This window comes from Pedobacter sp. SYP-B3415 (assembly GCF_004138205.1).
Classification (GTDB): Bacteria; Bacteroidota; Bacteroidia; order Sphingobacteriales; family Sphingobacteriaceae; genus Pedobacter.
Genome location: NZ_RXNQ01000014.1, coordinates 1 through 41,701, shown reverse-complemented (window position 1 = coordinate 41,701; position 41,701 = coordinate 1). Strand labels below are relative to the sequence as shown.

32 protein-coding genes are annotated in these 41,701 nt (G+C 47.0%); 22 read left to right on the top strand and 10 right to left on the bottom strand.

The genetic code is table 11. The annotated features are described in order from the left end of the window. Positions 1–320 precede the first annotated feature (320 nt). Positions 321–1,466, bottom strand: coding sequence for a TlpA disulfide reductase family protein (locus EJV45_RS08210; protein ID WP_129715195.1), 1,146 nt, complete (start codon positions 1,464–1,466; stop codon positions 321–323). A 290-nt stretch (positions 1,467–1,756) separates the two neighbouring features. Between EJV45_RS08210 and EJV45_RS08205 the strand changes: the two genes are divergently transcribed. Beyond that, the gene (locus EJV45_RS08205; protein WP_129715194.1) at positions 1,757–3,205 is read left to right on the top strand and encodes an ATP-binding protein; all 1,449 of its coding nucleotides are present in this window, start codon (positions 1,757–1,759) and stop codon (positions 3,203–3,205) included. Between the two features lie 58 nt (positions 3,206–3,263). On the opposite strand, the gene EJV45_RS08200 is transcribed toward EJV45_RS08205, so the two are convergent. Both EJV45_RS08200 and EJV45_RS08195 read right to left on the bottom strand, forming a co-directional pair. Beyond that, positions 3,264–4,403 (bottom strand): TlpA disulfide reductase family protein, encoded by a 1,140-nt coding sequence (locus EJV45_RS08200; protein WP_129715193.1) that lies wholly within the window; start codon positions 4,401–4,403, stop codon positions 3,264–3,266. A gap of 466 nt (positions 4,404–4,869) precedes the next feature. Next, the gene (locus EJV45_RS08195) at positions 4,870–6,051 is read right to left on the bottom strand and encodes a formimidoylglutamase (protein ID WP_129715192.1); all 1,182 of its coding nucleotides are present in this window, start codon (positions 6,049–6,051) and stop codon (positions 4,870–4,872) included. Positions 6,052–6,126: 75 nt separating this feature from the next. Here EJV45_RS08195 and EJV45_RS08190 point away from each other — a divergent pair, with 75 nt between their 5' ends. Both EJV45_RS08190 and EJV45_RS08185 read left to right on the top strand, forming a co-directional pair. Continuing rightward, complete coding sequence (locus tag EJV45_RS08190; protein ID WP_129715191.1) at positions 6,127–7,092, top strand: NAD-dependent epimerase/dehydratase family protein; 966 nt, start codon at positions 6,127–6,129, stop codon at positions 7,090–7,092. Between the two features lie 2 nt (positions 7,093–7,094). Further along, positions 7,095–8,393, top strand: a complete 1,299-nt coding sequence (locus tag EJV45_RS08185) for an HAD-IB family phosphatase (RefSeq protein ID WP_129715190.1) — start codon at positions 7,095–7,097, stop codon at positions 8,391–8,393. Between the two features lie 957 nt (positions 8,394–9,350). On the opposite strand, the gene EJV45_RS08180 is transcribed toward EJV45_RS08185, so the two are convergent. Beyond that, positions 9,351–10,592: a voltage-gated chloride channel family protein gene (locus EJV45_RS08180; RefSeq protein ID WP_129715189.1), complete on the bottom strand. Its 1,242-nt coding sequence runs from the start codon at positions 10,590–10,592 to the stop codon at positions 9,351–9,353. Positions 10,593–10,794: 202 nt separating this feature from the next. Here EJV45_RS08180 and EJV45_RS08175 point away from each other — a divergent pair, with 202 nt between their 5' ends. Then, positions 10,795–11,016 (top strand): hypothetical protein, encoded by a 222-nt coding sequence (locus EJV45_RS08175; RefSeq protein ID WP_129715188.1) that lies wholly within the window; start codon positions 10,795–10,797, stop codon positions 11,014–11,016. Positions 11,017–11,344: 328 nt separating this feature from the next. Here the strand turns inward: EJV45_RS08175 and EJV45_RS08170 are convergent, their stop codons facing one another. Then, positions 11,345–13,477: a DPP IV N-terminal domain-containing protein gene (locus tag EJV45_RS08170; protein WP_129715187.1), complete on the bottom strand. Its 2,133-nt coding sequence runs from the start codon at positions 13,475–13,477 to the stop codon at positions 11,345–11,347. A 2,097-nt stretch (positions 13,478–15,574) separates the two neighbouring features. Between EJV45_RS08170 and EJV45_RS08165 the strand changes: the two genes are divergently transcribed. The 16 genes from EJV45_RS08165 (at position 15,575) to EJV45_RS08090 (ending at position 31,741) form a co-directional block, all read left to right on the top strand. Beyond that, entirely contained in the window at positions 15,575–16,303 is a 729-nt protein-coding gene (locus tag EJV45_RS08165; protein WP_129715186.1) for a tyrosine-protein phosphatase, read from the top strand. 248 nt (positions 16,304–16,551) lie between these two features. After that, on the top strand, positions 16,552–17,322 hold the full coding sequence (locus tag EJV45_RS08160) for a polysaccharide biosynthesis/export family protein (protein ID WP_240755229.1): 771 nt from the start codon (positions 16,552–16,554) through the stop codon (positions 17,320–17,322). 16 nt (positions 17,323–17,338) lie between these two features. Next, the gene (locus EJV45_RS08155) at positions 17,339–19,702 is read left to right on the top strand and encodes a polysaccharide biosynthesis tyrosine autokinase (RefSeq protein WP_240755228.1); all 2,364 of its coding nucleotides are present in this window, start codon (positions 17,339–17,341) and stop codon (positions 19,700–19,702) included. A gap of 23 nt (positions 19,703–19,725) precedes the next feature. Then, positions 19,726–21,078, top strand: a complete 1,353-nt coding sequence (locus EJV45_RS08150) for an oligosaccharide flippase family protein (RefSeq protein ID WP_129715183.1) — start codon at positions 19,726–19,728, stop codon at positions 21,076–21,078. Positions 21,079–21,081: 3 nt separating this feature from the next. After that, positions 21,082–21,699, top strand: coding sequence for a DapH/DapD/GlmU-related protein (locus EJV45_RS08145; RefSeq protein WP_129715182.1), 618 nt, complete (start codon positions 21,082–21,084; stop codon positions 21,697–21,699). Between the two features lie 32 nt (positions 21,700–21,731). Then, complete coding sequence (locus EJV45_RS19685; RefSeq protein WP_305037027.1) at positions 21,732–22,325, top strand: acyltransferase; 594 nt, start codon at positions 21,732–21,734, stop codon at positions 22,323–22,325. Next, positions 22,322–23,212, top strand: coding sequence for an NAD(P)-dependent oxidoreductase (locus EJV45_RS08135; protein WP_129715180.1), 891 nt, complete (start codon positions 22,322–22,324; stop codon positions 23,210–23,212). Before EJV45_RS19685 ends, EJV45_RS08135 begins: the two co-directional genes overlap by 4 nt. Continuing rightward, on the top strand, positions 23,191–24,330 hold the full coding sequence (locus EJV45_RS08130) for a glycosyltransferase family 1 protein (protein WP_129715179.1): 1,140 nt from the start codon (positions 23,191–23,193) through the stop codon (positions 24,328–24,330). Before EJV45_RS08135 ends, EJV45_RS08130 begins: the two co-directional genes overlap by 22 nt. A gap of 33 nt (positions 24,331–24,363) precedes the next feature. Next, positions 24,364–25,338: a glycosyltransferase family 2 protein gene (locus EJV45_RS08125; protein WP_129715178.1), complete on the top strand. Its 975-nt coding sequence runs from the start codon at positions 24,364–24,366 to the stop codon at positions 25,336–25,338. A gap of 11 nt (positions 25,339–25,349) precedes the next feature. Beyond that, positions 25,350–26,024 carry a cytidylyltransferase domain-containing protein gene (locus EJV45_RS08120; protein WP_205942348.1) on the top strand — a complete coding sequence of 225 codons (675 nt, stop codon included), beginning with the start codon at positions 25,350–25,352 and terminating at the stop codon, positions 26,022–26,024. Beyond that, on the top strand, positions 26,021–26,956 hold the full coding sequence (locus EJV45_RS08115; RefSeq protein WP_129715176.1) for a phosphoglycerate dehydrogenase: 936 nt from the start codon (positions 26,021–26,023) through the stop codon (positions 26,954–26,956). The genes EJV45_RS08120 and EJV45_RS08115 overlap by 4 nt, the downstream gene beginning before the upstream one ends. After that, positions 26,956–27,696 (top strand): SDR family NAD(P)-dependent oxidoreductase, encoded by a 741-nt coding sequence (locus tag EJV45_RS08110; protein WP_129715175.1) that lies wholly within the window; start codon positions 26,956–26,958, stop codon positions 27,694–27,696. Before EJV45_RS08115 ends, EJV45_RS08110 begins: the two co-directional genes overlap by 1 nt. A gap of 46 nt (positions 27,697–27,742) precedes the next feature. Further along, positions 27,743–29,017: a hypothetical protein gene (locus EJV45_RS08105; protein WP_129715174.1), complete on the top strand. Its 1,275-nt coding sequence runs from the start codon at positions 27,743–27,745 to the stop codon at positions 29,015–29,017. After that, the gene (locus EJV45_RS08100; protein WP_129715173.1) at positions 29,014–29,901 is read left to right on the top strand and encodes a glycosyltransferase family 2 protein; all 888 of its coding nucleotides are present in this window, start codon (positions 29,014–29,016) and stop codon (positions 29,899–29,901) included. Before EJV45_RS08105 ends, EJV45_RS08100 begins: the two co-directional genes overlap by 4 nt. Before the next feature lie 23 nt (positions 29,902–29,924). Next, positions 29,925–30,713: a 6-hydroxymethylpterin diphosphokinase MptE-like protein gene (locus EJV45_RS08095; RefSeq protein ID WP_129715172.1), complete on the top strand. Its 789-nt coding sequence runs from the start codon at positions 29,925–29,927 to the stop codon at positions 30,711–30,713. Between the two features lie 5 nt (positions 30,714–30,718). After that, positions 30,719–31,741, top strand: coding sequence for a lactonase family protein (locus EJV45_RS08090; protein ID WP_129715171.1), 1,023 nt, complete (start codon positions 30,719–30,721; stop codon positions 31,739–31,741). A 14-nt stretch (positions 31,742–31,755) separates the two neighbouring features. On the opposite strand, the gene EJV45_RS08085 is transcribed toward EJV45_RS08090, so the two are convergent. From EJV45_RS08085 to gmd, 3 genes are all read right to left on the bottom strand, one after another. After that, complete coding sequence (locus EJV45_RS08085) at positions 31,756–32,832, bottom strand: mannose-1-phosphate guanylyltransferase (protein ID WP_129715170.1); 1,077 nt, start codon at positions 32,830–32,832, stop codon at positions 31,756–31,758. Between the two features lie 64 nt (positions 32,833–32,896). Beyond that, positions 32,897–33,646 (bottom strand): WecB/TagA/CpsF family glycosyltransferase, encoded by a 750-nt coding sequence (locus tag EJV45_RS08080; protein ID WP_129715169.1) that lies wholly within the window; start codon positions 33,644–33,646, stop codon positions 32,897–32,899. Between the two features lie 7 nt (positions 33,647–33,653). Beyond that, positions 33,654–34,766, bottom strand: coding sequence for a GDP-mannose 4,6-dehydratase (gene gmd / locus EJV45_RS08075; RefSeq protein WP_129715168.1), 1,113 nt, complete (start codon positions 34,764–34,766; stop codon positions 33,654–33,656). A gap of 349 nt (positions 34,767–35,115) precedes the next feature. On the opposite strand from gmd, the gene EJV45_RS08070 reads away from it, so the two are divergent. Together EJV45_RS08070 and EJV45_RS08065 are read left to right on the top strand one after the other, a co-directional pair. Next, complete coding sequence (locus EJV45_RS08070) at positions 35,116–36,642, top strand: capsule assembly Wzi family protein (protein ID WP_129715167.1); 1,527 nt, start codon at positions 35,116–35,118, stop codon at positions 36,640–36,642. A 38-nt stretch (positions 36,643–36,680) separates the two neighbouring features. Then, positions 36,681–38,156 (top strand): hypothetical protein, encoded by a 1,476-nt coding sequence (locus tag EJV45_RS08065; protein ID WP_129715166.1) that lies wholly within the window; start codon positions 36,681–36,683, stop codon positions 38,154–38,156. Between the two features lie 279 nt (positions 38,157–38,435). On the opposite strand, the gene EJV45_RS08060 is transcribed toward EJV45_RS08065, so the two are convergent. Together EJV45_RS08060 and EJV45_RS08055 are read right to left on the bottom strand one after the other, a co-directional pair. Then, the gene (locus tag EJV45_RS08060; protein ID WP_129715165.1) at positions 38,436–39,503 is read right to left on the bottom strand and encodes a branched-chain amino acid aminotransferase; all 1,068 of its coding nucleotides are present in this window, start codon (positions 39,501–39,503) and stop codon (positions 38,436–38,438) included. 114 nt (positions 39,504–39,617) lie between these two features. After that, positions 39,618–40,583 carry a tryptophan 2,3-dioxygenase family protein gene (locus EJV45_RS08055; RefSeq protein WP_129715164.1) on the bottom strand — a complete coding sequence of 322 codons (966 nt, stop codon included), beginning with the start codon at positions 40,581–40,583 and terminating at the stop codon, positions 39,618–39,620. Positions 40,584–41,701: the final 1,118 nt, after the last annotated feature.

Below are 41,701 nucleotides of genomic sequence, written 5' to 3'. Positions count from 1 at the left end.
TGCTCGATCTCTTTTACTACTTTCTGCTTGAAGCTAATACTGTACCGAATCACTTTACGATTACTTTTTGTCATGATAATCCTTGTTTTAAGTTGATTAATGTGTCAACCTATATCAGGACAAGACAGCCCTGTCTCAAGACTCATATCTCATATCTCAAATCTCGAGCAATTGCGCCACGTCTAACTACTAAGTACGAACATCTATATACTAGACAGCCTGTCTCAAGACTCATATCTCACATCTCACATCTAGAGCAATTGCAGCCCTTTCTAAATACGAACTACGAATACCTAAATACTACCCTATCTCAGCAATCTCTATTTGCTCTTCTTATCAAGCAATTCGGCCAGCTTGCTGTGAAGGGCTTCTTCGCGGAGTCCTTTGGCAACAATGCGGCCCTGCGGGTCGATCAGGAAGTTTGCAGGGATGGAACGTATGCCATACTGTTTAGCAACCGCATTGTCCCAGAAATTCAGGTCTGATACCTGTGTCCAGGCAAGTTTATCATCGGCTATTGCCTTTACCCAGGCTTCTTTCTGCCCCGGACGGTCTAGCGATACGCCAAGTACGGTAAAGCCCTTGTCTTTAAATTTATTATAGGCCGCTACCACATTCGGGTTTTCCTGCCGGCATGGACCACACCAGGAAGCCCAGAAATCGACCAGCACATATTTTCCCCTGAAATCAGAAAGTTTTACCGGTTTTCCGTTCTGATCATTCTGCGTAAAGTCCATAGCCATGCTGCCTACTGCAGTCTTTTTTGCAGCTGCAAAGGTAGTGCTCAGTTCTTTTCCTGTTTCGGTAGCTTTCAGATCGGCAGAGAGTGAGTTGAATGCCTGTTCTGCAGCCGCAGCCTGATCCGGATCTGAAGATAACTGGGCAAGGGCAGTGAGACTGAGGTAAGATTTAGGATGTGCTTTTATAAAGGTGTAGTAAATGCCCGGAATGTCTTTTGTAATGGCCTCGGCCCGGGTCTGGAAACCCTGCAGGGTCTCGCGGTCTTTCTTTTTGTCATCAGCCAGCGCCATATACTCCTTATTCAGCGCCTCCATTTTTGCCGACACAGGTTTCATCGCAGTTTGAAGCTGCACGTTCTCATCATTGATCAGCGATCCGGCGATTTTTGCGTTCTTTAAAGAATCCGCAGACTGAAGCTGTATTTTTCCGGGCTCGACAAAAAATGATAACATATCAACCTTTTCACCCGCAGCCGGTCTTTCGCTCATCGGATTCCTGTTCAGTACCAGTGTAGCCCGCGAGGGGTTCGTAACCTTGCCGCCAAAACTGAACGCCCCGTTCTGCACGGTTACAGAATCGAGTTTGTTCCCTTCGTTATTCTGGTAAACCAGAAATACCTTGTCGCCCGCTTTCAGGGCCTTCACATTTCCTGTTATGGTAAAATTGTTTTGCGCCAGTAAGGCAAAAGGAGCCATGCAGGCAACAAACAATACTGTTTTTTTCATATGTATTTTATTTAACTGCTTATCTTCAAATTTAAGTATTGATGGTTAGAAATAACCTATGCAACGTGTCTTTTCTTTGTTATACAACGCTTTTCGCGTGTCTTAAGTATACCCGGATGGTGGCAGACAGCTCATTATATTCAGCCACAACTCTATAATTTAGCCTGGTTATGGCTGTGTATATTTAATTATATTTAGCCACAAGTGTGGTTTTACATATAGTTGTGGCTGCATATAATTTGTAATCGTAAATCGGGTTTTTTACATTTGTATACCTTTCAGGCTCATAAATGAAAACAAATAATCCGGAAATCATCGGCCGCGTGGCAGAACAGCAGCTTTTGGGCCAGGCACTTCATCAGCCGGAGGCGCAACTGATCGCAGTATATGGCCGGCGCCGGGTTGGTAAAACATACCTGATCAGGAAGTTTTACAGCAAGCAGCTGGTATTTGAATTTTCAGGGGTACACCATGCAGCTATGAAAGTGCAGCTTGAAAATTTCGCTTATGCGCTAAAAAATGCATTCAGCATGCCTGTGCTTCCGGCGGGTTTGGCAACATGGGGACAAGCCTTTCAACTCCTGCAGGATAGTCTGGCACCACAGCTGAAACGGAAAAAAGGGGTGGTGTTCCTTGATGAGTTTCCATGGCTCAATGCCCGTAAATCAGGTTTTCTGAGTGCCTTTGAATTTTTCTGGAACAACTGGGCCTCACAGCAGCCGAACCTGATCATTGTTATCTGTGGTTCTGCAGCTTCCTGGATGATTCAGAAAATAGTAAACAATAAGGGCGGCCTGCACAACCGGATCACCAGGAAAATCAGGCTCCTGCCTTTTACCCTGGCAGAGACAGGAAGTTTCCTGCATGCGCGGAAGGTGCGCCTCGACCATTTCCAGATTACCCAGCTGTACATGGTCATGGGCGGGATCCCGCATTACCTGAAAGAAGCGGAACCCGGGGAGAGCGCCGCACAGGTCATAGACCGGACGTGTTTCAGTAAAGACGGACTTTTGCGGCATGAGTTTCAGAACCTCTACCACTCGCTGTTTAGCAATGCGCAATCACATATTGATATTGTGCGCGCGCTGGCTAACAAACCTTCGGGTATGACCAGGAATGAAATTATCGATGCATGTGACTTAAAGAGCGGCGGCACCACGAGCCTGTTGCTTGATGAGCTTGCTGAATCGGGTTTTATTGCCGCTTACCTGCCTTATAATAAAAGCCTGCGCGACCGCATTTATAAGCTCTCTGATGAATATTCTGCTTTCTACTTCAAATTTCTGGAAAGAGGCAGGTCGATGGGTTCGGGTACCTGGTTTAAAATGATGAAAAATCAGGCATGGAAAAGCTGGAGCGGCCTGGCCTTTGAAAGCCTTTGCCTGAAGCATGTTTCCGATCTGAAAGCCGCCCTTGGTATATCGGGGGTGTACACCGAAGAATCTGCATGGCGCTTTGCAGGGAGGGCCGACCGGCCGGGTTGCCAGGTCGATCTGCTGATTGACCGCAGCGATGCCTGTATCAGCCTCTGTGAAATTAAGTTTTCAGAAGGCCCCTTTACAATTACGAAAGAATATGCAGGCGCGCTGACAAACAAAAAACAGGTATTCCTGGAACAAAGCAAGACACGGAAAACGGTCTTTATCGTAATGGTAACGACTTTCGGCGTAAGCAGCAATGTCTACAAGGCAAGCCTGGTACAAAATGAGATCACATTAAACGATCTTTTCGGGGCCTGACGGGCTGCAAAAAAAAAGGGTGCCATGTAACACATGACACCCCCTTATAAAAACAGGGTTACTTACTGGTATTTCCCAGCAAGGCCGCAAGTTTTGTCTGCAGCTCTTCGCCGCGGATATTTTTTGCAACGATTTTACCTGAAGGATCTACGAGCAGATTCTGCGGAATAGCCTGGATGCCATACATTTTTGACACCTCGTTCTGCCAGCCTTTCAGATCGGAAACCTGGGTCCAGGTCAGGCCGTCTTTTTCAACCGCAGCTAACCAGGCGTCTTTCTGACCCGGGTAATCGAGCGATACGCCAAGCACGGTAAAATTTTTGTCTTTGTACTTGTTGAAAGCTGTAACAACGTTCGGGTTCTCTGCCCGGCACGGACCGCACCATGATGCCCAGAAATCAACCAGCACATATTTGCCTTTGAAATCAGAAAGTTTTACCGGTTTACCGTTCTGGTCGTTCTGTGTAAAATCTGTTGCCATAGCGCCAACCATGCGCTTACGTGCACCTTCAATCATCACGCCGATATCTTTGCCAAGGGTGGTTGAACGTACAGCCTGGCTAAATTTAAGGTACTCAGGCTCGACCACAGCAGGGTCAATGTCGTAACCCATTACGCTGCGGTAAGCGGTAAGTCCGATGAGGGAATTACGGTTTTCTTCTGCAAATTTTTTATTCAGGGGTTCGAAAGCCTTGTTTGCTGTATTGTAGCGCTCGCCGAAGCTTTTCTGGAACTCGGCATCTTTTCTTTCCTCGGGGGTTTTGGCGGTATATTCTGCCATCAGGCGGTTCATCTGCTCGGTTGCCGGTTTCAGCATGGCCTGCAGCCGTGCGTTATCATCGTTCAGCTGAGAGCCGGTTATTTTGGCCTTCTTTACCGAATCTGCGGCTTCAACTTTAATGCTTTTGTTTTCAACATAAATAGGCAGAACATCTGCAGGACGTTTTTTATCCGCCGGCGCATCATCATGTTTCAGACGGATGTTTCCCAATACGGGCGATTCAACATTCCCCTTAAATGTAAAGGAACCGCCTTTAACGGTTACAGAGTCGATGATCTGGTTGCTGCCAACGCGGTAAGCCAGGTAGGCTTTTGCAGGGGCATTCAGTTTGCCAACCTTTCCGGTAATGGTAAAACCTGATTGTGCGAGCGCTGCCACCGGAAGCAGGCAGGCGGCGATGAGAACTATTTTTTTCATAATATTAGAATAAGCGGTTTAGTTTTCTCAAATATAGTTAAAGTTGAAAGTAAAAAGTTCAACCGGAGTTAAAAGTGGAAAGTCCGGGCGCTGAGCGCGTCAATAGTCGAACCACGAGCCATGAATCATGAGTCAGGACCTGGGCGCCGAACCCCTCCATGGGATTAAAGAAGAAGGATCAAGGACGAAAGACCACGGCGCTGAACGGGTTATGCGCTATGCAGGGTATGCGCCACGTCTAAATACGAACTACGAATACCTATATACTATTGCAGCCCTGTCTCAGGACTCACCTCTCATATCTCAAATCTCTACCAACTGCGCCACGTCTAAATACGAACTACGAATACCTATATACTATTGCAGCCCTGTCTCAGGACTCAAATCTCACGTCTCACATCTTGAGCAGCTGCACCCTGTCTAAATACGAACTACTAAATACGAACTACTAAATACGAACTACTAATCAAGACAACTTCTGATACGTTCGCCACCATAAATCGGGCATTTCGCCGTTTACAGCGGTTTGGTAATCGTCATACCTGCAGGGAACAAGGTGATAACGCTCGTTTTTCGTCGGGCCTGAAGGATAGGGCACCTGCATCCACCAGCGGTCTGATTTTTTGCTTTTCACAAACACCATCTCACCGGTGCCTTCCTTCAGGCTTGCCCGGTAAATAATAAACTGCGACTTCGGCGTAAGCGGGAAATCCTTTTTGCGGTTATAGTAACCGTCTACAAAATACCAGACCATCTGCGCAAGCAGTAAAGCCGTCTGTCCGTTCTGGTCGTACGCCGGATTAAATTCATAAAAACCGATCGAGGTCAGCTTGTCGTTCATACCCGCATACCGCGTAATGCGGCAGGCATCTTCGCCATAAAAACCGTTGGGTGTGGCATTGGCATTTGCACCTGCATCTGAAGAACGGATTGCGCCCATATCAAAACTGATCATGCTCGCATTCCGGATCACGGGTTCGGTGAGCGAAATGTCGGCGGTAAACTCGCCAAGGCGGTGTGCATCAAAATAAAGCTTGTCCATCACCTTAATGCTGTCCTGGTTTACAAAATACGTCTGGTAACCCAGGTTGCTGAAGTTGAACAGGTAGTTAGGCTGATGCAGGAAAATCTTATTCAAATAACTGTCAGAGCGCGTGGTAATGCCTTCCTCGCCATCGTCGCTGATGTCGAAGGCATTGTCTACCACCACAAGATCTACCTTCTGTTCCAGCTGTTCATAGGCCATGTACTGGGCATAGGTAAGGTCCTGGCCGCCGCCGATGATGACCGGCAGAATGCCCATTTTGACAAGCTCCGTTACCACAGTCTTCAGCGCGATGTAAGTATCAGATACTTCTGCGCCGGCGCGGATGTTGCCCAGGTCGACGATTCTGCTGTTAAACGCGCCTTCGTGCAGGCGGTAGAATTTCTCACGGAAATAGTCGGGTGCAAGGGCACAGCCCTCGTTGCCCACAGCCCGGCGGTCGTCTGAAACGCCGATAATGGCCAGGTCAAACTGTCCTTCTTCCAGATCCGGGAACTCGGCTTCGTGCAGGGTCGCCTTAAAGCCCAAATGGCTGGTAAAGAAACCCTCCGCAGGCCTGAGTGAGGCCATGTTCAAAGGCGAAAAAAAATCGGATAAAGACATATTTGCTATACAGTATTGGCTCCAAATATCTATTTTTGGGAGCGCAATTTACTCATCTGTTCTAAAAAAAGTGAAATGATACTGGTAACCGGCGCCACGGGTTTTCTTGGAGCAGAAGTGGTTCATCAACTAACGAAACAAGGCCTATCCGTTCGCGCAACCAGGCGGGAATCATCTCAAATCCCCGCCCTGCTTCAGCACAACAGCCTGATCGACTGGCAACTGGCCGACCTTAATGATGTGGCCGACCTTGAAGATATCTTTGCCGGTGTTACCCGGGTGTATCATTGCGCAGCGCTGGTATCTTTCCGTCCGGCGGATAAAGACAAACTTTACAGAACCAATATCGAAGGAACGGCCAATATCGTTAACCAATGCCTTTTATCCGGCGCACGGCTCGTTCACGTCAGTTCGGTTGCCGCCCTTGGCGATGCACGGCGCGGCGAAGAGCTGATCACAGAAAACGACCACCGCGAATATGACCCCAAGGCGCATGCTTATGGCGTATCAAAATATGAGGGCGAAATGGAGGTCTGGCGCGGAATCAACGAAGGCCTTGACGCCGTGATCGTGAATCCTTCGGTTATTATCGGCGCCAATGCCGGTGCAGGCGGCAGCGGAGCGATCTTTAAAATGGTAAAAGACGGTTTTCCTTATTTCACGCGCGGTGTAAGCGGTTTTGTCGACGTCGGCGATGTTGCCGATGTGATGATCAGGCTGATGAACAGCCAGATCAGCGCCGAGCGTTTTATTGTTTCATCAGAAAACTATAGTTATGAAACCCTGCTCTCGCTGGCGGCAGAAGGTCTCGGGGTAAAGGCGCCGTCGCGCGAAGCGAAACCCTGGATGCTTGGGCTGGCCTGGCGTTTCGCCGGCATCTTCAGCCTGTTTAGCGGCAAACCCGCCGGACTAACAAAAGACACCGCAAAAAGCAGCCTCCAGGTAAGCAGATACAACAACGAAAAAGTTATACAGGCAACGCACATAAAATTTAAACCCGTGGCAGAAAGCATAGCGCAGATCTGCCGGATACTCAGATAAACATGCAGGAAAAAGCGTATTATATCATCGATTTTGACAGTACTTTCACCCAGGTGGAAGCACTCGACGAGCTAGCCAGGATCTCGCTGGCCAATCATCCCGACCGGGAAGCCATCTATAAAAAAATCGAGGACTATACAAACCTGGCTATGGAAGGGAAACTTTCCTTTTCTGAAAGCCTGGCCCAGCGTGTCAAACTGCTCGAGGCGGATGAAGATCACCTGAAAAAGCTCATTAAACACCTGAAAAAGAAAGTATCGAAGTCGTTCTCGCGGAATGCGGAGTTTTTTAAAAAACACGCAGATGATGTGCTGATCGTATCGGGCGGTTTCAAGGAGTTTATTACCCCGGTTGTAAGCCAGTATCATATTAAAAAGGAAAATATCTACGCCAATACATTCGTCACGACCGGCGATGGAAAAATCATCGATTATGACCACGCCAATCCGCTGAGTGAAGAAGGCGGAAAGGTAAAGCTGCTGCAGCACCTGCAGTTAAAAGGGAACCTGTATGGTATTGGCGACGGATATTCTGACTTCCAGTTGCGCGAAAGCGGACTGATCGGTAAATTTTTTGCCTTTACAGAAAACATTGCCCGGCAGACGATCCTCGAGCGGGCCGATCACATTACACCCAGCTTTGATGAGTTTTTATATGTAAACAACCTGCCGCGTGCCATCTCGTATCCGAAAAACCGCATCCTCTGCCTGGTGGTGGGAAAAGCCGACGAACATGCCATCACGGTGCTGAAGAAAGACGGCTTCTCGATCCGCCACAAGGCTACATTTGAAGAAAAGTATGTAAAAGACGTGGGCATGCTCCTGCTAGCCGGCGGCGAAAAGATAGACAAAAACGTACTGAAAAGGGCCGAAAAGCTGAAAACGATCGGGTACCTGGGCAATGCCAAGGGACAGATAGACCTGGCGCTTTGCACAGAGATGGGTATTGTGGTGTTCGACGATCCGAAGGGCAATCCGCGTAATATAGATTTCATTCCGAAGCGCATGGCCGATTTCATGAACAGCGGCACCACGTACCTGAGCGTCAATTTTCCGAACCTGCAGCTGCCGAAGATCGAGCGCTCGCACCGGCTTATTCACATTCACCGCAACGTTCCGGGAATTATGGCCCGCATCAACACGATCTTTGCCAAACACGACATCAACATCGTCGGACAGTTCCTCATGACCAACCCGACGATCGGTTACGCCATCACCGACATCAATACCGAATACGACAAACAGCTGTTTAAGTCGCTCAAAAAAATCGAGCATACGATTAAGTTTAGGGTGCTTTATTAGGGGAGCCATGAATCATGAGTCATGAGTCAGGACCCGGGCGGAGAACCCCTCACGGAGACCAAAGAAAAAAGAAAAAGGATGAAAGACCGCTAGCCGAACCAGGAGCCATGAATCATGAGTCAGTGTTGTCCGGGGAAAGTTTTGGGAAAGCCTATAGTTCTTTGGTTTCCAATAGATGTGAGGCTATGGTATCGGACCGCTCACCGCCGCGGGGCTCCTTCTTTTTGGCGAAAAAGAAGCAAAACGCTCCGGCTGTGTATCTCTTCTTGCATAAAAGCATCAAAAGTCCCACGGCGGCGGGAAAAGGCCCGGATTATTCCTGCGCCATTCCGTTCCGGGCTGGTTCCCCTCCTTGGTTCCTCCCGACCTCTTTAAAACAGTGCAAGACTTTTAATACTTTTCTGCGGCGAGAAGATACAAGGCCGGTTCGCAACTATCACCGGCAGTAATCAGGCAAAACCCTCATACAAACCACCGCCTGTACGTAAAACCCATAAACATAGAATATAGGGGGGCTTGATTTAGAAAACTCAGGCAAATACTGCTTTGAGACTATTCAGAAGGATCTTATTTTGTTCTGTAAATTTTTACCGGACAACAATGAATCATGAGTCAGGACCCGGGCGGCTAACCCCTCAGCCGCCAAGAGCCACTGCCTTCCCTTACGCCGTCATCCCGAAGCGCGTTCACGGAATCCCTTTCTTCCGGGATCGCAACGGCGAGGGATCCCCTGCAAAGAGGTGGTGGCGAACGTTCGCCAATGAGACTAAAGAAAAAGGAACCAAGATGAAAGACCCGGGGCGCAAACCGGTCATGCAACATGCAGGGTATGCGCCACGTCTAAATACGAACTACGAATATCTATATACTAGACAGCCCTGTCCAAATACGAACTACGAATACCTAAATACTATCAAAGTCTCAGGACTCAAATCTCATATCTCACCAAAATTCCCTTCATTCCTCATACTCCGTTTGGATGCCCCGCGATGACTGCCCGCCGTAAATTCCGCGGGAGCCTGAGACCAGGTAGGCCAGCACGCAGGCAACAGCGATGTACACCGCAGGCGCACTGCCGAACAGTTCAATGCCCATCAGTATGCAGGCCAGCGGTGTGTTGGCGGCGCCGGCAAACACGGCAACGAAACCCATGCCTGCAAGCAGGGAAACCGGCATGGGCATCAGCGCTGATAAGAAACTTCCCAGCGTAGCGCCGATGAAAAACAGGGGCGTTACTTCGCCGCCCTTAAAGCCCGCACTGAGTGTGAGGCAGGTAAGCAGCATCTTTAGCAGGAATGTCTCTCCCGGCTGGGCAAAACGGAAGGCATCGGCGATTACCGGAATGCCGAGTCCGGCGTACCGTGTGCCGGCAAGCAGCAGCAAAGCCAGAACGATAATGCCGCCCCACAGCGGACGTAAGGGCGGATAACCAATAAAACGTGCAAACTGAGCCGTCAGCCAGTGGTTCAGGAGTGAAAAGCAACGTGCCGTGAGGCCAAACAGAACGCCGGCAACAGCTGCCATACCGATATGGACCAGGTTCAGTTCCGGAACAGCGCTGACGGTGTAATGCGTATGGCCAACGCCCCAGAACCGGCAGCTGAGATCGGCAAAAATTGCTGAAAGCAGTGCCGGAAACAGGGCATGGTACCGCATGCTTCCCAGCAAAAAAACTTCGAGGGCGAAGACCGTTCCGGCGAGCGGGGTACCAAATACCGAAGAAAAACCGGCGCTGATGCCGCAGATCAGCAGGATGTTGCGGTCCCGGTGATCGAGACCGAACCAGTGACTGAACTGATCGGATATCGCCCCGCCAATCTGAACGGCCGTTCCCTCCCTTCCGGCGGAGCCGCCAAACAGGTGTGTAAGCAGGGTGCTGACCAGGATGAAAGGGGCCATGATCAATGGAATTATGCCCGAAGGTTTATGGATCTCCTCAATGATCAGGGTATTGCCCTTCACTATCGATTTCCCGAAATAATGATAAAGCAGTCCGATGGCCAGGCCCGCGACAGGGAGCAGAAAGATGATGCGCCCATGCGTTTCCCTGTAAACGGTTACCGCATCCAGCGCTGTAAGAAAAAATGCAGAAGCACTGCCGGCAAGTGCGCCGATCACCGCTGTCAGTATGATCCACCTGGTAAAATAATTCAGGGGCGCTGCCGGTCCCGAACGCCCGCCGGGTTTTAAAACCTCCATGTGCAATGTTAACGGAAAAGGAGGGGAGTTGAAAGAGGAACCGGTGAAGTTTTAAGTTGCTCTGAGTTAGAAGTGGAAAGTTTAAAGTTCAAAGAGCTGGGCGCAGAACCCCTCAATGGCCGCTAGCCGAACCAGGAACGATGAATCATGAGTCAGGATTGGGCGCCTAGCCCCTCAATGGCCGCTAGCCGAACCACGAACCATGAATCACGAGTCAGGACTGGGCGCAGAGCCCCTCAGCCGCCAAGAGCCACTGCCTTCCCTTACGCCGTCATCCCGAAGCGCGTTTACGAAATCCCTTTCTTCCGGGATCGCAACGGCGAGGGATCCCCTGCGAAGAGGTGGTGGCGAACGTTCGCGCAGACAGACCAAAGAAAAAAGAACAAGGATGAAAGACCTCGGCGAGCCCCTCAATGGCCGCTAGCCGAACCACGAACCATGAATCATGAGTCAGGATTGGGCGCCTAGCCCCTCAATGAGACTAAAGAAAAAAGAACCCATTGAGTTGAAAGTGAAAAGTTCAAAGCCTTAGGCGCCTAACCGCTCAATAAGCCCTACCCGGCCGAGGGGTTTTGCGCGCTGTCTCAAGACTCAAATCTCAAATCTCGAGCAAATGCGCCACGTCTAAATACGAACTACGAATACCTATATACTATTGCAGCCCTGTCTCAGGACTCAAATCTCACGTCTCAAATCTCAACTTAACGGTTTATGCGCCTTCTGTCTAACTACTAAATACGAACTACTAGTTACTAATTTCTTCTCGCCTTCAGCAGCGCCGCGGGTACGGGTTTGCCGAGCAGGTGCTCGTAATAGAAGCGGTAGCGCTCCAGGCGGTCGTGCAGCGTTTTTACGCCGCCCCAGCCGTGGCGCCCGCCGGGGTAGATCATCAGCTCGAAGTGTTTGCCTTCGTTCTGCAGTTTATCCACCAGCTGGATCGTGTTCTGCATATGCACATTATCGTCCATATCTCCATGCATGATGCGGAGCAGCCCTTTGTACTTGTCTGCCCAGGTCAGCACCGAAGCATTTTTGTAACCTTCGGGGTTTTCCTGCGGCGTATCCATAAACCGTTCCGTATAGTGGCTGTCGTACAGCTCCCAGCTTGTAACCGGGGCGCCGGCATATCCAAAATCAAACACATCGGCACCATAGGTCAGCGCCATACAGGTCATGTACCCGCCGTAACTATGCCCGGTGATGAGCAGCTTCGCCGGATCAGCCCAGCTTTGCGCTTTAATCCACCGGCCGGCAGCCATATAGTCGAACATTTCCCATTTACCCAGGTTCCGGTGCATCAGCGCTACGCCTGCTTTCCCGAACTGACCCGATGCGCGGTGGTCTACAGTAATCTGCACCACACCCTCATTCGCCCAGAGTTGTCCGCCGGTTCCTTTCCATGTGTTGCTTACACTGCCCGCGTTCGGCCCGCCATACATGCTGAATACCACCGGGTACCGGCGGGTGCTGTCGAAATCTGTTGGCCAGGTTACGGTAGCCGGCAGGTTGTAACCATCGCCCGAAGGGATGGTAATCATGGTTGTGCGACCATAACTATAGCTGTCGAAATCGTCGGCTTTGCTGTCATCAATGTCTTTTATCAGTTTGCCTTCGCTGTCAAGCAGGGCAATCCGCGGCGGTGTCGCCACGTTCGAGTAGGTGGTCAGGAAATGGCGGCCATCGGGTGCCATGGCAATTTTGTGTGTGTAATCGCCAAAACTGAGGCGTTTCAGGTTTTTACCGTCATAATCAACGCGGTAAAAGTCGGTGTTGACCGAACGTTCCTTACGGGCTGTAAAAAAGACCTGTTTGCGGGTTTCATCGACATGGATCAGGTCTTTTACCTGCCATTTTCCGGCGGTCAGCGCGTTGATCATTTTTCCTTCCAGCGTGTAAAGGTAAAAATGTGCCCAGCCGCTGCGGTCGCTTTTCAGAATAAAATGTTTTTTGTCTTCCAGGTACGTGATGCGGCCATCGAAGTCAAGGTCTACCCATGAAGGCTGTTTCTCATCATAGATCTCACGTTTTTTGCCCGATTTGGGATCGACCGAGTAAAACTTGAGGTTGTCCTGTCCGCGGTTCATCCATTGCACCATCATGCTGCTGCCGTCGTAACTCCAGTACGGCGTGCCGAAATACTGATCGTCCTGCTCGTTAAAATCGGCCCAGACCACAGGCGCCCCTGCAGCGGCCACAAAACCGACACGCACGCCGGGGTTCGGATCGCCGGCTTTCGGATAGCGGGTTTTTTCGGTAAAACCATGCTGACCGGTCGAGTTGTAGATCGGGAACATAGGCACCTTGGTATCGTCAAAACGCATGAAAGCGAGGTGTTTGCTGTCGGGCGACCACCAGAAGGCGCGGTAGCGGGTGGCGCGACCGAGGATCTCCTCGAAATACACCCAGGATGCATAACCATTGTAAATCACATCGGTACCATCGTTCGTGTAGCGAATCTCGCGCCCCGATTCGAGGTCGACAGCGTACAGGTCATTGTCGCGGGTAAAAGCTACATAACGGCCATCGGGCGAGAGGGTCGGGTTTTTTTCCTCCGCGGGATTATTGGTTAACCGGCGTTCAGGCTGCTGTCCTTTCTGCAGGAAGACGTCTTTTTCTTTTACAAAAACCTCCACATCGCTGCTTGGCGGCGCTACATATTCTCGTTTCTCGCCGCTGGCGATGTCGACCGCATAGACCTTACGCAGCCGCATGTCTGACTCAAGGTACCGGCCGGCGCTTTCCCAGCCCACAATGCTGCGGATGTTTTTGGTTAAGGAAGGTTTTTCACCGAGCGACTGCTGCAGATCGAGCCGTTTTTTCTGTGCAAAACCGGGAGTTAATAAACAAATACAGGCCGCCGCCGTAAGAAAAGACTGGAATTTCATGAAGTTTAGGAAATTGAACTGCGAATGTACGAAAGGGCGATCAAGGAACAAAGACCGCTCTGAGTTGCAAGTAAAAAGTTGAAAGTCGCTCTGAGTTGAAAGTAAAAAGTTGAAAGTCCAAAGAGCTGGGCGGAGAGCCCCTCAATGAGACTAAAGAAAAAAGAACAAGGATGAAAGACCACGGTGCAAAACCCCTCAATGGCCGTTAGCCGAACCACGAATCAGTGAAGTTGTAAGTTATAGGTATTAAGTTTTAAGTCTGGGCGCAGCGCCCCTCAACAAGACTAAAGAAAAAGGAAAAAAGAGGAAAGACAGCGCCCCCTCAAACGCCCTAACCGGCCGAGGGGTTTCGCGCCACGTCTCAGGACTCAAATCTCATTCTCACATCTAACAATTGCGCCCTGTCTAAATACGAACTACGAACACCTATATACTATTAAGACTGATATCTCAAATCTCAATAAATCCCTTGGCTTCATTCCAGACCACGATTCCCCCACGGGTCATTCAGAGCGCAGCGAAGAATCTGACTTGTGATCCCGAGTCAGATCCTTTCCCGACTGCTTCGGGACAGGCTCGCCCGCTTTGCTTTGTCTGCTAGCCGAACCACGAACCAGTGAGTTTTAAGTTATAGGTATTAAGTTGTAAGTTGCTCTGAGTTAAAAGTGGAAAGTGTGAAGTTCAAAGAGCTGGGCGCAAAGCCCCTCAATGAGATTAAAGAAAAAAATGATTGAACCACAACTCAGGAATCATTGTTATCCGGGAAACGCGCAGAACAAAACTGGATCCTTTTGAACATTATCAAAGCAGCATTTTCCTGAGTTTTCTAAATCAAGCCCCCCTGTATTCTATGTCTGTGGGTTTTACGTACAGTCAGTGGTTTTTATGAGGGTTTAGCCTGATTACTGCCACTGATAGGTGCGAACCGGCCTTGTATCTTCTCGCCGCAGAAAAGTATTAAAAGTCTTGCACTGTTTTAAGGAGGTCGGGAAGAACCAAGGAGGGGAACCAGCCCGGAACATGATGGTGCAGGGGTAATCCGGGCCTTTTCCCGCCGCCGTTGGACTTTTGATGCTTTTATGCAAGAAGAGATACACAGCCGGAGCGGTTTGCTTCTTTTCCAAGAAAAAGAAGGAGCCCCCGCGGCGGTGAGCGGTTCGATACCATAGCCTCACATCAATTGGAAACCAAAGAACTATTGGCTTTCGCAAAACTTTCCCCGGACAACACTGAATCATGAGTCAGGACCTGGGCGCCTAACCCCTGAATTTGCCAAGTCCGACCAACGTCCCACACGCCGTCATCCCGAAGCGCGTTTACGTAATTCCCATCTTGTATGATCGCAACGGCGAGGGATCCCCCTGCGAAGACATAGCGGCGACCGTTCGCCAATGAGACTAAAGAAAAAGGAAAAAAGATGAAAGACCGCTCTAAGTTAAAAGTCAAAAGTGAAAAGTTGAAAGCCCTGGGCGCCTAACCCCTCACTCTGCCAAGCCCGACCAACGTCCCCCCACGCCGTCATCCCCATCGGGTGTCATTCAGAGCGTAGCGAAGAATCTGACTTGTGATCCCGAGTCAGATCCTTCCGCCGCTCCGCTCTGTCTGGATGACCCGTGAGGAGAACCAAGAGCCATGAATCATGAGTCAGGACCACTGCTGCCTAACCCCTCAAACGCCCTATCCGGCTGAGGGGTTAGGCACCCTGTCTAAATACTAAATACGAATATCCATATACTATTCCAGGACTCAAATCTCACATCTAACAATTGCGCCACGTCTAAATACGAACTACGAATATCTATATACTATTGCAGCCCTGTCTCAAGACTCAAATCTCAAATCTCATATCTTAATACGAACTACGAATACCTACCTACGACCCTGATCCACATTTTCGAATAAACAAGACACAATAATTTAACAAAAACTTATCCTCCCTTCAATATTCAGGCAATTCCGGCGTTCTTTTTTTGTAAAAGAATCATGAGCAGTGCTTAATTTGTTGTAAACCAGCAGGAGAAATGCACTGTTTTTGTCCGGATCTTAAAAAAGCAGTATCTTTGGGTGCTCTAAATTAAATCTCTAAACAGCACAAGCATGCTCCGTTTTTTCTCCAAGAAAGAAAAAGTTACCGATTTGTTCTGGTTGGGTGTAGACATCCACTCACACCTGATTCCCGGAATCGATGATGGCACTGCCAACACCGATGAAGCGCTGATCTATCTCGAACAGCTGCAGGAACTCGGTCTTTCGAAATTTATCTGTACCCCGCACGTTTTTACCGAGCTGTATCCGAACACCCCTGAAAAAATCGATGTGGCCTTTCAGCACCTGCAGCAGGCTGCCGCAAAACAAAACTTCCGTGCGCCCCTCGCCGCTGCCGCCGAATACATGATCGACGATACGTTCCAGGTTCGCGACGGACTGCTCTGCCTGCACGACCGTTACCTGCTGGTAGAAATGTCTTACCTGTCTGAGTTTCCGAACATCGACCAGGTGATCTTTGATCTGCATATTGCGGGCTACAAACCGGTGCTGGCGCACCCCGAGCGGTACGTGTTTTATTATCGCGACCGGGCCCGGCTCAGCCGCCTCAAAGAAGTGGGTTGTCTGTTCCAGCTTAACCTGTTGTCGGTGCTGGGTTATTACGGACCGGAGGCAAAAAACCAGGCGAAGTACCTGCTGGAGAATAAACTGTATGACCTCGCCGGGACAGACCTGCACCATGAGCGGCACCTGAAGGTGCTGAAAGAAGGTGTAAAAAGCGGTAAACTGTATGAGCTGATCGGGAACTATGGTTTCAAAAACCGGGAGTTGTTTGGCTGAGCGCAGGGCAGTTTCAGAAGCCTGCCGGCAACCGGATGATGCCCTTATATTGCATACAAAAAGCAGCAACCAAAAAAAATACCCACACCTTGGTATATTAAATGACTGACTATAAGCCTATTTTTGCAGCGACTGAGTTGAGGTACGTTCCGCGAGCGGAAAACCGGCCCAGCGCCCAAAACAAATTGTTTTTTAGCCTATTGACCCCCAGCATGTTGAGACAAAGCGTCCGTGTTAAAGCAAAAAAGTTGTCGGTTCTATTTCTGGTGCTGCTTGGCATGAGCAGTTGCGTGACAACAAAAAACGTCCCTTACTTCCAGGATATTTCACCTGCTGAGCGTTCAGCACTGGCCAGCAGCGCCAAATTTACCGAGCCGACCATCCAGCCGGACGATATATTGTCAATCTCTGTTTTTGCCATCGATGCCACCACCGGTGTGCCGGTTAACCAGTTGGCTACACAAAACCTTATCACCACACAACTTACCGCCACCGGACAGCAGCAGGCCATCGCCGGTTTCCTGGTTGATAAAAATGGTGAGATCGAGCTTTCGGGTGTAGGAAAAATCAAACTGAACGGCATGACAACCGCCGCCGCCGCAGAGGTCATCCGCGATAAAGCAAAGGCGATCTACAAAGATCCGAATGTACAGGTTCGGTACGCTAACTTTAAGGTCACTGTTTTAGGTGAAGTGCTTCGGCCATCAACCTATGTGATCCCGAATGAAAAGGTGACCGTGCTTGATGCCCTTGGTATGGCCGGAGACATGACCATTTACGGCAAACGTGAAAATGTCCTGTTGGTACGCGATAACAATGGTCAGAAAGAATTTGCGCGGTTAAACCTCAACTCCTCTTCGTTATTTAACAGCCCATATTATTACCTGAAGCAGAATGACGTGCTGTACATCGAGCCGAATAAGGCGAAGGCGGCATCATTGAATAGTGCGAGAACGCAGACATTTGCGATTGTTGGGTCAGCACTCTCTGTATTAATTATTCTACTGACACGCATTTAGTTTAAACATTAGTACTTTGGAACAAATATTAGAAGTTGAGGAAAAAGACGGCGGTCTTGATATTAGGAGCCTTTTTTACCGGGTTCTTGATAACTGGTATTGGTTTGTTATTTCAGTAGCAATTTGTGTTTCTCTGGCATTTCTTTATATCCGATATAAGCCCCCGATCTATCGCATTTCTGCTAAAGTGCTCGTAAATGATGAGCAAAAGGGAGCTTCAGGACTGTTGGGCAGTAGCAACGGAGCCCTGGGTGACCTAAGCGGACTTCTCGGTACAAAAAGTACCGTCGATAATGAAGCTGAAATTCTGAAGACACGGTTTCTGATGGAACAGACGGTTAAGGACATGCAGCTAAACGTGACTTGGTATAAAAAAGGACGTGTCAAAGACGTTGAGATTTATCCAACACCATTCCGCCTGGAGATCATCTCTGCCGTTGATACCATACATTTCAAATCGTTCGATATATCTGACATAACCCGGAAAGGTTTCCGCCTGAAAAATGATGATATAGATACGACCCTTGCATTTGGTCAGCAAGTTAAAATTGCGCATTTAGGTAATTTTCGGATCTTACGCGACACAGCTGTTTCCATTCTTTACCCGGACTATCGGTTGCACCTCAGTTCTGTTGATGATGCCGTTGCTCAGTTCATGAAGGCGCTTTCGGTTGAAGTTCCAACAAAACAGGTCACAGTTATCACGCTAGGATTGGAACACTCGATCCCTAAAAAAGGTGAAGATGTTTTAAATAAGCTGATCCGGAAATATGTAGAGGGTAACCTAAACGATAAAAATGAAGTAGCAGACAGTACCATCAAGTTTATTCAAAACCGTCTTGCTTTTATAAGCGGCGAACTTGGCGGCTTGGAGAGTAACATTCAGGGCTTCAAGCAGCGAAATAATCTCGCGGACATGAGTGAACAAGGGAAGCTGCTTGTTCAAAACACAAGTCAATATGTGAACGAATTGGCCAAAGTTGAAACTCAGCTCGCTATTCTTAACGATCTAGAAGAATCTCTGGAAGATGTTAATAATAAGAGAATTTTACCAAGCGCAATCATCGAAGGCGACGTGGTTTTTGGCGGGTTAATTGAACGCTATAATACATTACTTCAGGAGCGTGACCGCCGCTTAGTAGGGCTGACAGAGTCTGCTCCGGTGATCCAGAATCTGGATCAACAAATAAGCAATTTGAGAGCTGACATTCTAAGCAATTTGATTTCAACAAAAACGGGGCTTCAAACAGCTCGAAACAGAGTGAAAAGCCAGTTGAATCAGGCTGAAAACCAGGTTAACCAGGTCCCAGCAGTTGAGCGCAGCTACCTAAACCTTGCGCGGCAACAACAGATAAAACAGGAGCTTTATATTTTCCTGATGCAAAAAAGTGAGGAGACAGCCATTTCTAAAACGTCAAATATAGCTAACAGCAAAACGATTGATCCACCTAAGTCTGAATTTAAGCCATTCAGCCCTAAGAAGTCTATGATTTATTTAGGAGGATTTGTTCTCGGGCTGCTCATTCCTTTAGGATTTGTATATGTAAAAGATCTGATGGATGATAAGGTCAATACAAAAGATGACATCAAAGCAAAGACAGCTGTCCCTGTCGTAGGTGAGATTAGCCATAACGATCAAGATCATAATCTGGTTGTTGCTAACAGCAGCCGTTCAGCGATTGCAGAACAATTTCGGGCCTTACGTACCAACCTTGCTTTCTTTCTAAAGAGTTCAGATGAAAAGGTGATTCTTTTCACATCCAGCATGAGCGGTGAAGGAAAATCATTCGCGGCTATCAATCTCGGAAATATCCTTGCTTTAACTGGTAAGAAGGTTTTATTAATGGAGCTCGACCTGCGAAAGCCTGGACTTTCTGCGAAGTTGGGAATTGCTAATGTCAAAGGTTTTACAAATTATATCATAAAGGAGGATCTGCAGGCCAAGGATATAATAGTACCATTACAAATCAATCCAAATATGTTTATCATATCGTCCGGGCCTATTCCACCGAATCCAGCGGAGACGATACTTAATGAGCGAACATTAAGTTTGATGACTGAATTGAAAGAACAATTTGACTATATCCTTGTCGATGCACCGCCCGTAGGTATTGTGACAGACGCTCAATTGTTGGCGCCGTACGCTGATCTCTGTCTGTATCTGGTGCGCCAGGGCTTCACATTGAAAGATCAGCTTCATATCGTTGACGATCTGTACAAAGGTAAAAAAATGAGAAATCTGGGAATCGTAGTCAATGATATTCAGGCAACGAAAGGTTATGGATATGGCTATGGTTATGGTTATGGGTACGGATATGGAGCTTACGGCCAAGAAAAAACCTCCAGGGGCTTTTTTGCCAGATTTCGAAAAAATAAGTAGCGAGCAAGTCCAAATTCGATAAGTTGAATAAGATAAAAAAGATACTGAAACTACAAGATGAGAAAAGCATTGTTGTTATCAAGAACGTCTTTTTCTCATTCTTTATCAAGGGATTGAATATTGGTGTAAGTTTTCTGACAATTCCACTTGTTCTGAGCTTTTTGACGCCTACCCAGTATGGCATTTGGCTTTCGCTGACCGCTATTTTTGGATGGTTCGCTTTGTTTGACCTTGGGTTCGGGAACGGGCTCCGCAACAAACTTACTAAGTCATTAGCTACAAAAAATCATGAAGAGGGAAAGGTTTACGTATCGACTACTTATGCCTTTGTAGGTGCAATATTTGGTGCACTGCTGATCTTGTTTGTTGCTGTAAGTCCATTAATTGACTGGTACAGAGTTTTCAATGCCCCGATTCAGATGGCTGAAGATTTGAACAGTGCTGTTCAGTATTCGATCAGCTTACTGTTTCTTCAATTTATTCTTAGGCTAGTTAATACAATTTTGCTCGCTTTTCAGCGTTCTGCCATGGCTGACTTTACGAATGCCATGATTCAACTATCTATCCTGATCGGGCTGTTTATCGTAAAGGAGCTGGGATACAATTCCTTGTTTTCTGTTTCTGTTGTTTATGCATCTGTGCCAATTGGTGTATTCCTGATATCAAGTATTCTGTTGTTCTCCGGACCTTTTAAGCTGATCAAACCATCGTTTAACCATATTAAGCCAGCATTTGCAAAAGGCTTGCTGAGCATTGGCCTGAATTTTTTTATTATCCAGGTGGCAGCGCTGATCCTGTATGCGTCAGATAATTTCATCATTGCCCAGTACTTTGATCCTGAACATGTTACCACCTACAATCTTGCATATAAATACTTTGGCGTTACCAATATTATTTTTACAATCGTGCTGGCTCCATTCTGGTCAATGACTACGAAAGCAGAAGTAGAGGGCGATTATTCCTGGATAAAAAAGGCAGTCAAAAAACTATTGTTTATATGGCTCGGCCTGTTTGCGTGCCAATTAGTCCAGCTTGCGGTCTCTGTGCCGGTCTATAAACTTTGGACCAGAAGTGCTGTGACCGTGCCACTGCAACTCTCAGCCGTTATGTGCCTTTACTTTTTAGTTATGAATTGGGGTGTCATATTTGGCAATTTTTTGAATGGGGTTGGCAAGGTCAGGCTACAGCTTTACTTCTCTGTCGCCGGAATGATTTTGAATGTTCCGCTGGCTATGTTTTTTATTAAAGGCCTTAAGCTAGATATAATCGGAGTACCATTGGCTACAATCTGTACTATGCTGGGCGGAAATGTCATTGCCACTATTCAGTATAATAAGATTATCAAAAAACAGGCAACTGGTATTTGGAACAGATAAGTTATGATGAAATCGCTGCTCGTTTCTATTATTCGCCGTATCCGGCTTCATAAACTCATCGCCTTGGCGAATGAAGCTGATATGCGTGAGCGTGCAAATTCTAGTGTTTACAACAACGGGGGTACATTTTGGGATGGTGCCCGCGTTCACAATGTGCGCAACGACCGATCGTCTATCGTGATCGGTAAAGGCACGTTCATTAGTGGAGAACTGAAGACGCTTCACTATGGCGGGCAGATTAGTATCGGCGATAATTGTTTCATTGGTCCATCATCCAAGGTCTGGTCTGGTGAGCGCATCTCAATTGGAAATAACGTCCTGATTGCACACCAGGTACATATTATCGACACGACATCGCACGAGATAGACCATCAGGAACGGGCTGCCTCGTTTGTACGTTATATTCCGAATGGCGGAAATTACCTTGAGAAGGGGAATGTTCAAACCGCTCCCATCCGGATCGAGGACCATGTTTGGATAAGCTTCAACTGCATTATATTGAAAGGCGTTACCATTGGCGAGGGTGCAATTATCGCGGCCGGTAGCGTGGTAACGAAAGATGTGGAACCGTTTACACTTGTCGGAGGGAACCCGGCTAAACCCATAAAAAGACTGAGCTAATGATTGGGCGACTTATCTCTACCATAAAAAAAATGCAGCAGGCGAAAATGCTGAAGCTAGCCAGCCACTATGGCGTAATCGGCAATGCACATTTGCTGTCTTCGTTTAAATTATCACTGCAAAATCCTTTGCAGAATAAGAAGTACCTGCGGGTCGGAGACGATACCGTCCTCGACTGCAAGGTGACATTTGAAAGTACGGGAGGTGAATTGATTATTGGCAACAGAACCTATATTGGCAACAGCCACCTGATTGTAAGGAACAGGGTGGAAATAGAAGACGATGTATTTATAGCATGGGGCTGTTATGTGTACGATCATGATTCTCACTCGCTGGATTACCGCGACAGGCAACAAGATATCAGCCAGCAGCTGGATGACCTCCGGAATGGACGAAACTTTATTGCCAATAAAAATTGGGATGTTGTCAACTCGAAGCCAATAAAGATCTGTTCGCATGCCTGGATTGGCATGCACGCGATCATCCTGAAAGGCGTGACTATCGGGGAAGGAGCAATTGTAGGTGCTGCCAGCGTGGTGACAAAAGATGTAGCACCGTGGACCGTCGTAGGAGGCAATCCCGCCAAACTAATCAAGGAAATCCCAGAAGAACTCAGAAAGAAATGAAGATACTAGTTATTGGCTCGGCAGGATTTATCGGTTCTCATACCAGCAGGTTTTTCTCAGCAGATCACGAAGTCTGGCGTGCAGATGTTGTGGAAGACCATAGTCCTAACTATTTCAAGCTTGATCTGGAGAATACCGACTTTAATTCGCTCTTTGAACGCGCGCAATTTGATGTTTGTATTAACGCCAGCGGAAATGGCAGTGTTCCGATCTCACTGAACCGTCCTCTCTTTGATTTTGAGCTGAATGTAACCAACACCATTAAGATCCTGGATGCAATTAGAATACACAACGACCGCTGCAAATACATCAATATGTCTTCTGCCGCTGTTTATGGAAACCCGAATCAATTGCCTGTTTCAGAATCTGTTGAACTCAAACCTTTGTCGCCCTACGGCTGGCATAAATTGTATGCGGAGCAAGTATGCCGTGAATATTATTATCTCTACAATATTCAAACGATAAATTTGCGCCTGTTTTCGGTCTTCGGAGAAAACCTGCGCAAGCAATTGTTTTGGGAAACATTTCAGAAGACGCTTCGCTCAAAGAAAATTGAGCTGTTCGGTTCGGGGCGGGAAACGCGGGACTTCATTTATATTGCCGATTTGTTAAATGCCATTGAATGCATCATCGACCGGGGTCTGTTTAACGGCGAGGCAGTAAATATAGCTTCGGGACAGGAAACGACCATTGCAGAAGCGACTGAAGTCTTTTGCAACTTGATCGATCCCACAATTGAGGTCGTTTTCAATAAAATTGTAAAACCCGGCGATCCGCTTAACTGGCGGGCAAACATAGACGTTTTGAAAAGCTTCGGTTTTGAACAGCGGTTCTCACTCAAAGATGGTTTACAAAATACAGCAAAATGGCTAGCAGAAAACAAGTAAATATTCTCTTCCGGCACAATGACAATTGGATCGGCGGTACCTATTACATATTGAACATGATCCGTGCGCTAAAATTGCTTGCAGACGAGCGCCGCCCCCACCTAAATGTTCTGTATTCAAAAGGGTCGCCGCTTGACTTAATCAGGGAGATCGACTATCCATATGTCACTTATATAACCCTTGACCTGCAGTTGTCCTTCTTTAAGAAAGTGGTTAATAAGCTCTCTAAAAGGATTACCGGCCGTACGCCTTTCAAATTTACGCTGCCTTTGGCAGTAGCAGAGAATGTGTATCCTTTGAAGCCGAATATTTCTGATGAGAAGATCAAAAATGCTTATTACTGGATCCCGGACTTTCAGGAACATTATTACCCGGAGTTTTTCTCTGCATTGGAGCGGAAACTGCGTAAACAGGATCACCTGCAGCTTGTTCGCTCCAACAGTTCGATCGTCTTCAGTAGTCAGAACGCGCTAGATGACTTTGATCGATTTTTCCCCGGGAATAAAAATGTGAAGAAAATTCTTCGCTTTTCGAGTTTTATCGGCACTTCATACTTAGAGCTTGATCCAGACGCCCTATTCAGCAAGTTCGGGATCGAAAAGCCTTATTTTATTGTGTGCAACCAGTTTTGGAAGCACAAAAATCATTGGGTCGTGCTCAAGGCATTGCAACTACTTAAAAGTACGACCGTCAATTATCAGGTCGTTTTTACTGGAAAGGAATACGACCACCGTAATCCGGATTATGTAGATGGATTGAAAGCCTTCATAACCGAAAACGGACTGTCTCATTTTGTTAAATTTTTGGGTTTTATAGACCGCGACGAACAGTTGCTTTTGATGAAACAGTCGGTCGCGATTATACAGCCTTCACTTTTTGAAGGCTGGAGTACCGTGATAGAGGATGCGAAGGCACTGGGCGCAAAAACGATTGTATCAAACATTCCCCTGCACCGTGAGCAGATTGTACAAAACTGCCGGTTTTTTGATCCTGAGAACGCGTCTGAACTTGCAGAGAAGATAAAAGATACGCTGGGCGACCAAGCGCCTGCCCAGTCAACCAATTATTCAACAGATCAGGAGCGGTTTGCAAATGACTTCATTCATTTGTTTGACTAATTGGCCGAGCCTGTAATTAATTAAAGCAACACCATGAGCCATCCAACTTGCAGCATCATCATCAGATCCTTCAACGAAGAAAAATTTATTGGGAAATTGTTGCACGGTATCAACGCCCAGTCGATCAGAAATCAGATTGAAGTTATACTGGTTGATTCAGGGTCTACCGACGATACCGTAAAGATTGCCCGCGAATTCGGTGTACGGATCGTCAACATCAGACCGGAAGACTTCTCATTCGGACGCGCACTTAACGTTGGTTGCCAGGAAGCAAACGGCGACTTTTTGCTGTTTGCCAGCGCACACGTTTACCCGCTTTACACGGATTGGGTTGAGAAAATGGTCGCTCCTTTCAAAAATGAGAAGGTTGCGCTTGTCTATGGCCGACAGGTAGGGAATGAGATTACCAAATACTCAGAAGAGCAACTGTTTAAAAAATGGTTTCCGGCGACATCTTGTTACGAACAGCACATACCCTTCTGCAACAATGCCAATGCGGTTGTCCGGAAAGTCCTTTGGTTTCAGCAACCCTATGATGAACAACTTACCGGCCTGGAAGATCTGGACTGGGCTACCAAGATCCAGAAGCAGGGATACATTATTGCCTATGAAGCCTTTGCCCCGATCGTACACGTGCACGAAGAGACACCGGCGAAAATAAAAAATCGCTACAGGCGAGAGGCGATAGCGCTGAAAAACATCTATTCAAAGGAAAAATTTTCGTTCTGGAGCTTCATCCGGCTTACAATAAGTAATATTTGGTCAGACGCATTGCATGCACTGCACGATGGAAAATTTATCAGGGAGATTGGATCAATCGTCCAATTTCGATCACTCCAGTTTTGGGGAACTTACCTAGGATACAACGGCAATTCCCGGCCTGATGAGACTCTTCGTATGCGCATGTACTATCCGAACGATTTCGCGAAGATCCTCTTCAACCGAAGGAAATCTAACGCCGATACCGGATACGGTGAGAAAATTGATTACGCAAATTTAGAATACTAAAATATATGTCATTGAACAAGATAACAGCCATTGTCCCGATGCGGCATTCAAGCGAGCGCGTACCTGGCAAAAACTACCGGGATTTTGCTGGCAAGCCACTTTTTCACCACATTGTTCAAACCCTTCTCGACTGTGAGCAGATCGATCAGGTTGTGGTAGATACAGACAGCCCAACTGTACTTGAGCAGACCGCCCAACACTTTCCGAAAGTTCTAGCCCTAAAGCGGCCAGAGCACCTGCGTGACGGAGCTATCCCAATGAACGATGTGCTTCTAAATACAATCAATCAGGTTCCTTCTGAATTTTACCTGCAAACGCATAGCACCAATCCAATTCTGACTGCGGCCACGCTCAGCGCTGGTATTGCGAAGTTTTTAGCCTCGCAGCCCATGTTTGACTCCCTTTTTTCGGTTACACGCAAACAAGTGAGGTTTTGGGATCAATTGGCCAGACCGATCAATCACAATTCAAATATCTTGCTTAGGACGCAGGACCTTCCTCCTGTTTATGAGGAAAACTCCTGTTTTTATCTGTTTACGAAAGAGATCCTAGAGCGCAAACACAACAGGATAGGTGACCGTCCATTCATGTATGAAATGCCTGAAGCGGAAGCACAGGATATAGACGTGGAATTGAATTTTATCATGGCAGAATTATTATACAAAAAATTAAACAACCTTATATGAAAGTACTGATTACCTGTCCACCCATGCTGAGGGCGATTGATCAGCTTAAACATATCTTCGAAGAAAAGAACATCGAACTGGTTTTGCCAAATGTGGTGCAGGTTCTCACGGAAGATGAACTGATCGAACTTGTTCCAACAGTCGATGCCTGGATCATTGGGGACGACCCGGCCACTGAACGCGTATTTACAGCCGGAAAGAACGGAAGGTTGACGGCAGCTGTAAAATGGGGTGTTGGTGTAGACAATGTCGACTTTAAAGCTTGCGAAAAACTTGGAATTCCGATTCAAAATACACCAAGAATGTTCGGAAATGAAGTAGCAGACATGGCGCTTGCTTACTTTACCGGCTTGCTGAGAGACAGCTACCTCGTTGACCGCGAAGTACGGGCTGGCAACTGGATTAAACCTGCGGGAATTAGCTCTACTGGCAAAACAGTAGCACTGATCGGCCTTGGAGACATCGGGCTTGGTGTTGCAAGGAGACTGAAAGGATTCGACAGTACGATTAACGCATACGACCCCTTTACCTCCATTACACCCGAGCAGGCCGGTGTTGACCAGATCCTGCACTTTCCTGAACGTCTCGGCGATGCGGATTTTGTGATCGTTACCTGTGCACTTACACCGTCGAGCTTTCATATGATCAATGCTGAGAGCATTGCAGAAATGAAAGATGGCGTCAGGATCATCAATGTAGCGCGCGGCGGACTCATAGATGAGCCTGCATTGATCGATGCATTAAGTTCAGGAAAGGTCAGCGCTGCAGGGCTGGATGTTTTTGAGATTGAACCGCTGCCTGCAGACAGCAAACTGCGACAATTTCCGCAATGTATATTGGGTACGCACAATGGCTCCAATACAAAAGAAGCAGTGCTCAGGGCAAGCTACCGTGCTATTGAACTACTATTTGGCTTTTTAGATATTAAATAATGGATACGAAAAAGACGGTATTGATTACCGGTGTGCTTGGTGGTATTGGCAGCCAATTGGCCAAAACCTTCAAGGAAAATAATTACCGGGTAGTGGGTCTGGACATTGTAGACCAGGAAACTCAACATTGCGATGTCTTCATTAAGTTCGACCTCCACAAATATTGCACAGACGGCAGTTATAAAAAGGAAATGGAAGAGTTGTTTGACCGGGAGATTCCAGAACTGTTCCTGCTGATCAACAATGCAGCTGTACAGATACTGAGCAGCGTTGGAGAAGTGAAGCTGGAAGATTGGAACCACACTCTGAATGTAAACCTGACTGGGCCGCTTATGCTCAGCCAGTTTTTTCTGCCAAAGCTCGAAAAATCGATCGGCTCGATCATCAATATTGCCAGTATTCACCAGCAATTGACAAAGAAGCGTTTTGTTGCCTATGCAACGTCTAAGAGTGCGCTCGTAGGCCTAACCAAGGCGATGTCAGTCGATTTGCAGGGCCGTGTTCGCGTGAATGCCATTAGTCCTGCCGCGATAGACACGCAAATGCTGCGTGATGGCTTCGATAATGACGAGGCAAAGGTCCAGCTGCTTAATGAAATTCACCCGAGCCAGCGTATCGGCAAACCTCAGGAGGTGTCTCAACTAGCCTTGCTGCTTGCAGAAGATAAGCTTGGCTTTATCAATGGGGCAAACCTGAAGATAGACGGGGGCATCAGCAATGTCCTCAAAGATTTGGATTAGCACAACTAGGCGAGAGAAAGCAGAACGGAACTGATATAAACCATACATGTTAAAGAAGAAGTCGTTTTATTGGGTTACTCTTGCATTTCTTTTGATTTCATCAAAAGGGTCGCTCCTTTTCTATGATGACATCTTTTGGTTTTTACTTATTCTTTACATCATCTTTATTGATCCGAAGAACGTTATTCGCTCTGCATCAACAAAGTTTTTTGTGGGGACCTCATTGGGCTTTCTGGCGCTTTCTGTAATACAATACCTGCTGAACACGCCTGATTCGCAATATCTGGTCAGCAACATTCTTTTCCTTTTTAAATATATCCTGCTAACCTATCTAGTCGCCAACTTTTTAAAGCACCGCTTGATTGATATGGTTGTCCTGGTCATGCGAGATCTTGCGTATATCGGGCTGGCTTTTTTTGCATTGCAGCTGATCAGTTTTGATACTGTATTTTCAGTAGCCAGTTCAGTGACCTCGCTTTATACGAAAGCCAATCCGGACCCCTCTACCAAAAACCTCCTCGTATTTAATCTCAGTACCTACCATAAGATCAGAAATTCGGGGTTTGCGTGGGAACCCGGCGCTTATGGCTGTTTTCTTGTGCTGACCCTTCTGCTTTCCCTTATCCGCGATAAATTTAAGCTGGGAAAAACGCAGTACCTGTTCCTGTTTTCTATTCTAACAACGTTGTCTACAACAGCATACCTTGGGTTGCTTGTCGTTATCGTCTGTTACCTGCGGGCGCGTAAAGTAAAAATACTGACCATGTTGCTTTATATGGTCCCGGTGCTGATCGTTGTAATGAACGTCTCCTTTTTGTCCAGCAAAATCCAGAGCCAGATTTTCAATGACCTGGACATGATCGACAACTTATCTACGCGAAGCGAGTTTTATTCGAATGAAGGGAGCAAGATGCCCTTGAACCGATTTGCCAGTATGATTTTTATAACCACTCAGTTTGGATACAAACTGATCTGGGGCATGAGTAATAAATATGAAAACTACTTTATACGCGAATTTGCAGTTAACCTGTCTAACGGCGACTTCGATCTCATTGCCAGGTTTGGTCTGATTGGTCTCACGTTCTATCTGTCAAGGGTTTGGGCCTTTTTTAGGGCCATAACAAACAGGGAAATGGCATTTTATAGTATTTTCACTTTACTTGTACTGGGCTACGCAGAAAATATCCTGCTGCTTCCCTTTTTTCTAATATTCATTTTTGCAAAGAAGACGTACTTTGTCTATGTGGTACACAGGGGTGCCAGATTGGTCAGTCAGGCACATGATACGACTAGCACGAATACGTTGAGTTCGACCACATGAAGATCGCCATCGTTATTCCGACATTTAATAGGGTAAAATTACTTGGTAACCTGCTTAACCAGCTCTTCAGCTATGGCAGCGCGTCATTTCAGCTGCATGTGATTGTAGTGAATGATGGCTCAACAGACCAGACTCCTGCGCTCCTCAATCAGATGAGCCGTCAGAACCTTAGCGTTATTGAGGGAGACGGGAACTGGTGGTGGACCAAAAGCTTCAATACAGGAATGGTTTTCGGATTCAATCAACTGCAGGCCGACCATGTAATATCCTTTAACGACGATGTTGAAATTTATGAGGGCTTCTTCGAGCAACTGAACCAGGTTGTAGGGCAACTTACGCAACTTCATGGCAGCCGGTTTCTGTTTAATATCGGCACAAAGAATATTGCTACAGGGCAATACGAAGATCTGGGTGTTGTTAAAGATTATAAACGGCCGTTCCGGGTCAGAAAGAACACCATCAGTGATTTTACCGGCAACCAGGCATTTATTCACGTAAATCACAATCACGGACGCGGCATGTTCGTGACCCGGGCACTTTTTGAAACCATCGGCGAGATGGACTATCAGCGTTTTCCGCAATACCTGGGCGACTCTGACTACGGCCTGCGGGCAAATAGAGCAGGATTTACCCAATATTTTACCAGGACACCCTATTTAATGAGCTTTGTTGAACTGACAGCTAAAAGCAAGTATGAAAAGGCCTATTCACTAACCAACTTCTATAAAAGGATCACTGACAAGTACTCAGACACCAACCTGAGGGTGTTCTACGATTTTAACCGGAAACATTTCGGAGGCCTGCAGTTTTTGAACGTGATGCTGGCCGATATTATAAAAATAAATGGCGGTTACCTGAAACGGTGGCTGGCCTCAAAAAAATAACCCTAAAATTAAAGATAAAGCTCATGCGTTTTAAATTAAGTGAAATTACACCCGGCCGTATTGTCGAAGCAATAAGCCGGAGAGTTAAAGGACTTCCAAATGCAATGGCATGGCAGTCTGCGTCAGACATGAAAGATAAGATCCGGTCTTTCCACAACATTCACAAGGGACAGCGGTGCTTTGTCATTGCCAACGGGCCCAGCCTGAAACATACTAACCTGAGTTTGTTAAAAGATGAGTATTCAATCGGGATGAACCGCATCTATTTGCTGTTTAACGAAACGTTTAAAACCACGTATCATGCAGTCATTAACGAGCTGGTTATTGAACAGTTCCGGGACGAACTGGCCGAACTGGAATGTACCAAGTTTATCGACTGGAAAAAGCGCGATCTTTTTAAAGGTACAGATATGAATATGCTTTATATCTCGCAGGCGCTGGATGATGGTTTTTCAGCAGACCTGAGCGAAAAAGTATATAGCGGCGGAACGGTTACCTACGTCTGCCTGCAGCTGGCCTATTATATGGGTTTCTCTGAAGTGGTATTGATCGGACTGGATCACAGTTTCAAAGATAAAGGTACGCCAAACAAGACCGAAGTGCGATCAGGAGATGACGACAACCACTTTCACCCGAATTATTTTCCAAAGGGTGTAAAATGGCAGTTGCCCGATTTACTGCGGTCTGAACTTGCGTATGAAAAAGCCCGTAAAGCCTTTGAAAAAGATAACAGAAAGATCATTGATGCGACCATAGGCGGGCATTGCACTGTATTTGAAAAAGCAGACTACAATTCATTATTTTCGAAGTAATTGGTATGCAACGGTTTTTAATCGGCTGTTACACCGACCTCGATGCACAGGGTATCCATGTTGCAGAACTGAACGGCGATGGCGCGCATATCCGGATTTCCAGATCGCTTTCCCTGCCAAATCCATCGTATCTTGCGGTTTCGGGCAACAAGGTTTATGCGGTAAATGAGAATCATACCACAAACGACCAGGTTTCTGTTGTTCATTTTGATCCAGATCAACTTGAACTCCAGACCTTGCAGACGCTTCACTGCGGCGGATCTGATCCTTGTTACATCAGCCTGGCCGGCGATGCACGGCATGCGTTTTCAGCTCATTATAGCGATGGGAGCTGGAGCGTCTTCGGCATTGACCAAAATGGCTTGTTAACCGGACCTGTACAGTATTTCCGGTATTCAGAACCTGGAAAATCCAGTCATGTTCATGCCGCCGTGCCCGGTCCGGAAGGTGATACGCTGCTGATCGCAGACCTGGGCCTAGATCGGGTACTTGTGTATTCTTATGATGTGTTGAACGACAAGATGCCTGTTGCCGATCAGCCTTTGAGTTCGGTCAGCTTTCAGGCTGGTACTGGCCCCAGGCATATCATTTTCTCGCCTGACGCGCGTTATGCCGCAGTGTGTGGCGAACTAAACGGCAGCCTGCATATATTTGAATGGGACGGCAGCTCATTGCGGCTTTGTGATATGAAGATGTTACAAGAGCCCGACTTTAATGGCAAAAACAGTGCAGCCGAGATACATTTTTCGGCAGACGGGAAATTTATCTATGTTTCGAATCGGGGAGATGCCAATCAATTGATCGTATTCTCATTTGAGGACGGAAAGGCAACTCTGGTTCAGCGGATATCGTCAGGAGGACGGACGCCAAGGAATTTCGCCATTTCACCAGATGGCAAATACCTGCTGGCCGCACACCAGACAACTAATGACATCATCCTCTTTAGTCGGGACAGCAAAACAGGGCTATTAAGTCCTGCCTGGGTTAAATTAGAAGTTCCCGCACCGGTCTTCCTTAAATTTATCTGATAACAGAAACACCTCTAGCTAAATTCAGAACCATAGTTGTTCTGTAAGCCGGATACAACAGTTTTGATCTCCTGTTCGCTGCCTTTTGGATAGATCAGCAGGGCATTCCCTTCATCAACAACAATGAAGCCGTCCAGTCCTTTTATGACCGCAAGTTTATTGGGCTGGATGTGTATAATACTATCGCGCGTTTCCGAGACATGGACGCGGGATCCGCAGAGTGCATTGTTGTCGCTGTCGCGCTGGCTTGTTTCGAATAGGGAGCCCCAGGTTCCAAGATCAGACCAGCCAAATTCTGCAGGGATCGTGTAGACGTTGTCTGCACGTTCCATGATGGCGTAGTCAATTGAGATATTTGGCGATTTTGGATAATTTTCCGCAATAAAACCTGCCTCCTGCCCCGTATTGTATATTTCTGTTCCGCTCTCGAACATCTCAAATAGTTCTGGGGCATGGCGCTGTAACGCAGAAAGCAGCGCCGAAGCATGCCAGATGAATATACCGGCATTCCATAAATAATTTCCTTCCTGCAGAAAGCCTTTGGCAGCCTCAAGATTTGGCTTTTCTTTAAATTCTTCTACTTTAAACAGTTCGTTATCCTGATCTGGCTGGTACTTTATGTAACCGTACCCAGTATCAGGCCGCGTTGGGTTGATACCCAGGGTAACAAGCGCATCATTATGGCTCGTGAATTCGAGTGCCCGGCGTACCTTGTCAAGAAAAATTTCAGGGTAGAGGATAAAATGATCTGATGGAGCAACGACAATATTAGCGTCCGGATCCAGCGCCGATAGCTTAAAAACTGCATAGGCAATACAAGGAGCAGTGTTATTTCTACTTGGTTCACAAATGATCTGCCCACCAGATATACAAGGTAACTGTTCCTGAATAATATCACGGTATTGCTCATTGGTTACGACGAATATGTGATCAGCAGGGCACAATTGTTCAAACCTTTCAAACGTAAGCTGAAGCAGGGATTTGCCGATACCTAAAATGTCTATAAATTGTTTAGGGAAATTATTGCGACTTTTCGGCCAGAAACGGCTACCAACACCGCCGGCCATAATCAAAACGTAGGTATTCTTCATGTTCAATTTAAAGTATTCCTGACATCTCTGCGGGTGAAAGCTCCGCATATCAGCCAGGCCAGCACTAGTTTCTTTTTTTTGCAAGTTCTTTTACCAGAAGATATAAAAACCAAGTGTTTGTTTTAAAGTAGCGTTTAAAAAGTCTTTTCGGTTCCTGACACAACCTGAAAAACCATTCCAGGCTGTTCTTTTGCATCCATTCAGGGGCTCGTTTTTGCAGACCAACCAGAACCGGAAGCGCACCGCCAACGCCGACCATCACCGCCGGAATCTTTCCCTTCATATCGCTCATCCACCTTTCCTGCTTAGGACAGCCCAAAACAACGAACACAATTGCCGCACCTGATGAAGAAATGGCAACAGCGGTCGCCTCTTTTTCATCCGGTGTAAGGGGTCTGAACGGAGGGGAATAAAGACCCGCGATCGTCAAGGTTGGATGGTTTTCGCGGATATAAGCCTCGACACGGTCGAGCATAACCTGAGAACCACCGTAGAAATAGACACTAAGGTTGCGTTCTTCAGATTGTTTCAAGAGCCGGGGGAGGAGACTCATTCCATCTACGCGGTCCTGCTTCTGGTTATAGAGGAGCTTGAAACTATTGGCCAGGGGCATTCCGTCTGGAGTGACCAGATCGGCCGTATTAACAATATTTTGGAAATCTTTCGACTGATGTGCCTCCAGAAGCATGTGGACATTAGCAACGCAGACATATGACGACTTACGCGCTTGCGCCAGAGCTAAAATCTCTTCGAGAAACTGGTTGTATGTTCCTGAAGAAACATCAATCGAAATGATTCTTTTTTTATCGAGCATGAATGGATTACTCGTACTGGTTTTTAACGGTGTAACCAGATTCCAGTAACATCTTCTCTTTTGTGAAGTGGTTAACATCAGACTCCATCATGTCTTTCACGAGGCCGGCAAGGTCATATTTTGGTTTCCAATTCAGTTTTTCGTTACATTTTGTCGGATCACCGATCAGCAAATCCACCTCTGTTGGACGGAAATATCTGGCATCAACGGCAACGACCTCTTTCCCGACTTCGATTTGATATTTGTCGTTCGAGCACGATACCACGTAGCCACGTTCTTCAACCCCCTCGCCTTTGAATTCCAGTGTGATACCAACCTCAGAGAAAGCCATTTTAATAAAATCGCGAACGGTAGTCGTTACGCCCGTTGCAATAACAAAATCCTCAGGAGTTTCTTGTTGCAGGATCAGCCACATGGCTTCAACGTAATCTTTTGCATGGCCCCAGTCTCGCTTGGCATCCAAGTTTCCAAGGTACAATTTATCTTGAAGTCCGAGTGCAATCTTGGCTGTTCCGCGGGTGATCTTCCGGGTAACAAAAGTCTCTCCACGGAGAGGGCTTTCATGGTTGAACAAGATTCCATTACAAGCATACATGCCGTAAGCTTCCCGATAATTTACCGTAATCCAGTAAGCATACATCTTAGCAACTGCATATGGAGAACGGGGGTAAAAAGGTGTCGTCTCCGACTGTGGAACAGCTTGCACTAACCCATAAAGTTCAGAAGTTGAAGCCTGATAAACCTTTGTCTTATTTACTAATCCAAGGATACGAATAGCTTCAAGAATTCTTAAGGTACCAATACCATCGGCATTTGCAGTATATTCAGGTGTTTCAAAGCTTACTTGCACATGACTCATCGCTCCCAAATTGTATATTTCATCAGGTTGTACCTGTTGAATAATTCTGATAAGATTTGTCGAGTCGCTAAGATCTCCATAATGCAGTACGAATCGCACATTACTTTCGTGGGGGTCTTGATATAAATGGTCAATCCGATCCGTATTGAAGAGTGAACTTCTGCGTTTTACCCCATGAACTTCATAGCCTTTGCTGAGAAGAAGTTCTGCCAAATACGAGCCATCTTGTCCGGTAATCCCTGTAATAAGTGCTTTTTTCATGAAAACGAGGTGTTTTAGTATGTGATATTAACAAAAATTTAATAGTAGGTACAAACCTGTGTTGGTATTCGGGTGCAAAGATAATTCATTTAGAGAGATTTAGGTATTCTTGCATGCGTTTCGCATCTGTACTCCGAAAAATACCCACTAGGAGGTATTTTTATACGCTATGACAGCGCATTTTTACTGTTGAGCGCTTAATTTAAAGCCTTAAGATTCAATAAATCACTGTTTAATCTTATTCAGAAATTATTGAATTACTGCACTCTCATTTAATGAAGCACGGAAACCAAATGAAAAAAGCCGATATTAGGCTCGAAAAATCTTTGCTACATGTTAAGCATATGTTATGAAGCAACAATTTAATGATGCGAGTCATTCCCTATCCAAAGTCAAGATGACAAAATCTTTATGTTTTGCGACCTTCGTTCTTGCTATCGCTCTATTAAGTAGCCAGATGACGTTGGCACAAAATGATAGTTTGAACAGATATGACTACAATATAGAACTTAGAGCCGGAGCGACTTCCAACGACCAAGTCCCATTTTGGTTGCGAACAAATCAATATGGCAGCCGTCCCAGTGCTGGAGCATCGGGAGGGCTTATTTTCGGAATTCGCCATCGATATGCTACTGACAGCATAAAAAAAACTATCGACTGGAGAATGAACTTTGAGTCTCGGCTGAACATTGGTCGTGAAAATGAATTTCAAATTATAGAAGCCAATATTGAGATGCGTGCTAGCATTTTCGAACTTAGCCTCGGCAGAAGTAGGGATTTGGTAGGTATTGCGGATTCAACACTTTCATCCGGATCCTTTTCAATTTCGGGAAACGCAAGGGGCATTCCAAAGCTTGAGCTTTCAATTCCAACATATTGGACGTTGCCTTTTGCTAACAAATGGTTAGCAATCAAGGGAGATTTTAGTTACGGTTATATGGGTCAATATGATATCTTCACCCGAACACCTCGCTATGATCGCGAACATGTATTCAGTCATCAGAAGTCTTTCTATCTTAGAATTGGCAAGCCAGGAAAGAGGTGGGCACTTTCAGGCGGTTTCAACCACAACGTACAGTTTGGTGCTGAAAAAAACCAAGATCCTAATTGGGGCCTGTCCGGATTTGAGACTCTTTGGTATGTTGCGAACGGACAAATGTATAGGGGGTCGAAGGTAGGTAATCACCAGGGTTCGATAGATCAAGCTATTGATTATGATTTCGAAAACGTTCACGTGATGGCATACCATCAATTTTTTTATGAAGTTGGTGGACTAATACACTTCAACAACCTGAAAGATGGATTATTTGGTATTTCACTTCGAAATAAAAGACGCAGTTCCGAATGGGGTTGGAATAAAGCCGTTATAGAGCTTTTCACTTCAAAAAGTCAGGGTGGGGAGCTTGATGCGAAAATGACGCCTTCTGGTGACGAGGATTACTATAATAACTATCTTTATTTTCAGGGCTGGACATATCAAGGCGAGAATCTTGGTAATAACTTTTTAACAAATGCAAAATACATCAGGCAGGACTTACCTCATAGAGATAAGGAGTATATAAAGAACAACCGTATTTATTTGGTGCATCTAGGGTTAGACGGTTATTATAAATCGTGGAATGCTCAGATTAAAACGTCTTTTTCCAGAAATTTTGGTACATATGCGATCAGCCCTGAAGGCACTACTACTGGACCGAACCGTGTTATCGGGCCACCACCATATTTTTCAGCTGTAAATCAATTTTCAGGATATTTGGAGTTGAACAGAGATATCAAAAGACTTGGCGTCAACGTCGGCGGTGCTGTAGCTGTAGATAGAGGAGGTCTGCTATATAATTCTGTTGGCGGGTATCTAAAGATCTCTAAAAGGCTATAAGCGAGTCACATCCGTTACCAAGCCAAGTGGTCTGTCGCATGAAAAAAGTTAGGTTGATGCTTGGAGACATAAAGCTGGTTAAACCGTATACATTTAACGTAGCCGTACTTTTGATCGCGCACTTGTGCGGGTTGGTGTGTAACGGTCAGCCAATCCCTCAAATGAGGACGTTTTCCCAACGCGCAGTTTATCGTAAAATGCCCAATGGTGCCCCCCGGTATCAGGATATTATTTTTTCGAGTCGTTTTCCGCATCCAAGTTCGAAAAGTGATGGTCTGAATACTTTCAAAAGTGCAGAAGCTTTTTTTGCTAGTCGGTTAGAGTGGGTATATGCATGGGACAAGTCTTGGATAGCTACCGCTAAACGCAGGGGTTACACATTTGGGGGCACACTAAATGCGATGCTTCCGGACGAAATTGACGGACATGTCAGACATCGTGGACGCATTTTAGATTCGATTGGCAGGCTAGTTGAAGCACCTTGGATGAGAGGCTGGGGGACCTATTGGGGATGCGTAAATAGCCCGGAGTATAAAGCAATTTTTCTGAAGCATGCAAAGGCGCTCGTTGATGCTGGTGTAGATTTCATCCAGGTTGATGATGCAAAAATAAATTCGGCCGCCCGACGATGGGGTGGCTGCCATTGCCGACATTGCAAGGACAAAGCCGCCAAGGACCATAAGACAATACACGAGATTCAGGATGAATCTGTAGTCGAGTTCTTTGTTGCGATGCGTAAAGAAATCGATAAATATGCGGGTCGTCATGTGGCTATATCATCTAATAATCCAAACGGCGACTGGAGTGCTCCCTATAATCTATTTGACTTCGGCGTAGCGGAGCTAAGTGACGAGTCAGCGCTGCCTGGCATGCTGTATGCTAAATTCAAGGCGGCGGAGGTTCTAGGTAAAGCACAAACATTCACTTATGTATCAGCCAACGTCCAAAAAACTAGAAAGGTAATCGCCTTGAGTTATGCCTCGGGAGGTCATGTTATTGTACCTTGGGACGTGTATCTGAAATCAACACCTACGGGTGCGATTCGATATTATGCCAAGCCCGAAGACTTTTCAGATATTTTTGGACTGATCAAGGCAAACGCGTCGGTATTTAACCAGCACGAGGAGGCAGCAGTTTATGGAGCGGAACTGATCAAAGCAACAAATGATCAAAAGCCATTGTTGATAACGAATGGCGGGAGACAAGTCTATGCTTTTGTCAGAGCTGTTCCGAACGACGCAGATGCTCAAATTGCGATCCACCTTGTTGATTGGGCTGATAAACCTGAAAAGTTTACTCTTGTGCTCGACTCGCGCTACCTGCAAAAAAACAGAAGATTTAAGTTTCAACTGGCTACCACCTCTCTGTATCCACGTGTTTCGTCCGCGGGCAGCAAAGATTCGAAACATTTCTCTAACAGAGTTACCATATTACCCAGGCAGAATGGAAATATGCTTCATTTTGACATCCCTGCTGTAAATCCATATACTCTCCTTATAATAACTCCTTTTTGATCATTGGCCCTTCGCATGTTTTATAGGAAGACTTTAAATCTGCCTCCTAAACCCGATCGCAGCGGCAGCCCCGAGGTACGAGGGCTATAGCGGAGAGCGGGACTGCACCGCGTTTAGTGCGGCGGAGCTTGCTTTTCAAACCGATAGCGCGTACCTTTCCTTTGAGCAGACATGCCGCTTGATGCTGGGTTTGTTTTTCGTGCTTCTGTAATCGCCAATGGCAAAAAAAATCCGCGAACAACACACGCTGTTCACGGATTCTCATCTTTTTATTCCGTTCTAGTCGATGATCCAGTTCCAGCCGTGGCTGTCTTCTGAAAGACCGTAGCGGATGTTGTTCAGTGTTTTGGCGATTCCGTTTGATACATGGCGGCCTGCCGGGTCGCTCAGTTGGTAGAGTTCACCTTTGTAACCGATCTGGCCGATGTGGGTAACAGTTGCTGCGGTACCGGCGGCAAAGGCCTCGGTCAGGCTTCCGTTTTTGATGCCTTCGATTACTTCGTTTACCGAAATGCGGCGTTCTTCCACCTCGATGCCTTGTTCCCTGGCCAGGGTAAGGATGGTATCGCGGGTTACACCATCAAGAACGGTGCTGCGAACCGAAGGGGTAACTAGTTTGCCGTCGATCACGAACAGCAGGTTGGCTGTACCGGCTTCTTCGATGTACTCGTGCGAAGTGGCATCTGTCCAGATCAGCTGGTCAAAACCTTCTTTCTGCGCTTCGGCAAAGGGATAAAGGGAGCGGGCGTAGTTGCCGGCAGTTTTTGCGTAACCAACGCCGCCATCGTCTGCGCGGGTGTATTCGTCCTCGATCTTTACCTTCAGCGCGTTGCTGTAGTAAGGGCCGGTCGGGGTGGTGAGCAGCGCAAATTTATAACTGTCTGATGCGCGCACGCCCAGGTAAGGGTCGGTGGCGTACATCACCGGGCGGATGTACAGGGAATAATTTTCCTGCGCAGGCACCCATTTTTCATCTATTTTGATCAGCGCGGCCAGTCCCTGCATAAAAATTTCTTCGGGAATGGTTGGCATGGCCATACGAACGGCCGATTTGTTGAAACGGTCGAGGTTTTTGTTGGCGCGGAACACACTGATGCGTCCGTCGGGCAGGCGGTAAGCCTTCATGCCTTCAAAAATGGCCTGGCCATAGTGGAGCGCTGAAATCGCCGGACTTGTAGGAATTGGTCCGTAGGGAAGAATCTGGAAGTTTTTCCATTCGCCATCCTCAAAGTCGGCGGTAAACATGTGGTCGGTAAAAACCTTACCGAAGGGCAGCAAAGAGAAGTCGGTCACGGTTAACCGGGTCTCTGCAGCTGGGGTGATACTGATTTCTAGTGTGTCAGTCATGGTAACGGGGTGTAAGGCAGGCAAAATAAGAAAAATTACCCGTTTTTGCAGCGCACGAAGCCGAAAATCACACGTTTGGGTATTGATCAGGCCGGCATAAAGGGCATCAGCGGTTTAGCCGCGGCGCATATCGGCCAGGGTTTGCATCACCCAGCCGCGGCCCCATTCTTCCTGCTGCTGTTCGGTCCACAGGAAAGGGTAGAAAATGCGTTTCTGGAAACGCGGGGGCAGGTATTTCTGCCAGTTGGTTCCGCCGGTGGCGGCAATATCGACGGGATCTTTTTCAAGGTAACGCACGGCCGATTTGTAGTGCGAAAGCGGCCACTCCACATTCACGTTGAGGTCGAAAAGGCGCAGCTCTTTTTCCAGTTCGCTGAGGTCTTCGCTGCCGCGCGATTTCAGCCTGCGGTACAGCGCGGCGAGGTTGTTGTGCTGCCGGTCTTTTGCCAGCTGCAGAAACTGGGCGGCATACTTGTCGATAAACTGCCGCAGGGTGAGCGTTTGTTTGCCGGAGCTGAGCTCGGTAGCGCCCGATTTCCAGTAAATGTTCTCAAACTGTTCTTCGATGGGTGCCTGGGCGAGTTTTTCGCGCTGCTCCTGCGCAACGAGGCGGATGAAGTCGGTTGCCGAGATCTCGATCATGCGGTATTGTCCGGACTGGAAGCCGCTGGCGGGCAGCAGCGACATGCGGAATTTTAAGAACTGCTCCTTTTCCATGCCCTGCACCATGACCTCGAAGGAGGTGGTCAGCGCTTTGAAGTAAGCGTTGATGCGGCGCATGCGTGCGGTGAAAAAGGCGGCATCCAGGTCGGGTTTCTCAGCCAGCTGTCTGCATTCGTGCAGGCTCAGTTTGAAATACAGTTCGGTAATCTGGTGGTACATGATGAAGATCTCTTCATCTGGAAAGGGCGTCTTCGGACTCTGGAGGCTGAGCAGCGTATCGAGGTGGATGTAGTCCCAGTAGGTAAGGAAATCGGCGTACAGGAGTCCGTCGAGGTAGGAGCTCATGTCCTGCCCCATGGCGGTGTACTTTTCCTGCAGCTGGTTCAGTTTTTCTATGATCCCCGGTGTCAGTTCCATAAAACGAAGGTAGGGATTTTGGGAAAGTATTTAGATATGCGTAGTTGGTATTGAGACAGTATTTAGATGTTCGTATTTCGTATTTAGGCTTGGCGCCCCAGGTCCTGACTCATGATTCATGGCTCGTGGTTCGGCTAGCGGTCTTTCGTCCGGGTTCTTTTTTCTTTGGCCTCATTGAGGGGTTCTGTGCTCCCCCGTCGTCATCCCGAACGCCAGCGGAGCGCGGAGGGATCCCCCTTGTATGATCGCTTCAGCTTGCAATTGTGTGCTACCAGATACATAATTCTGTTACAATTGCTTTGAGGAGGCACCACAAAACGGTCGCCACTACCTCTTCGCAGGAGATCCCTCGCCGTTGCGATCCCGGAAGGAGGGGATTCCGCAAACGCGCTTCGGGATGACGGCGTGGGGGAATGTCGGTGGGGCTTGGCAAAGGAGTTAGGCGCACACTCATGACTCAGTGTCGTTTGGGAAAATTTTATAGCCTTCGGTTTTCAATAAATCTGAAACTGTTATATCGGACCGCTCACCGCCGCGGGGGCTCCTTCTTTTTCTTGGAAAAGAAGCAAACCGCTCCGGCTGTGTATCTCTTCTTGCATAAAAGCATCAAAAGTCCGACGGCGGCGGGAAAAGGCCCGGATTACCTCTGCGCCATTCCGTTCCGGGCTGGTTCCCCTCCTTGGTTTCTCCCGACCTCTTTAAAACAGTGCAAGACTTTTAATACTTTTCTGCGGCGAGAAGATACAAGGCCGGTTCGCACCTATCAGTGGCAGGAAGCAGGCAAAACCGTCATCAAAACTACCGCCTGTACGTAAAACCCACAAACATAAAATTCAAGGGGTGCTTGATTCAGAAGACTCATGCAAATACTGTTTTGAGACTGCTTAGAAGGATTCTATTTCATTCAGCCAATTCTTACCGGACAACAATGACTCATGATACATGGCTCAGTCTTTTCTCCATTTTCTTTAATCTCATTGATGGGTAGGCACCTGTATGTCCCTGATATAAGTTGCCCAAAAATGGGAACAAAAATTATGAGAACACAAGGAAAAATAATCAGTACACATCGGGTGTATTCGCAGGAATTTAAGCGTGAAATTGTCGAAGCCTTTGAG

Bases quoted from the DNA above. Each gene is read 5' to 3' on its own strand.
- EJV45_RS08200 (WP_129715193.1), bottom strand. From the start codon at position 4,403: ATGAAAAAAATAGTTCTCATCGCCGCCTGCCTGCTTCCGGTGGCAGCG.
- EJV45_RS08085 (WP_129715170.1), bottom strand. From the start codon at position 32,832: ATGAAGAATACCTACGTTTTGATTATGGCCGGCGGTGTTGGTAGCCGT.
- EJV45_RS08055 (WP_129715164.1), bottom strand. From the start codon at position 40,583: ATGGAACTGACACCGGGGATCATAGAAAAACTGAACCAGCTGCAGGAA.
- EJV45_RS08100 (WP_129715173.1), top strand. From the start codon at position 29,014: ATGAAGATCGCCATCGTTATTCCGACATTTAATAGGGTAAAATTACTT.
- EJV45_RS08185 (WP_129715190.1), top strand. From the start codon at position 7,095: ATGCAGGAAAAAGCGTATTATATCATCGATTTTGACAGTACTTTCACC.
- EJV45_RS08145 (WP_129715182.1), top strand. From the start codon at position 21,082: ATGATGAAATCGCTGCTCGTTTCTATTATTCGCCGTATCCGGCTTCAT.
- EJV45_RS08110 (WP_129715175.1), top strand. From the start codon at position 26,956: ATGGATACGAAAAAGACGGTATTGATTACCGGTGTGCTTGGTGGTATT.
- EJV45_RS08080 (WP_129715169.1), bottom strand. From the start codon at position 33,646: ATGCTCGATAAAAAAAGAATCATTTCGATTGATGTTTCTTCAGGAACA.
- EJV45_RS08210 (WP_129715195.1), bottom strand. From the start codon at position 1,466: ATGAAAAAAACAGTATTGTTTGTTGCCTGCATGGCTCCTTTTGCCTTA.
- EJV45_RS08065 (WP_129715166.1), top strand. From the start codon at position 36,681: ATGAAAAAAGTTAGGTTGATGCTTGGAGACATAAAGCTGGTTAAACCG.
- EJV45_RS08190 (WP_129715191.1), top strand. From the start codon at position 6,127: ATGATACTGGTAACCGGCGCCACGGGTTTTCTTGGAGCAGAAGTGGTT.
- EJV45_RS19685 (WP_305037027.1), top strand. From the start codon at position 21,732: ATGCAGCAGGCGAAAATGCTGAAGCTAGCCAGCCACTATGGCGTAATC.
- EJV45_RS08125 (WP_129715178.1), top strand. From the start codon at position 24,364: ATGAGCCATCCAACTTGCAGCATCATCATCAGATCCTTCAACGAAGAA.
- EJV45_RS08165 (WP_129715186.1), top strand. From the start codon at position 15,575: ATGCTCCGTTTTTTCTCCAAGAAAGAAAAAGTTACCGATTTGTTCTGG.
- EJV45_RS08115 (WP_129715176.1), top strand. From the start codon at position 26,021: ATGAAAGTACTGATTACCTGTCCACCCATGCTGAGGGCGATTGATCAG.
- gmd (WP_129715168.1), bottom strand. From the start codon at position 34,766: ATGAAAAAAGCACTTATTACAGGGATTACCGGACAAGATGGCTCGTAT.
- EJV45_RS08180 (WP_129715189.1), bottom strand. From the start codon at position 10,592: ATGGAGGTTTTAAAACCCGGCGGGCGTTCGGGACCGGCAGCGCCCCTG.
- EJV45_RS08105 (WP_129715174.1), top strand. From the start codon at position 27,743: ATGTTAAAGAAGAAGTCGTTTTATTGGGTTACTCTTGCATTTCTTTTG.
- EJV45_RS08195 (WP_129715192.1), bottom strand. From the start codon at position 6,051: ATGTCTTTATCCGATTTTTTTTCGCCTTTGAACATGGCCTCACTCAGG.
- EJV45_RS08135 (WP_129715180.1), top strand. From the start codon at position 22,322: ATGAAGATACTAGTTATTGGCTCGGCAGGATTTATCGGTTCTCATACC.
- EJV45_RS08060 (WP_129715165.1), bottom strand. From the start codon at position 39,503: ATGACTGACACACTAGAAATCAGTATCACCCCAGCTGCAGAGACCCGG.
- EJV45_RS08095 (WP_129715172.1), top strand. From the start codon at position 29,925: ATGCGTTTTAAATTAAGTGAAATTACACCCGGCCGTATTGTCGAAGCA.
- EJV45_RS08130 (WP_129715179.1), top strand. From the start codon at position 23,191: ATGGCTAGCAGAAAACAAGTAAATATTCTCTTCCGGCACAATGACAAT.
- EJV45_RS08175 (WP_129715188.1), top strand. From the start codon at position 10,795: ATGAATCACGAGTCAGGACTGGGCGCAGAGCCCCTCAGCCGCCAAGAG.
- EJV45_RS08090 (WP_129715171.1), top strand. From the start codon at position 30,719: ATGCAACGGTTTTTAATCGGCTGTTACACCGACCTCGATGCACAGGGT.
- EJV45_RS08205 (WP_129715194.1), top strand. From the start codon at position 1,757: ATGAAAACAAATAATCCGGAAATCATCGGCCGCGTGGCAGAACAGCAG.
- EJV45_RS08070 (WP_129715167.1), top strand. From the start codon at position 35,116: ATGAAGCAACAATTTAATGATGCGAGTCATTCCCTATCCAAAGTCAAG.
- EJV45_RS08170 (WP_129715187.1), bottom strand. From the start codon at position 13,477: ATGAAATTCCAGTCTTTTCTTACGGCGGCGGCCTGTATTTGTTTATTA.